Below are 57671 nucleotides of genomic sequence, written 5' to 3'. Positions count from 1 at the left end.
CAAGGCTTCGAGACCGGGCGCGAAGACCTGTTCAACGAGGGCGACGACGCCTTCCACACCGCCGTCGCCACCGCCTCGCACAACATGTTCCTCCAGGTCGCCGTGCGGGAGGCGCGCAGGCTGCAAGCGCAGTCGAGCCTCATCGGCCTGCGCGGCTCGGTGGGCGGGCACGCCGCCAAGGCGGTCGAGGAGCACGACGCGATCCACCGCGCCATCCGCGCCGGCGATCCGGAAGCGGCCGCACAGGCGGCGGCCACACACATCGACAACACCCTCGCCGACTACCGCAGGGAGATCCAGCAGCGCCTCTTCTCGGCCCGGTGAGGCGGCCGGTGAGGCGGCCGGCCCGGATCGGCGTGGGCCGCGCGCGGCTGGCGGGGCGGGTCCGAGCGGGCGGGAGCGGGGCCGGCTCATCGTGGTGACCGTGCTGGGAAGGAGTGGTCGGCGACCGCCAGCAGCCGCCGTCCGGCGTGCTCCGGCCGGACGTCGGGGCTCTCCGCCGTCCTGGCGGCCGACCGGTGGAAGGCGCCGACCGCCTGCTCGTCGACCGTGACGCCGAGGCCCGGCGCGTCGCCGAGGACGACCGCGCCGTCTTCGATGTGCAGGTCGAGGGACAGCCCGAGCGGCGGGTGCAGATTCTGTAACTCGCTGGCCAGGTGGTTCGGCACCGACGTGGCGGCGTGCAGCAGCGCGACGGGCGTGCCGCCGATCGGGCTGACCGGCAGGTCGTGCGCGTGCGCCAGCGCGGAGACCCGCAGGAAGTGGGACACCCCCCAGACGACGGCCGTCTGGACGATGTCCACGGCCCCCGCGGCCAGCAGCGGGCGGAACTGCTCCAGCCCGGTGAGGTTCTCCCCGGTGGCGACGGAGGCGCGGATCCCGCGGCCGACGGTGGCCAGGCCCTCGGCGTCCCACCGCCGTACCGGCTCCTCGATCCAGGTGAGATCCAGCGTGCGTTCGAGCTCGCAGACGTGACGGACGGCCTGCTTGCGGGTCCAGGCCTCGTTCACGTCGAGCATGAGGCCCGGCCGCGCGCCCTGCCCGGCCTCGGTCAGGACATCGCGGACCAGCATCAGGCGGCGCCGGTCGCGTTCGATGTCGAGGCCACCCTTGATCTTGGCCGCGCGGAGCCCGTGCTGGGCGTAGACCTGGTAGACCGCGACGAGTTCGTCGTCGGTCAGGCCGATGTCGAGGCCGGAGGCGTAGGCGGGCACCCGCCGATCGCGCCCGCCGAGCAGGCGCCAGAGCGGCTCACCGGCCGCCTGGGCCTTGATGTCCCACAGGGCGGTGTCGAGCGCCCCGATCGTGCCGAAGACGGCGCCGGCGTGGCCGGCCTTGAAGGTCCGCCGCAGCATGCGGTCGTAGAGCGCGGTCACCCCGCGCGGGTCCTCACCCTCGATCGCGGCGAAGACGGTGTCGATCTCCACCTGCGGCCCGAGGCCGACTCCAGTGATCCCCTCGTCGGTGTCCACAAGGACGAGCGGCACCGGGACGGTTCCGTCGGCGAAGACGCCGTTGACGTCCCCGACGGGACGGCCCCATTCCTGGACCGTCGTCATGGTGCGATACCCCGTGATCCGCATGTCAGCCTTTCGTGGAACCGGCGGTGACGCCGTCGGCGATCTGCCGCTGGAGGAACAGATAGATCATCAGTACGGGTACCGCGGCGATCAGGACACCCGAGGCGAAGGTGGGAATGTCGCCGGAGTACTGCCCGCGCAGCGCGTTGACCCCGATCATGAGGGTGCGGTGTTCCGGCGACGGCATCATGAGCAGGGCGATGAGCACGTCGTTCCAGCAGAACAGGGCGTCGAGGATGCCGACCGACAGCAGCGCGGGCGCGCCCAGCGGGAGCATGATCCGCCGGTAGACGCCGTACACCGAGTTGCCGTCGATCCTGGCCGCGTCGACGATCTCCGCCGGGATGGTCCGGTAGTGGCTCGTCATCAGGAAGACGGTGAACGGCAGATACTGGGCGACGTAGGCCAGGATCAGCCCTGGATAGGTGTCGACGAGCCCGCTGTCGGCCATGACCCGGGTGAGCGGGACCATGATCACCTGGAACGGGATGAACAGCCCGGCGAGACAGCCCAGGAAGATCATCGAAGAACCGCGGAACCGCAACCGGGCCAGCGCGAAGCCCGCCATCGACCCCAGCAGGAGCAGCAGCGCCACGGCACAGGCGACGACGACGAACGAGTTGACGAAGTAGCGCCCCATCCCGGCGCCGGTCCACGCCTCGGCGATGTTGTCCCAGCGCAAGGCGCCCGCCGGGGCAAACCGGTCGAGGACGTAGTCGCGACGGGTCTTCATCGCGACGTTGGCGGTGAACACGAGCGGATAGATCGTCGCCAGCGCGAGACCGGCCATCGGCACGGTGGCCGCCCACCTGGCCAGGCGTCCCCCGGGCATCAGTCCTGCCTTCCCGCGCGCCGGAGCAGCGTGATCTGCAGCAGCCCGACCACGAGCATGACGACGAAGAGCACCGTCGAGGCGGCGGAGGCGAGCGCCGGCCGGTTCAGCTGTCCCTGCTGATGCCAGATGTAGTACTCCGGCAGATAGGTGGCGCCCTCCGGGCCGCCGCTGGTCATGACGAAGAGCAGGCCGAACATGGACGTCAGCATGCCGATCATCGTCGTCACGAAGACGAACTGGATGGTACGGGTCAGGCTCGGGATGATCACGTGCCAGATCGACTGGCGGAGCGACGCGCCGTCCACGCGGGCGGCGTCCAGCAACGAGGAGTCCAAGGTGCTGAATCCGGCGAGGAACACCACCAGGGCCATCCCGAAGGTCGCCCAGACGTGCACGCCGACGACCGTGAACATGGCGATGCCCGGATCGCCGAGCCAGTCGACGGGGCCGGCGCCGACCGTCCCGAGCAGGAAGTTCAACGGGCCGTCGTACCCGAGCATGAGGTTGAAGATCGCGCCGACGATCACCGGTGAGAGCACGGCCGGGAAGAAGTAGACGCTGCGGTAGACCCGGTGGCCCGGCACACGCAGGTAGATGAAGGTCGCGAGCAGGCCCGGGATCGCCACGGCCACCGGCAGCAGCAGGACCAGCAGCCCGACGTTGCGCAGCGAGACGCGGAACAGCGGGTCGGCGGCCAGCTCCAGGTAGTTGCCCAGTCCGACGGGGGTGCCGTTGAGCTCGCCGTCGCCGGTGAAGGAGAAGTTGACGCCCAGGGCCAGCGGCCACAGCCGCAGCGCCACGATGATCAGCACGGCCGGGGCCACCAGGACGTAGGGTGCCAGGCGCTCCGCCAGCGCTGACGTCGACGGCTCTGCGGTCCGCACGCGGTCAGCCCTTCCGGTCGGAGGCGGCCAGCTGCTCCAGAGCCTTGTCCACGGTGGTCGACCCGCTCAGCAGCTGCTGGGACAGCCGGCCCATCACGTCGAGGGTCTTGGAGGACAGCGCCACGTGCAGGGCGGGCCTGCCGGTCTCGATCTGGGCGGTGATCGTGGCGACGGCCGGGCCGGCCTGCGAGACGTCGATCGTCGTGTCGGACACGATCGCACCGGCCTTGCCATAGAACGCCGTCAGCGCACCGGTGGAGGTCAGGGATCGCACCAGGTCGGCGGCCAGGTCGGGGGTCTTCGTCCATTTCGCGACCGCGTAGCCGATGCCGCCGTCGTACGGGAGGCTCGGAACGGCCCCGTCGGTGACGACCGGCGCCCGCATGACCCCGATCTTGTCGGGCGGCAGGAACTCCTTGAAGTCGTTCCAGTGCCCGATATCCGACATGAGGCCGATGATGTGAGCGGCCTTACCGGTCTCGAAGACGCGGAACACGTCGCTGAACATCGCGGTGGAGTTGGCGCCGTCGTTGTTGAGCCCCTTGTCGCCGACGTCCTTCCACAGCTCGAAGATCCGCTTCACGCCGGGAGAGTTCCAGTCGCGCTTGCCGGCGATCCAGTCGTCGTACTCCTTGGGGGTGAGGACACCGGATCCGAGGCCTGACAGGAAGAACTGGATGCCGAAGCCCTCTTTGTTGCCGAGCGCGAAGCAGGCGGCCCCGGTCGCCTTCTTGACGGCGGCACAGCCGCTGACGAACTCGCTCCATGTCTTGGGCGGGGCGGCCGGGTCGAGGCCGGCCCGCTCGTACAGCGCCTTGTTGTAGTAGATCGGGTGGCCCTGCAGGGTCACCGGCGCGGCGTAGACCTTGCCGTCCTTGCTGAAGGCGTCCCAGCCCGCCAGCCGGCTCTTGTCCTGGGCCACGTACGGGTCCAGCGGGAGGAGCGCGTCGGCCCGGTCGCGGATCTGCCCCCCTCCGTTGAAGAGCATGACGTCGGGCCCCTTGCCGGTCTGGATCGCCGTGCCGAGCAGGGTGTAGTACTGGTCGAACGGCTGGGCGACGAACTCGACGGTGACGCCCGGGTGCCGCTTGGCGAAGTCCGCCCTGGCCTGCTCGATGTAGGTGGCGGCGGCCGCCTCCCCGGACTTCCAGTCCCAGACCACCAGCTTCTGCTGCGGTTGCGACGCCTGTCCGGACGGTGACTCCGTCCGGGTGGCGCTTCCGCAGCCCGCCACGGTCAGTGCCACGGCCATCAGAGCCGACCATAACGTTCGCTGCTGCATCGTTGCCCGCCTTCCGGGAGCGGCCACCGGATCCGGCCGACTCGGGCAAACATAATTCGTATGACGTCTGACGGCAAGAGAGTCTCGCGTATACTGCTTGCCGGGTCAGCGGAGGCGAAATGACGGCATCGCGGGAATCGATCGGCAGTGTCCCGGCGCAACCGGCCTGGGTACGCCGCCCGGCGAGTCTGGCCAGAGCGGTGACGGCCGAGCTGGTGGAACGCATCGTGCGCGGTGTGCACCCGCCGGGCACCTCGCTGCCGCCCGAGCCCGCCCTGTGCGAGGCGTTCGCCGTGAGCCGCACCGTCGTGCGCGAGGCGGTGAAGATCCTCCAGGAGAAGGGGCTGGTGCAGGTCCGCCAGGGCTCCGGCACCATGGTGACCCCGCCGGCGACGTGGGACATGCTCGACGAGCTCGTCCTCACCGCGACCATCGCCGAGGACGAGAGCCTGGCGATCCTCGACGACCTCGTCGTCACGCGGCGCGTGCTGGAGTCCGACATGGCCAACGTCGCCGCCCGCCTGGCCGGGCCCGACACCATCGACCGGCTGCGCACCCTGGTCGATGGGATGGACGAACTCGTGGACGACCCGGTCACGTACGCCGAGAGCGACCGCGCCTTCCACGACACGATCATGCGGGCGTCGGGCAACCGCATCGCGCGTGGCGTCGTGCGGTCGCTGGAAGGCCAGGTCGTCAACACCGCCCGCTACCTGGGCCGGACCGAGCGGGCCCTGTGCGTGGCCTCGAACCAGGGCCACCGCCGCATCTACGAGCGCGTCGCCGCCCACGATCCCGAGGGCGCCGCCGAGGCGATGTTCCAGCACATCACCGAGGCCTGGATCGTGCGCCGCGACGGCACGGCCGACCCCGTCCGCCTGCGGCGCTAGCACGATCGTCCCCGGCGCACCGGCGTGAAGGCCCGACCGACCGTCAGGAGATGATGGTCCACTGGTTGTTGGTGCTGCTGTTCGGCGCCCACATCGCCACGGTGGAGCCGGCGGCGCCGTTGCCCATCCCGTCGAGAGCGGTCCCGGTGCCCCGGTTGATGATCTGATACCGCCCTTGTGTCACCGCGTTGAGCCGCCACTGCTGGTTGTCGCCGCCGTTCCAGGGCGCCTGCCGCGCGCTCGCGCCGTTCGCGGTGGCGCCCCAGCTGTCGATGACCATGCCGTTGGTGCGGTTGACGATGCGGTACCAGCCGCCGCCCAGGTCGAGGAGCTGCCACTGCAGGTTGGTGCTGCCGTCGTAGGTCCACTGCTTGAGCACCGAACCGGCGGCGACGTTGCCGCCGCTGTCCAGGACGAGGCCGGTGGTGACGTTGGCGATGCGGACGTAGGCGGCGGGTGCGGCGGTCACCGTGACGCGGTAGGCGCGGCCGGCCGTGCCGATCAGGGTGACGACGTCCGGCTCGGGGCGGGTGACCGTGACGGCGCCGCCGGTCGTGGTGTCGGTCACCTGGACGGTTCCGGCGAACGAGCGGCTGCGGACATTGACCGTCGCGTCCCGGTCGAAGCCGATGACGACGTCGGTGGCCGCGCCGGACCTCCAGGTCGCGTCCACGGTGTGGCCGCCGCGTCCGCGCAGGCCCCGCACCGTGCCGGCCGGCCAGGCGGACGGCAGGGCCGGCAGCACGTGCAGCTCGCCGGTGTGGCTCTGCAGCAGCATCTCGGCGATGCCGGACGTGGCGCCGAAGTTGCCGTCGATCTGGAACGGGGGATGCAGGTCGAACAGGTTGGGCGCGAGCCGGTCCGTCCGGACCAGGAGGCGGAGCAGCGCGTGCGCCCGGCTTCCCTCCTCCAGGCGCGCCCAGTAGTTGATCTTCCAGGCGAGTGACCAGCCGGTGCCGTCGTCGCCGCGTAGTTCGAGGGTGCGCCGGGCGGCGGTGTGCAGGGCCGGGGTGCCGCGTCTGGTGATCTGGTTGCTCGGGTGCAGGCCGTAGAGGTGGGAGACGTGCCGGTGGTTGGTCTCGGGCTCGATCCAGTCGTACAGCCACTCCTGGATGTTGCCGCGCGAGCCGATCTTCATCGGCGGCAGCCGGTCGCGGGCAGCCAGGACCTGCGTCCTGAAGCCGGCGTCGGTGCCGAGCTTCTGAGCGGCCTTGGCGCAGCCGTCGAACAGGTCGCGCAGGATCTGGTTGTCCATCGTGGGCCCGGCGCAGACGCTGGCGTCCTGGTGATGGCCCAGCTCCGGTGAGTTCGACGGGTTCGTGACCAGGTAGCCGAGATTCGGTTCGCGTACGAGGGTGTCGAGGAAGAACTGCGCGGCGCCCTTCATGGCCGGGTAGTACCGCCGGAGGAAGTCGAGGTCGCCGGTGAAGGTGTAGTGGTCCCAGATCAGGGTGGCCAGCCAGGCGCCGCCGGTCTGCCACATGCCCCAGAACGCGCCGTCCACGACCGACGTCCCCCGCCAGGCGTCGGTGTTGTGGTGGGTCATCCAGCCGCCGGCGTCGTACTGCGCCCGGGCCGTGCGGGCGCCGCTGACCGTGAGGTCCTCGATCATCGCGAAGACCGGCTCGTAGCATTCCGCCAGGTTCGTGGTGTCGGCCGGCCAGTAGTTCATCGGCAGGTTGGCGTTGATCGTGTACTTGGAGTCCCACGCCGGCGTCAGCGAGTCGTTCCAGATGCCCTGCAGGTTGGCCGGTTGGGTGCCGGGCCGGGAGGAGGAGATCAGCAGGTAACGGCCGAACTGGAACAGCAGCGCGGAGAACTGCGGGTCGTCGGTGCTCGCGTGCTGCGCGATCCGTACGTCGGTCGGCTGGTCGGCGGCCGCGGTACGGCCGAGGTCGAGCGTCGTGCGCTCGAACAGCCGCCGGTAGTCGGCGACGTGCCGCTCGCGCAGGTCGTCGTAGGCCCGGCCGGCCGCGGCGTCGAGATGGCGCCGGGCGATGGCCTGGTGGTCGCCGCCGACGTCGCGCCAGTCGACGCGGCTGGAGCCGATGGAGATCAGCACGGTCACGCTGTCGGCGTCGCGGACCTGCAGCGTCCCGCCGGAACTGCTGACGCCGCCGCCCTCGGCGACGGCCCGGGCCAGGGCGAGGAACCTGACGGAGCCGGTTACGCCCTCCATGTCTCCGGAGACGCCCTCGAGCGCCACGGTGGACCCGTCCGGGCTGGTGCGCGTCGTGCGCTGAGGGCTGCCGAACGTCGCGGAGAACGTGATCGAGCCGGGCCTGTCGGCGGTCAGGCGGATGGCGATAACCTGGTCGGGCGCGCTCGCGAGTGCCTCGCGCCGGTAGCGCACACCGTTGCGCAGGTAGGACACGGCCGTGGTGGCCGTGGTCAGGTCCAGATGGCGGCGGTACTCCGAGACGCCGCCGGCGCCGCCGAACGTCAGGCGCAGGTCGCCGACGGTCTGGTAGGCCAGTTGGCCGGCCGGGGCGCCGAGCATGTTCTGGTCGATCAGGGCCTGGGCCTGGGCCCACTGGTTCTGGAACACCAGCTCCCTGATCCGCCCCAGCGCCGCTGCGCCTCGGGGGTTGCTCTGGTCGTACGGCCCGCCCGCCCAGACGGTGTCCTCGTTGAGCTGCAGCCGCTCGGTGTCGGTGCCGCCGAACACCATGGCGCCCAGGCGGCCGTTGCCGATCGGCAGCGCTCTCAGCCAGTCCGTACCGGCGCTCTCGTCGTACCACAGGGCCAGGTCGCCGGCGGCGCGCACCTCCGCAGGGGGCGCCGGGGCGGCCCGGGCGGCGGCCGTCCAGGACAGCGGCACCATCGCGGCTCCGGCACCGGCCGCGCCGAACCTCAGCACTTGTCTTCGCGATAAATCCGACATAACGCTCTCGTTCTCCGCACGGGCGTGCGGGCTCTGGACGGGCGTGCGGGCTCTGGACGAGTGGTGCGGGATGTCGCGGCCGACTTCCTGGAGGAAGGTAAAGGCCTCTGACGCGACTCGTCAACCAGGCGCGGCCGGAAAATTAACTAAGATCATCGAGTTCGCACCAACGCTCCCCGGCCCCCGCCGCCCGCGCCGCAGAACGCGCCTCGCGGTATCGCACCCCGCACCCGGCGGGTGCCTTTCACCACGTCAGGCCTACTGCGGCAGCATTCAGGACCAGTCCAGCGTGAAGAGCTCAACCCGCCTCGCCGGCCACCGCGTCGCCCGTCCGGCCGGGCGGCTCCGCCGATGCGAGCACGACTCCTCCGCAACGTAACTTCGAATTCTTCGCAAGTTATCTCTTGCCAACCGATAACTCCTGTGAAACTTTCACTTGCACGGGCGGTGCGCCGTGATATCCCCGGAGACGAGAAACTCCAGGCAGGACGGGCGTTCCCGCGAGTTCCGCGGCGCAACCCGGGTCGGCAGGGGCTTCCCCTCGTTGACGTCAGGCCGGACCGTCGGATGTACTCCGCCACAACGCCCTCACCGGAGGAGACCCCCGTACCCCTGCAACCCGGAATGTTAGCGCTAACATCACATTGGGAAGCCAAGGAGTCCGCATGTCCTTGAGCCGCCGCCGGCTTCTGCAGGCCGCGGGCACGACCGCAGCGCTCTCGGCCACCGGCCAGTCGACCGGCATGTCCCCCGCCCTGGCCGCGATCCCCTGGGCCAGATCAGACCTCGGCGTGTCGGCCTACGAGTTCGACCTCGGCCAGGTCCGGCTGGCCTCCGGCCGCCTCCTGGACAATCAGAACCGCACACTGAGCTACCTGCGCTTCGTCGACGTCGACCGGCTCCTGTACGTCTTCCGCGCCAACCACCGGCTGTCCACCGGCGGCGCGGCGGCCAACGGCGGCTGGGACGCGCCCACCTTCCCGTTCCGTTCCCACATGCAGGGCCACTTCCTGACGGCGTGGGCGCAGGCGTACGCGGTGCTCGGCGACACCACCTGCCGGGACAAGGCCACCCACATGGTGGCCGAGCTGGCGAAATGCCAGGCCAACAACGGCGCCGCCGGGTTCACCAGCGGTTACCTGTCCGGCTTTCCCGAGTCGGACATCACCGCCGTGGAGAACCGCACGCTGAGCAACGGCAACGTGCCGTACTACTGCGTCCACAAGACCATGGCCGGGCTGCTGGACGTCTGGCGGCTGATCGGCAACACGCAGGCCAGGACCGTGCTGCTGGCCCTGGCCGGATGGGTGGACACCCGCACGTCCCGGCTGAGCACGAGCCAGATGCAGGCCATGCTCGGCACCGAGTTCGGCGGCATGAACGCGGTGCTGACGGACCTGTACCAGATGACGGGCGACTCCCGCTGGCTGGCCACTGCCCGGCGGTTCGACCACGCGGCCGTGTTCGACCCGCTGGCCGCGGGCCAGGACCGGCTCGACGGCCTGCACGCCAACACGCAGGTGCCCAAATGGATCGGGGCGGCCCGCGAGTACAAGGCGACGGGCACGACCCGCTACCGGGACATCGCCGTCAACGCCTGGTCCATCACCGTCGGCGCGCACACGTACGCGAACGGCTCCAACAGCCGGGCCGAGCACTTCCGCGCCCCCAACGCGATCGCCGGCCATCTGACCAGGGACACCGGCGAGGCGTGCAACACCTACAACATGCTCAAGCTGACCCGGGAGCTGTGGCTGCTGTCACCCGGGCGGGCCGACTACTTCGACTACTACGAGAACGCCCTGTTCAACCACCTCCTCGGCCAGCAGCGCCCGGCCGACGCGCACGGGCACGTCACCTACTTCACCCCGCTCAACCCCGGCGGGCGCCGCGGCGTCGGCCCGGCCTGGGGCGGCGGCACCTGGAGCACGGACTACAACTCCTTCTGGTGCTGCCAGGGCACCGGGATCGAGACCAACACCAAGCTGATGGACTCGATCTACTTCCACGACGGCACCACCCTGTTCGTGAATCTGTTCGTGCCCTCCACGCTCGACTGGAGCGGTCGCGGCATCACGATCACCCAGACGACCTCCTACCCCGCGAGTGACACCACGTCGCTGCGGGTCACCGGCAACGTGAGCGGGTCGTGGTCGATGCGCGTCCGCATCCCGGCCTGGACGCAGGACGCGACGATCAGCGTCAACGGCGTCCAGCAGAGCATCGCCACGACACCGGGCACGTACGCCGACCTCACCCGGTCGTGGACGGCAGGCGACACCGTGACCGTACGGCTGCCCATGCGGGTGGTCATGAAGGCCGCCAACGACAATCCGGATCTGCAGGCCGTCACCTACGGCCCGCTCGTGTTGTCGGGCGACTACGGCGACACCGCCCTGTCGGCGGCCCCCGTCCTGACCCCTTCCTCGATCTCCCGGACCAGCGCCTCCGCCCTGACTTTCACGGCCACGGCCGGCGGGGCGCAGGTGCGGCTGGAGCCGTTCTACGACGCCCACGACCACAACTACGTCGTCTACTGGAACACGAGCGGCAGGTCCGACGCGGGCGCGGCGAGCTTCCGGCTGGTCAACACGGCCAGCGGCCTGGTACTCGGCATCGAGAGCATGTCCACCGCCGACGGGGGCCCGGCCCTGCAGTGGACCGACAACGGCACCGCCGACCACGACTGGATCCCGGTCGTCGACGGCGGCGCCCTGCGCTTCCGCAACGCCCACAGCGGCAAGGTGCTCGGCGTCGAGAACATGTCGACGGCCGACGACGCCCGTGTGCTCCAGTGGGGCGACACCGGCACCGCCGATCACCGCTGGACGGTCACCGACACCGGCGACGGCTCCGTCAAGATCCGCAACGCGCACAGCGGCAAGCTGCTCGGCGTCCGGAGCGGCTCGACGGCCAACGGCGCCCAAGTGGTGCAGGATGCCGACAACGGCAGCCCGGACAACCAGTGGCGTTTCATGCCGAACGGCGCGCGCCGCCTGCAGAACGTGGGCACCGGCATGGTGCTCGGCGTCACCGGCATGTCCACGGCCGACGGCGCGCTCGTCGTCCAGTGGGGCGACAGCGGTACCACCGACCACCTGTGGACGGCGGTCACCGACGCCGGCGGCTACCTGCGGCTGCGTAACTCCCACAGCCAGAAGGTGCTGGGCGTGGAGAACATGGGCACCGCCGGCGGCTCGCGCGTCGTGCAGTGGGCCGACAACGGCACCGCCGACCACCGCTGGCGGCTGCGCTACGGGACGGGCGCCGCCTTCCGCGTCCAGTGCGCCAACGGTGGCCGGGTCCTCGGCCTGGCCGGCGCAGCGCAGGGCGCGCAGGTCGTGCTCGCCGACGACAACGGGGCCGACACCAATCTCTGGAGGTTTCTGTGAGGCGCCTGCTCGCGATCCTGTCGTCCCTGCTCATCGTCGGGGTGTTCCTCCCGCCTCAGGCGTCGGCCGCGACGGTCGACACGAACGCCTGGTACGTCCTCGTCAACCGCAACAGCGGCAAGGCGCTGGACGTCTACAACCTGGCCACCAACGACGGCGCCCGCATCACCCAATGGAGCCGCAACAACCAGAACCAGCAGCAGTGGCAGTTCGTCGACTCCGGCGGCGGCTACTACCGCGTCAAATCCCGCCACTCCGGCAAGGTCCTCGACGTCTCCGGCTTCTCCACCACCAACGGCGGCGCCATCGTCCAATGGGCCGACCTCAACGGCACCAACCAGCAATGGCGACTCGCCGACAGCAGCGACGGCCACGTCAGACTCATCTCCCGCCACAGCGGCAAAGCCCTCGAAGTCCAAGGCGCCGCCACCACCGACAACGCCAACATCGTCCAGTACGACGACTGGGGCGGCGCCAACCAGCAATGGCAACTCGTCCGCGTGGACGGCGGCGGCAGCAGCGGCTTCAGCAACCCGGTCGTCTGGCAGGACTTCGCCGACGGCGACATCATCCGGGTCGGCGACGCCTACTACTACTCGGCCTCCACGATGCACTACTCGCCGGGCGCGCCGATCCTGCGCTCGTACAACCTGGTCGACTGGGAGTACGCCGGCCACTCGGTGCCGAGGCTCGACTTCGGGTCGGGCGCGTACGACCTCAACGGCGGCCGGGCGTACGTGAAGGGCATCTGGGCCTCGACCCTGAACTACCGGCCCAGCACCAGCACGTACTACTGGATCGGCTGCGTCGAGTTCAACCGCACCTACGTCTACACCGCCTCCGCCGTGGACGGCACCTGGACCAAGCGCTCGCAGATCAACAACTGCTACTACGACGCCGGCCTGCTGATCGACAACGACGACACCATGTACGTCGCCTACGGCAACGGCACCATCAGCGTCGCCCAACTCTCGGCCGACGGGCTCGGCCAGGTGCGGGCCCAGCAGGTGTTCCAGACCCCGAGCAGCGTCGGCACCCTGGAGGGTGCCCGGTTCTACAAGCGGAACGGCTACTACTACATCTGGCTGACCCGCCCCGCCAACGGCCAGTACGTGCTCCGCTCCACCTCGCCGTGGGGCCCGTACGAGATGCGCCAGGTCCTGCTGAACCTGCCCGGCCCCATCTCCGGCGGCGGCGTCCCGCACCAGGGCGGGCTCGTCCAGACGCAGAACGGCGACTGGTACTACATGTCGTTCGTGGACGCCTACCCAGGCGGCCGCGTGCCCGCCCTCGCACCGATCACCTGGACCGGCGACTGGCCCACCCTCCAGACCGTCAACGGCGGCTGGGGAGCCACCTACCCCAAGCCGAACATCCAGACCAGCCGCACCGTCGCCTCCATGACCGGCCCCGACACCTTCACCTCGGGCAGTCTCGGCCACCGATGGGAGTGGAACCACAACCCCGACACCAGCCGCTTCTCCACCGGTAACGGCCTGCGCCTGCAGACCGCGACCGTCACCGGCGACCTCTACAACGCCCGGAACACGCTGACCCACCGCATCCAGGGCCCGTCGTCCACGGCCACGATCGAACTCGACTACACCCAGATGGGCAACGGCGACCGCGCCGGGCTGGCCATGCTGCGCGACCAGTCGGCCTGGATCGGCGTCAAACGCGACAACGGCGTCAACCGGGTCGTCATGACCAACGGCCTGACCATGAACAGCTCGTGGCAGACCACCGGCACCGGCACCGAGGCGGCGAGCGCGACCGTCTCGGGCGGCCGGATCTGGCTGCGGGCGACCGCCGACATCCGGCCGGGGTCCGGCCGGCAAGCCCGCTTCTCCTACAGCACCGACGGCAGCACGTTCGTGAGTCTCGGCCCGGCGTTCACATTGAACAACGCCTGGCAGTTCTTCATGGGCTACCGCTTCGGGATCTTCAACTACGCCACCCAGTCCCTCGGCGGCGCGATCACCGTGCGCCGCTTCGACCTCACCACTCCCTGACCGAAAGGCACAGCCGTGAGATTCAGATTCCCGACCGTCCTGGCGGCGGTGGCCACCTTACTGGCGAGCCTGCTCATCGCCACGCAACCCGCCGGCGCCGCCACCGTCGACACGAACGCCTGGTACGTCCTCGTCAACCGCAACAGCGGCAAGGCGCTGGATGTCTACAACCTGGCCACCAACGACGGCGCCCGCATCACCCAATGGAGCCGCAACAACCAGAACCAGCAGCAGTGGCAGTTCGTCGACTCCGGCGGCGGCTACTACCGCGTCAAATCCCGCCACTCCGGCAAGGTCCTCGACGTCTCCGGCTTCTCCACCACCAACGGCGGCGCCATCGTCCAATGGGCCGACCTCAACGGCACCAACCAGCAATGGCGACTCGCCGACAGCAGCGACGGCCACGTCAGACTCATCTCCCGCCACAGCGGCAAAGCCCTCGAAGTCCAAGGCGCCGCCACCACCGACAACGCCAACATCGTCCAGTACGACGACTGGGGCGGCGCCAACCAGCAATGGCAACTCGTCCGCGTGGACGGCGGCGGCAGCGACCCCGGCACGTGCGACCTTCCGTCGTCCTACCGCTGGTCGTCGACCGGCGTGCTGGCGAACCCGCGGTCGGGCTGGGTCTCGCTCAAGGACTTCACCGTCGCCCCCTACAACGGCCGCCATCTCGTGTACGCCACCACCCACGACACGGGCACCCGGTGGGGCTCGATGAACTTCGGCCTGTTCGGCAACTGGTCGGAGATGGCCTCGGCGAGCCAGAACGCGATGTCCAACGCCACGGTCGCACCCACGTTGTTCTACTTCGCGCCGCGGAACATCTGGGTGCTGGCCTACCAGTGGGGCAGCACCGCCTTCTCGTACCGCACCTCCAGCGACCCCACCAACCCGAACGGCTGGTCGGCACAGCAGACGCTCTTCTCCGGCACCATCTCCGGCTCCGGCACGGGCCCCATCGACCAGACGGTCATCGGTGACAGCACGAACATGTACCTGTTCTTCGCCGGCGACAACGGCAAGATCTACCGGGCCAGCATGCCGATCGGGAACTTCCCCGGCAGCTTCGGCAGCACCTCGACCGTGATCATGAGTGACAGCACGAACAACCTGTTCGAGGCCGTCCAGGTCTACAAGCTCCAGGGCCTGAACAAGTACCTGATGATCGTCGAGGCGATCGGTTCGCAGGGCCGCTACTTCCGCTCGTTCACCGCCACCAGCCTGAACGGCTCCTGGACGCCGCAGGCCGCCACCGAGTCGAACCCCTTCGCCGGCAAGGCCAACAGCGGCGCCACCTGGACCAACGACATCAGCCACGGCGAGCTCATCCGGACCAGCGCCGACCAGACCTTCACCGTCGACCCCTGCAACCTGCAACTGCTCTACCAGGGCCGCAGCCCCGGCTCCGGCGGCGACTACGGCCTGCTGCCCTACCGGCCGGGCCTGCTGACGCTGCAACGATGACGGCCTGACCCGTTCCGCCCTGGTCCATCAGCGAACCGGGTCCTGGACACGGCGTCTGGGAGCTTCAGCCGTGTCCAGGACCCACGCCCCCCACTGAGGAGAGACATCGATGACCAGCAGGAGACGAACGCGCTTCTCCCTCGCCCTGACCACGATGCTGACCCTGACGGCAGCGGCCGTCGCGGTCGGCCCGTCCCTGCCGGCGCAGGCGCTGGAGAACGGCGTGGGCCGCACCCCGCCGATGGGCTGGAACACCTGGAACACCTTTGGGTGCAACATCAGCGAGACGCTGATCAAGCAGACGGCCGACGCGATCGTCAGCTCCGGCATGCGCGACCTGGGCTACCAGTACGTCGTGGTCGACGACTGCTGGTTCGACCCCAACCGCGACTCATCCGGAAACCTCCAGGCCAACCTGTCCCGGTTCCCGAGCGGCATGAAGGCGCTCGGCGACTACCTGCACGCCAGGAACCTGAAGTTCGGCCTCTACCAGGCGCCGCTGGACCGGACCTGCGCCCAGTACTTCGGCTCCTACCCGGGCGCGACCGGCAGCCTCGGCCACGAGGTCCAGGACGCCCGGCAGTTCGCCGCCTGGGGCGTCGACTACCTCAAGTACGACTGGTGTTCCCCCACCGGCACCATCGACGACCAGGTGCGCACCTTCGCGAAGATGCGCGACGCGCTGGCCGCCACCGGTCGGCCGATCCTCTACAGCATCAACCCCAACAGCATCCACGAGAAGACCGGCCCGCAGCGCGACTGGGGCGACGTCGCCAACATCTGGCGCACGACCGAGGACATCACCAACGCCTGGAACACAGGGCAGACCAACGGGTACCCGATGGGCATCCAGAACATCGTCAATGTCAACGTCCCGCTCGCCGGCCGCGCCCGGCCGGGGCAGTTCAACGACCCCGACATGATGGTCGTCGGCCGGGGCAACATGAACGACACCGAGATGCGCAGTCACTTCGCCCTCTGGGCCGTCATGGCCGCCCCGCTCATCGCCGGCAACGACGTCCGCAACATGGACAACGCCACCTCGGCGATCCTCAAGAACACGAACCTCGTCGCCATCAACCAGGACCCGCTCGGTCTGCAGGCCACCCAGGTCAGCAATGACGGCACCCGCCGCGTCCTGGCCAAACGGCTGAACAACGGCGACGTCGCGGTCGCCCTGTTCAACCAGGGCGGCAGCACCACCACGATCAGCACCACCGCCTCCGCCATCGGCCTGACCGGCGGCCCGTTCACGCTCCGTGATGCCTGGACGAACGCCGTCACCACGACGACCGGCGCCATCTCGGCGAGCGTCCCCGCACACGGCACCGCCGTGTACCGGGTCAGCGGCGGCACCCCCGCCCCGTCCGCCACCCGCCTCCAGGGCGCCGGCTCCGGCCGGTGCCTCGACGTGACCGGCGCCTCCCAGGCCAACGGCACCCAGGTGGTCATCTGGGACTGCCACCAGCAGACCAACCAGCAATGGACGAGCACGGCCGCCGGTGAACTGCGCGTCTACGGCACCAAGTGCCTGGACGTCCACAACGCCGGCACCGCCGACGGCAGCGGCGTCATCATCTGGGACTGCAACGGCCAGAGCAACCAGAAATGGCGCTTCAACACGGACGGCAGCATCACCGCGGTCGGCGCGAACAAGTGCCTGGACGTAGCGGGCAACGCCACGGCCAACGGCACCAGACTGCAAATCTGGACCTGCACAGGCGCCGCCAACCAACGCTGGTCCCGGACGTAGAGACCGCCCGCAGGCGAAGTGGGCCGGTAGCTCCTTCATCAACGGTAGGTACCGTGATGGTCCTCCGGAGATCAGCTGTCCGCCGAACCGGGCCAATGCCGCGTCGGAGGTGACAGCAGTTCTTGGAAGAGGCTGAGCGGCACCGGCCCACGGTGCAGAACGTGTGGCACGTCGCCCCAAGGCAGCAGCGGTTCGTCTGAGCCGAGGTTTCGGAGCCGCTCAAGAGCGCGGTTGGTCACCTCGGAGACCGCCCGCAGCGTGGCGGTGGTCAGCGGGAGGTAGTCGTCTTCGCTGCCGGGATCGGCGGTCCGGGCTCCCGGTGTGACACGCATGAGCCGGATGCAGCATCGCGCCGGGTCAAGCTGCGAGGCGTCGAGTGTCCAGAGCGGCACGTCGCCCATGCGCCGCCCGAACTCCGTACCGCGTCGAACAACACCGTGGGGTCGAGCGGCGAAAGGAAGACCACATCAGCCCCAGCTGTCGAGCTGTTCATCGTCGTCGTGGCCGCCTCCATTGCCATCCAGCTGCGGACCGCCCGCCTCGGCCGAACCTGACCGGGCTTCAGAGGGTGAGTTCGCGCAGGTGGGTGATCTCCCTGGCGGTGGTGACCCCCTCCATCCGGGCCAGCGGGTCCGCGTCGGAGAGGGTGCCGAAGGACAGCCGGGTGAGGTCTTCGATCCGCCGGATCGGCACCTGGTACGTCTTGTAGGCGCCGTAGGAGAACTCCCCGGGAGCGGCTTCCAGGCCGTCGATGAGGTGGTCCTGGCTGAGCAGGTAGCCGGTGGCCGACAGCTCGCCGTCGTGTTTGACCATCGCCACGACCTTCCAGTACTGGCGGGGCAGCTGGACGCCTCGGTACGGGTCGTCATCGGCCGCCAGGGCCGGGCCGGTGAAGACGCTGACCTTCAGATCGCGGTTGTCGGCGTTGTCCAGGATGTAGTCCTCCAGGCCGGCCCAGGTGGTCTGGTTCTGGTTGAAGTCCTTGTGCTGCGGCGTGCAGTTGGTGAAGTGGAAGGTGTCGTCGTTGCCGCCTTTGGCGACCGCGAGGCTGGCTCCCCACGCGGGGTCCAGGCGGCGGACCAGGTGGCCCCGGTCGAGGGGGTTGTCGCGGTAGACGTCCTCGCCGGTCTGCTGGCTGTCGGGCAGGCGCGGGTCGAAGATCCAGCGGTCGGGGTCGCGGCGGATGCGCAGGCTGGTCGGGCCGTCGATGTTGACCGCGGTGAAGAAGGCCAGCCGCCGCTGCCGGTTCATCACCACGCTGAAGTGGTGGTAGTTCAGCACGTGCGACTGCCCGTCGCCGGCCTGCCGGGTGACTGCCGCCAGCGAGAGGAGATCGGGGGGCAGCGTGGGCAGCGCGACCCGATGCCCGCCCGGCAGGAAGTCCGGGTCGTAACCGCGGCGACCGGAATAGTCCGGATCTATCTGGATCGCCTCCGGCGCCGCCATGGACGGGCCGTCCACGGCGATCGGCCCAGCGAGGTGAACGGTGACGGGGGCGGTCAAGGTGAGCGTCAGCGGCGCCTGCCCCAGCGCCGGCTCGGCCGGCCGGCTGAGCGAGCCGTTCATCGAGCCGTTCATCGAGCCGTTGGTCGAAGCGGGCGGAGCCGACGGAGCCGACGGAGCCGACGGGAGGGGCATGCGTTCGGCGAGCAACCGGTCGAGCAGGGCTCGCTGCTCCGGCGGGAACGGCTGGCGGCGCAGGACGTCCAGCAGGCGGCTGATGCGCACCCCTTCGTTGATGAACCCGCCGAACTCGTCGTGCTCAGGCGCGGGAACGGCGGCGTGGTGCAGGGCCACGAGCTCCCACTGGTCGTTGAAGACCGGCGAGCCGGATGAGCCGGGCTCGGTGTCGGTCTGGTAGTGCAGGAACGACTCCAGGACGTCCACGATCCGGTTCTCCCGCAGCGCGACCTGCTTCTTCTCCCCGCCCGGATGCTGGATGATCGTGACGAAGTCGCCGACGATGGCCTTGCCCTCAGGAGCCACCAGCCGGTTGAACCCGAACCTGGCCAGCTCTGCCGGGGCGGCCTTCACCGCCACCAGCGCGAAGTCCAGCTCCCGGTCGGCGAAGAAGAACCGGCCCGGATCCAGCGGGAATGCCTGCAGCGGCCGTGGGCTGCCGTCGACGCCGTCCTGGTAGTCGAACTCGATGCTGCTGCTGCCCGCCGTGCCGGCATCGCCCAGTACGTGGTGGTTGGTGAGCAGCAGTTCGGGGCAGACCAGCGATCCGGTGCCGTACCCGTCCAGCCGCCCGCGCTCGTCGCGTACGACCACCCGCCCGACCGCTCGCGCCGCCGCCGCCCCGCCTTCGAGGTAACCGACCGGAAGCAGGTCGTTGGTCTGGATGATCCGCTCCAGCACCGCCACCGCCGCGCTCACGGCGGCCGGGTCCGCGGCGGTGAGCGCAGCGGGATCGATCGGGTGGATGTCACGGTAGTGGTGGCTGAGCCGATCGATGCGGGTGGCCACCCGTACCGGCTCATCTGCCCGGGCGATCCCGCCCGGCTCGGCGAGCAGGGCGGTCTGCCGCCGGCGCTGCTCGGTCCTGCGGGCCACCCGCGCCGCCGCGTCCTCCCGCACCCCGGCGGGCGCTCCATCGATCACTACCATGCCCTGCCCCTGTCCCCCGATGCACGGCCGGCGCTTCCCGGCCGCGGGCGTTATGCCCCGGCCAAGGTCATGGAAGTCTCCCCAACCCCTCTGACCTGCATATATATCCCGTCTCACAGGTAGGCGAGTGCTTCCCTGACGGTGAGGCGGGAGGCGCGGGCAGCGGCGGCGTCGGTGGCCAGCGCCGCGCCGAGGAGGGCGAGCACGACCCAGATCACCGCCCCGAGAGCCGAGATCCGGAACGGGATGGGCACGTTCATGAACAGGTTGCCCAGCCCGGCGCCGAGCAGCCAGGTGAGCACGACCGCCGGCACGACCGCGGCCACGCACCCGGCGACCGCCAGGAGGAGCCCCTCTGCGGCGACGATCCGGCGTACGGTGCGCGGCCGGGCCCCGATGGCGTGCATGATGCCGAACTCGCCGCTGCGCTTCCGCTCGGTGAGCATCGCCGACGACTCGGCGTAGGAGACCCGCCTGCCTTCCTGAGTGTAGGCGCGGGTGCGCTCTTCGAGGGCTTTGTTGTAGACGAGGCAGACGCAGCCGAACGTCCGGGCCAGCTGCGAGGCTTGCTCGGGGGTCGGGTAGAAGCGGTACTTGTAGGCCCGCTTCACGATCTGCACCATGCCTGGCATCCTACCGAACGATCAAGGAAAATTCGCGCACTTGTTCGATGCGGCGATTCAGCTGGCGGCCAATCGCCTGTTCCTGCCCTGCCCCGCAGGGGGCCGATTCCTCCCCCGCCTGAAGGCGGGGGTTTCCTCGGAGGTTTCTGATGAAACTCGGTCTCCGCGACCGCGTCCAGGCCGTGAGCTTCGCCTACGAGACCGGCATCAATCGCCCACGGCCGTAGGCTCCGCGCAAGCGTGCGTCGGGACGGAGCCTGCGCCGGCGTGCGGCGGGCGCGGGGCCTCGTCCGGACGTAGCGCCACGCGTACACCGGGAGTCACAGCCGCGCGGAAGGCGGCGTCCAGCTCGGCGGGCGAGGCGCCGGTCTCGCCGTCCACCCACGCCCGCATCAGCCCCATGAACGCCCCCACCACGCAGACCACCAGCAGGTCGAGCCCCGGCGACGGACGGGCGCCCGCGGCGACGAGCTCGTCCCTGACGACGGCGGCGAGCAGCTCCTCACCCCGCGCCTGCACCAACCCGCCGCTGCGCCGGCCCAGCAGCGCCCGCACCAGCCGTTCCTGCTCCCGCACGTGCTCGAACATCGGCCGGCTGAACGCGAACAGCTCCTCCGCCTCCCGCGCCGCCGGCAGCCGATGCAGGAAGGCCAGCTCGCCGAGGTTGCTGAACAGCACGTCCTGCTTGTCGGTGAAGTGCGCGTAGAAGGTGGAGCGGCCGACGTCCGCGCGGGCGATGATGTCGGTGACGGTCACCGCGTCGTAGCCCTTCTCCAGGATCAGCTCCACCAGCGCCTGCTGAACGAGCCGCCGCGTGCGTCGCACCCTCCGGTCTCCGGACACTTTCCCACCCTCTGTTCGGTACGGCACACCACGTCCGATCTGCTCGTTGACCGCGCTCTACGGGGAACGCATGCTTCATACCGAACACATCGTACGGAAACGGAGCCAACCACCATGGGACTCGGCAAGCTGCTGCACGGCCACCACGAACATGCCGACGAGGGCGGCACCATCGACCGGCCGCGCGCCTACGACGCCTTCGCCACGATCGGTTTCCTCGGCGCCCGCCGCGCCACCTTCACCCGCCTGGCCACCGCCGCCCGGCCCCGCGCCGGCGACCGCGTCCTCGACGTCGGCTGCGGCACCGGCTACCTCACCCGCATCCTCTCCCCCGTGGTCACACCCACCGGCCACGTCACCGGCCTCGACCCGTCGCCCGCGATGATCGACCACGCCCGCGGCCGCGCCTCGGCGAACTGCACGTATGTCGTCGGGGAGGGCCAGAGCCTGCCGTTCCCTGACGGCTCGTTCGACCTGGTGGTCTCCAGCCTGGCCGTGCACCACATGCCCGCCGGCGCCAGGCCCGAGGCGCTGCGGCAGATGTTCCGCGTGCTGCGCCCGGGCGGACGCCTGCTCATCGCCGAGTTCCGCCCACCGGTGAACCCGCTCGCCCGGCGCGTCATCGGCCTGCTCTCCGGCCCCGCCATGCGCCACGACCCACGGGACCTGCTCGGCACCATGATCCCCGACGCCGGCTTCCAGGTGGAGGCCGAAGGCGAACTCCCCCACCTGCTCTACTACGTCCGCGCGACCCGCCCGCAGTGACCGGCCCGCTGCGCGAGCTCCATCGAGCCACGAATGTTCCTGGACCCCGAGCGGGCTACAGCTCCCGGGCCGTGATCTGGGCCGCGGCTTCGAGCAGGCGTTTGGCTGTGCGTTCGACCTCCAGGTCCACCATCGACACGATGCCGAGGCTGGCGTCCAGCGGGTGGCCGTCGCTGTCGTACAGCGGCACCGCGACGCCCACCGCGCCCGGGGTCAAGGTGCCGCGGGAGACCGCGTAGCCGAGCTCGCGGGCCTCGACCACCGCCGGCGGGTCGCCGGCCTGGGCGGGGCGGGAGAGCATGATGGCCAGGCCGCTGGCCCCCTGGTCGAGGGGGTGGCGGGCGCCGCTGCGCTGGGAGAGGTGGAAGATGGCGTCGGGTGGCTCGACGACCGCCAGGACGACGGCGTCGGCTCCCTCCGCCACGACGCACTGCGTGGTGGCGCCGAGCTCTTCTGCCAGAGTGCGCAGGTAGGGGACGACGGCACGGCGGAGCTGCGGGTTGGCCTGCCTGGCGAGCTGGATCACGCCCAGCCCGAGCCGGTAGCGCCCCGAGCTGCCCTCCGCGGCCAGGCGGTGCAGGCGCAGCGTGGTGAGCAGGCGGTAGACGGCCTGCCGGTGCATGCCCAGCGACGTGGCCAGCTCGGCGACGGTCATGTCGCGGTCTTCGGAGGCGAGCAGCTCCAGCAGCCGCAGGCCCCGATCCAGGGTCTGCGAGCCACTGCCCTGACTCCCGCCCTCGCCGGCGCGATCACCAGTGCTCACGTCAAGCCATCCCTACCGCCGTCGGTGCCACGGACATCTGCTGTGTCTGCATGGAGCCGGCCTGATCTCACTTCGAGCGTCAACTTCCACCTACCCGGTCGGCTGCCGCGTTGCGTCCAGCGATCCGGCCGAATGCCAGGCACTCGGCGATGCTGCCACCGCCGGTCGGATAGAGCAGGCCGTGTAGTGATCCTAGCTCTCCGGCGGAGTAGAGATGGCTGATCGAACCTCCCCGTATCGACGCGACCCGAGCGTTCGCGTCACGGCGTGGACCGCCGACGGTGTGGGACCCGCCGGGCCAGAGCGGGACCGCGTAGTAGCGGTCGCCGCCGAGGGGGGTCAGCGTGACGGGATCGCGGCCGAAGTCGGCGTCGAGGCCGTTCGCGCAGTGCTCGTTGTAGCGCGCTACGGTCTGCTCCAGCACGGCGGCGTCGAGGCCGCAGACTTCGGCCAGCTCCTTGACGGAGCCGGCCGATCGGATCCAGCCTTTGCGCAGCTCGGCGACGTTGTCCTTGCTCCAGGTGTAGTCGCCGACCGGCCCGGCCGGGCCCGAGTATGTCGGGACGAGCGTCGCCCTTTCGAAACGCTCCTGGTCGAAGATCCACCAGGTGGGGATCCTCGGGTACGTGAGCGAGTCGGCGTCCATCGCCAGCAGCTCCAGGTTGGCGGCGTGCTGGCGGCCGGGCTCGCGGATGAAGCGCCGGGCCGTGCCGTCCACGAAGATCGAACCGGGCGCTCGCTCGTCCCCCGGCCCGAACCGGCCAGAGCCCCACAGGTCGATGCCCGTTCCTCCGGTGTAGCCGTCGCCGGGGAACCTGGCCACGAAATGCCCCGGCCAGACGTTCATGTGCCACAGCTCCGCGCCGGCCTCGATCGCCATGGTGATGCCGTCGCCGGTGTTGTGCTCGGTGCCGTAGAAGTGCGCGGGGGTGATCGGGAGGTACTGCGTCTTGAGTCGTTCGCTGGACTCGTAGCCGCCGACGGCCAGGATGACGCCGCGGCGTACCCCGATCCGCTCAATCCCGCTGTCATGCTCGGTCTCCACGCCGATGACCGCGCCCGTCGCGTCCGTGAGGAGCCATCGGGCCGCGGTCCCGTACCGGACCTCGATGGCGCGCTCGGCGATCAGGCCGCGCAGGAAGCCGTGCATCGGGCAGCCGGTGTAGCCCTCCGGCTCGCCCGCGGGCCGCGCCTTGTAGACCCTGATCGACTCGTGGCCGGGCAGCGACGGGTGCTCGCCGCGGATGTCCATCTTCACGTATTCGCCGCCGTGCCGGTCGAGCCAGCCCGGGTTGGCCGCCGTCTCCTCGGCCCAGGCGCGGATCAGGGCGGGATCGACCGTGGACAGCTCGCCGTTGACCGCGTACATCGCCGACAGATACTCCACCGCGCCGTCCACGTCCTCGGGCACGAGGAAGAAGCCGGCGGCGTAGCGGCTGTTGGGCCGGTGCCCCGCGGCCTGCTGCTTCTCGACGACGAGCACCTCGGCGCCCGCGTCGTGGGCGGTCACCGCGGCGACCGCGCCGGCGTCGCCCAGGCCGAGCACGACGACGTCGACGGTCCGGTCAAAGGGACCGGTGTAGTGCATGGCGACCTCCAGGACCGGGTTTCATGCCTTGCCGGTGAGTCCGAACAGCCGGGCCGCGTTCTCCTTGAGGATCTTCGGCCGGACGTCGTCGCGGATGCCGATCTTGGCGAAGTCGGCCAGCCAGCGCTCCGGGGTGATCATCGGGAAGTCGGACCCGAAGAGCACCTTGTTCTTGAGCAGCGTGTTCGCGTACTGGATGAGCTGCGGCGGGAAGTACTTCGGCGACCAGCCGGACAGGTCGATGTAGACCTCCGGCTTGTGCATGGCGACCGCGAGCGCCTCGTCCTGCCAGGGGAACGACGGGTGCGCCAGGATGATCTTCAGCTCGGGGAACTCGGCGGCCACGTCGTCGATGTGCATCGGGTTGGAGTACTTCAACCGCAGCCCGCCGCCGCCCGGCGTGCCCGCCCCGGCTCCGGTCTGGCCGGTGTGGAACAGCGCGACCAGCCCGTGCTCGGCGATGACCTCGTACAGCGGATAGGCCATCCGGTCGTTCGGGAAGAAGCCCTGCGAGGTGGGGTGGAACTTGAAGCCGCGCACCCCGTGCTCCTCGATCAGCCGCCGGGCCTCGCGCACGCCCGCCGCGCCCCGGTGCGGGTCGATGCTGGCGAACGGGATGAGCACGTCGGCGTGCAGAGCCGCCTGCTCGGCGATCTCCTGGTTGCCCGGCACCTGCTCCCGCCCGCTGACGTGCATGGAGTCGACGCCGAAGACGATCGCGGCCATGTTCCGCTCGCGGTAGTACTCGGCGATCATCGGGACGGTGAACTTCCTGACCTCGCCGGCCTTGAAGTAGTCGGCCATCGCGGCGAACCGGTCGTTGCCGTCGCCGGGCTCCTGGGCCTCGTGGACGGACGTGTGCACGTGGGTGTGCACGTCGACCGCGTCCAGCGAGGTGACGTCGATGGTCATCGCTCTCCCTCGCCTTCGTCGATCCTCATCGCTCCTCCGCGCTCCGCCTCGTCGATGATCGCGGTGGCGGTGCCGGACAGCACCTCCACGCCGTCGGCGTTCACCGCCGTGAGGGTGAGCTCGGCGCGCCGCCGCCCGTCGACCGTCTGGACGTCGGTGACGACCGCCGTCGCGGTGATGGTGTCGCCGGGCCAGACGGGGGCCTTGAACCTGGCACGGTAGCGCCGTACGTTCTCGTGCCCGAACCAGTCGGTCAGCACCCGGCCGGCCAGGCCCATGGTGAGCATCCCGTGGGACATCACGGTCGGATGCCCGGCGATCTCGGTGGCGAACGGCTCGTCGGTGTGCAGCGGGTTGTAGTCGCCGGAGGCGCCGGCGTACATGACGATCTGGGTGCGCTTGAGGTCCGTCACGACGACCTGGGACACCTGATCGCCTGCCTTCACCGTCATGAGGGTTCCTCCTGGGTGATGCGCACCGAGACCGAGGTGGAGCGGGCCACCAGGTTGCCGTCGGCGTCGTGGAAGTCGACGTGCCGCTCGGCGAAGTTCAGCACGCCGGCCCGGCCGCTCTTGTGCCAGGTGCGGCCCTGCCGCTTGCGGGCCGTCAGCGTCTCGCCGACGCGGATCGGGCGGAAATACTCGAACTCCTGCTCCGCGTGCAGGCCGCCGGTTCCGCCCGACGAGCGGCCCGCGTCGGCTCCTGAGCCGTTCCAGGGCTCGCCGGGCTTCATGCGCAGCGGCCAGTCCGGGTCGAACTGGGAGAAGGCGATCGGGAAGGTGGGCACGACCACGTCCGCGTCCTCCCCCATGGCGCGGGCGAACGCCCGCACGTGGCCCTGCTCGATCGGGAAGGGAACATCAGTCACTGCGTCGCCTCCTTGGTGGCCGGGCGCAGGTGGCCGACGGCCAGCTCCCGCGCGGACGGCCGGTTGATCTTGCCGGCCGGGCTGCGGGGGATGGCCTCGACCCGGACGATGGCGCGCGGGCGTTTGTACCCGGCCAGCCGCTCGCCCACGTGCCGGCTCAGCTCTTCGTCCTCGACCTCGGCGAGCGCGTCCGCCGGCGCGACGACGGCGACCACGATCTGCCCCCAGCGCGGGTCGGGCACGCCGACGACCACGGCCTCGGAGACGCTCGGGTGGGTCACCAGCGCCTCCTCGACCTCCTCGGGGAAGACCTTCTCGCCGCCGGTGTTGATCACGCCGTCGCCGCGGCCGAGCAGGATCAGCCTGCCGTCCGCGTCCAGCGAGGCGAGGTCGCCGGGCACCGCGTACCGGACGCCGTCGATGGTCCGCCAGACCCTGGCGGTCCGCTCCGGGTCCTTGAGGTAGCCGACCGGCTGCGGCCCGGCGCTGGCCAGGACCCCGACCTGCCCGGTGCCGGGCTTGATGTCCTGGTCGTTCTCGTCCAGGATCCGGGCGACGGGGGCCAGCGTGAACCGTCCGTCGGCCACGTCGGCCTCCGAGCGGGCCAGCGCCTGGCCGAAGGGCCCGCCCTCGGAGGCCGAGATGTTGTCGATCAGGGTCATCCCGCCGCGCCGCAGCAGCTCCCGCTTGACCTCGGCGCTCCAGATGACGCCCGAGCTGGTCATCGAGCGCAGGCTGCCGATGTCGTACGGCCGCCCCGCCCGCTCGGCGGCGGCCAGCGCGTCCACCAGCGGACGGCCGAACGCGTCCCCCACGATCACCATCTCGGTGACCGCGCGCCGCTCGACGGTCCGCCACACCTCGTCCGCGTCGAGGGAGCGCGAGGTGCAGAAGCAGATCGTCCCTCCGGCCAGCAGGGTGCGCAGCGCGTGGAACAGGCCGGTGCCGTGCATGAGCGGCGACATCGGCAGCACGACCGGCGTGCCGCCCTTCTCGCGCAGCTCGCGGACCCGCGTGCGCACCTCGTCCGGTGTCCGCGGCGGTTCGAGCCCGGCCTGGCGGAAGACGCCGCGCAGGATGCCGAGCAGGCCGTCACGGTCCCAGATGACACCTTTGGGGCGCCCTGTCGTGCCCCCGGTGAGCAGGATGATGCCGTGCGGCGAGCCGGCGGCGGCGTCGCGGTGGACCGGCTCGTGCTCGACGGCCCGCTCGAACGGCACGACCGGCGCGTCCGGCTCCGCCTCGGCGCCGACCTCCAGCAGCAGGCGGTCGCCCGGCACCTCGCGAACGTGGGCGGCCAGGCTCGTGTCGTGCACGAACGCCGCCGCGTCGGTGTAGTCGAGCACGTAACGCAGCTCGGGGGCGCGGTAGCGGTAGTTGATGTTGACCGGCCGCGCGCCCAGCTTGAACGCCGCGACGATGGTCTCCAGGTACGCGAAGGAGTTGTACAGGCCGATGGCGACGGTCGAGCCGGGACCGACCCCGCGCGCGGCCAGCGCCCCGGCCAGCCGCGCCGCGCGACCGTCCAGCTCGGCGTAGCTGACGGCGCCGTCGCCCTGGATCATGGCGGGCCGATCGCCCGCCGCCTGCGCCGCGGCGCGCAGGGCGGTCGCGACGCTCATCTTCAGCTCGGCGGGTTCGGGCAGGTCGTTCGGCTCGTGAGCCATCCGGTCTCCTTCGATGCGGTACGCGGCCAGCCGCTCATCCGGCGCGGGGTGGGAGGTCATGGGTCCGTACATTGGAGATCATCGCAGCGTCCATCATCCAGTCGCGCGCCCGCTGCGGAGCCGCCGCGATCTCCGACATCTGGCGCTGGTACTTGCGCCGCTCCACCTCGTCCTGCTCGGCCATGGCGGTGGTGGTGCGGTGGGTGAGCTCCTTGACCGCCTCGATGGCGGCCTTGCGTCTGCGGTGCGCCCAGGCGTCCAGCACGTCCGTACCGGCCTCGCCGGTCAGCACCGCGCCGAGCTGGATGGACAGGTCGAACGCGTCGTGGATGCCGCCGTTGAGCCCCATGCCGCCCATCGGGCTGTTGACGTGGGCGGCGTCGCCCAGCAGCAGCACCCGGCCGTGGCGGAAGGCGTCGGCCACGCGCTGGTGCACCGAGTAGATCTTCCGCTCGCGCAGCGGCAGCTCGGGGTGGTCGCCGAACAGGCCGCGCAGCCGTTCGGCCACGTACTTGTCGGAGACCGCCTCGTCGCTGGTGACGTGGGGCGGCACCGAGATGACGACCCGCCACAGGTCGGGCACCCGCAGCACCAGCAGGTGCTCCTCGGGGTCGGCGATGTAGTTGACGTCGCAGATGCCGGGCAGCAGGGTCTCCACCGGGTAGTCGATGCTCAGCACGAGATACCGGTGATCGTAGGTGAGCCCTTCGAACGGCGTGCCCAGCGCCTTGCGGATGGTGCTGCGCGCCCCGTCGGCGCCGAGCACCCAGCGGGCCGCGACCCGCTCCCCGGCGGCGGTGGTCAGCGCGGCCTCGCCGTCGCTCTGGCTCACGCCGACGACGCCGGTCCCTAGCCGGATGTCGACCTGACCGTGCCGCTCCTCGATGGCGTCCTTGATGATCTGGGTGTACTTGTACTGTTCGAGCTGCAGCCTGAACGGGTACGCGGTCTCGTCGGCCAGCAGCCCGAAGTCGAACTCCGCGATCAGCCCGTCGCGCCGGTCGCGCACCTGGTACTTCCTGGCCACGATGCCGCTCGACAACATCGTGCCGACGACGCCGAGGTCGCGGGCGATCTCGATGGTGGGCGGGTGGAACGTGGAGGCCCGCCACTCGGTGCTGAGCCGCTCGCTCTCCTCCAGGACGACGACCGTCGCGCCGCGCCGGGCCAGGGCGAGCGCGGCGGTGAGCCCGACAGGGCCGGCGCCGACCACGGCCACGTCGTGAACGGCCATCATCGGCTCCACTCGGCGAGGTGGTCGCACATGGTCCTGGCCAGGTCGGAGCGGCCCTGGAAGTAGTGGTCCGCGCCCTTGATCTCGACCAGCTCGCGGCGGTCGTGGGCGACGGCCTCGTACATGGTGCGGGCGTGGCTGGGGAAGGCCGCGCAGTCCGCCGACCCGTAGACGACCATGACCGGCGCCTTGACGTTGGGAAGGGCGCGGTAGGCGTTGGCCCGGCTGCGGTCGTAGCTCCACTGGCTCAGCCAGGAGCGCAGGCTGGTGAGGTGGCCCAGCGACGCCGGCTGGAAGTTGGCCACCCACGGGGAGCCCCACAGGGTGCCGGTCTTCCTGTCGGACGGGTCGAGGGCCAGGTCCAGGAAGCGCGGGTCGGCGGCGGTGCCGTGGACGACGAAGGGCAGGTCGTCGGGCGCCTCCTTCCGGCCGTCCTGCGACTCCCTGGTGTGCTCGCGCAGCGCCTCGATCTGCTCGGCGGCCCAGGCGGTGATCCGGCGGTTGCGTTCGATCTGGGCGGCGCGGTAACGCTCGACGAACTCCTCGCCGTACGCGGGCCCGTTGGCCGGGTCGAACATGTCGAGCGAGCGGTCGCGGTCGAAGGGCCGCTGCTCGTCGGTGATGGCCGGGTCGAGCCCTTCGGTGTAGACGATCGCCCGGCCGGGGTGCGCCATGGCCATCACGATCTTGTCGGCCGGGATCAGATCGGCACCGGTCAGGTCCACGGGGTCCCCGGCCGGCGTGTGGGTGATGGTGGGGTGCTCGGCCTGCTCCTGGTAGAGCGCGGCCAGGCCGCCGCCGCCGGAGTTGCCGACCAGGACCACCCGCTCGTAGCCCAGCTCGCGCAGGCGCCGGATCGCCGCGCCGACGTCCAGGACGCAGTTCTCCATGATCAGCGCGGAGTCGTTGCCGACGTACCGGGTGGCCAGGCCGACCGCGGCCACGCCTCGGGAGGCCAGCTCCTCCAGCGCGTAGTGGCCGATGAAGTTGGAGGCGGGGTGCACGATCAGCACGGCGGTCGTCGGCTGCCGCCGGTCGTCCTTCCAGAGGGTGGCCCAGATCTTCCCGCTCATCCGGGCGACGCCGGAGTTGATGTCCAGGCGTCCGCCTTGGGACATCGGGATGGGCAGTAGTTCGCGGGACAGCACGGGCGGCTCCTGATCAGCGCGAGTAGGGCAGGTGGTGGGTCGGCGACGAGCGCGCTACCCGCGTGCGGTCCACTTCCGCAGCGTCTCGACGCCCGCTTTCGCGTCGTCGTCGTTCAGCTCGCGGGTCTGGTACGTCAGCTCGATCCGCACGCCGTTGGGGTCGAAGATGTAGAGGGACTCCCAGACGCCGTCATGGTCGACGATGCCCACGGTCTCCACGCCCTTGGCGGCGAAGTGCGCCTTCCACTCGTGCAGCTCCTCCATCGAGTCGACGTTGAGCGCGATGTGCCGCACCCACGACGGCACCGAGTCGGGGCCGGGGTCGGGCATGTCGTCGACCTCAAAGAAGGCGATGGCGCTCCCGTCGCCCAGCCCGAAGAAGGTGTGCAGGTACGGCGTCTTGGCGCCGTTCGACGGGACCTCGTCGAGCTGGATCGCGGTGAGCAGCTCACACTTCAGCACCTCGGTGTAGAAGTCGTGCGTCGCTTGGGAGTTCCAGGTCGGATAGGCGATGTGGTTGAGCGAGCGCGGAGTGCGGAGATCGGCTGTGGCCATCATCTGATCCTGTCTGTGTCAATTATCGGACAAACAGTCCGAAATTTGAGTTGATTGTCGGTTGGTGGATGTCTGCTTGTCAACTGCCCTGAGGATCGGACGTTCAGATGACCACCACGCTGCGCAGCGCCTTTCCGGCCAGCAGCCGGTCGAAGCCCTCCTGCGCGTCGGTCAGGCCGAGCGATCCGGAGACGTACTCGTCCAGCGGGAGGCGGCCGTCCAGGTAGAGGCTCGCCAGGAGGGGCAGGTCACGGGAGGCGACGCAGTCTCCCCAGATGGAGACCCTGATCGAGCCCGCGTTCAGGAACAGCCGGCGCAGCGGCAGCTCGACCGTGTCGCCCTGCCGGGGCGCGCCGACGATCACCAGCCGCGAGCCGGGCCCGCGCAGCCCGTCGGCCGTGGCGAAGGTGGCGGGGCCGCCGACCGCGTCCAGGACGACGTCAGCGCCCGCGCCGCCGGTCAGCTCCCGCACCCGTTCGCTCAGGTCCTCGCCGAACGCGTCGATCACGTGGGTGGCGCCGAAGCGCGCGGCGACGTCTAGCTTGTCCGGGTTGGTGTCCACGGCGATGATCCGCCGCGCGCCCGCGTACGCGGCCCCGGCGACGGCCGCGATCCCCACACCGCCGCACCCGATCACCACCACGTCGTCGGCCGGGCCGACCCGCGCGGTGTTCACGGCGGCACCGAACCCGCTGGGCACGCCGCAGCCGAGCAGCGCGGCGATCTTCGGCGGAACCCTCGGGTCGATGACGATCGCCTGCCTGGCGGGCACGATGACCCGTTCGGCCAGGCCGCCGACGCCCAGCACGGGGGTCGCGGCGGCGCCGTCGCCGAGCCCCACCTTCGGCCGGCGCGGCAGCCTCGACGGACACGCCTCCGGCCGTCCCGCGAGGCAGTGACGGCACTCGCCGCAGGCCACCATGGGCGCGACGACCACGCTGTCCCCCACCGCGACGCCCGTCGCGTCCGGCCCCAGGGCCTCGATCACGCCGGCCACCTCGTGCCCGACCAGGTACGGGAAGTCCGTCCCCGAGGTGCCGTGCATGAAGTGCACGTCGCTGTGGCACAACCCGCAGGCGCTCACCCTGATCAGCACCTCGTCGCCGATCGGCGCGCGCAGGGGGATGTCCTCGAAACTCAGCGGGCCGAGCGGCTGCCGGACGACGGCGCCTCGGTAGTGTGCTGCGGGCATGGGCGGCTCCTCCAGATCGGTGCGGGTCAGATCGGTGCGGGTAGCAGGGTTCGGGTCAGTACCAGCGGGGCGCGTCGGCGGCGGCGGTGTCCACGATCACCGTCTTGAGCTCCGTGTAGGCCTCGTGGCCCACCCGGCCGAGCTCCCGGCCCACCCCTGACAGGCCGACGCCGCCGATCGGGGCGTCCAGCGCCAGCGCCCCGTAGGAGTTGATCCAGAAGTAGCCCGACCGCACGGCTCTGGCGGTGGTCAGCGCGCGGTCCAGGTCACGGGTCCAGCAGCCGCCCACCAGCCCGAACGGCGAGTCGTTGGCCAGGTCGACCGCCTGCCGGGCGCCGCTGAAGCGCTGCACGGTGAGCACCGGCCCGAAGACCTCGTCGTAGACGATGTCGGGCACCCGCGACAGCCCGGCGGGGATCTCCAGCACGGTCGGCGCGACGAAGGCGCCATCGGGGTGGACGCCGGGCGGCCGGTCCCCGCCGGCCAGGACCCGGGCCCCCTGGCCGACCGCCTTGTCGATCATCGCCCGCACCCTGGCGGCCTCCTCGGCCGAGATCAGCGCGCCGAGCTGGGTATCGGCCGCGAACGGGTCACCGACCCTGATCGAGCGCGCCACCTCGACCACCCGCGCGGTGAACGCGTCGGCGACCGGCTCCTCGACCAGCAACCGCGAGCCGGAGAAACATCGCTGCCCGGCGTTGCGGAAGACGCCGCCGACGGTGGCGTGCAGGGCGGACTCAAGGTCGGCGTCCGCGTAGACGATGTTCGCCGACTTCCCGCCCAGCTCCAGCAGCACGCGCTTCATCCCGTACGCCGCCGAGCCCATCACCTGCCGGCCGACCGCCGTACTGCCGGTGAACGACACCATGCTCACCCCGGGATGCTCGACCAGCCGGCGGCCGACGTCCCCCGTGCCCTGCACCACCTGGACCAGCCCGGCGGGCAGGCCGGCGGCCGTGAGGATCTCGGCGAACACGGGCACCGCCAGCGGGCTCAGCTCGGGCGCCTTGATCACGATCGCGTTGCCCGCGGCCAGCGCCGGCCCCGCCTTCTGCGCCGCGAACATGAACGTGGTGTTGAACGGGATGACCGCCGCCACCACCCCCACCGGCTCGCGGAACGTCATGCGCAGGGTGGACCCGTCGGCCGGCAGCGTGACGCCTTCGAGCGTGGCCGCCCATCCGGCCGCGGCGCGCAGGTGAGCCGCGGCGACGAAGACGTCCCCGCGCGCCTCGGCCGGTGTCTTGCCGTTGTCCAGCGCGACGAGGTGGATCAGCCGCCGCGCCTGCGCCTCGATGAGGTCGGCCGCCGCGCGCAGGATCCGCGCCCGCTCGTGCGGGGAGGTGCGCGCCCAGTCCGGCTGGGCCGCGGCGGCGCCGGCGACGGCCTCGTCCGCGAAGGCGTCGGTGGCCGCCTCGACCGTCGCGATCACCGAGCCGTCACCGGGATGGCAGGTCGTGAACGTAGCCCCGCCGCCACCGCGCAGGGCTCCGGCGAGGAAGCTGTGCGTGGGCGGGAGGTCCGCGACGGCGATGTGATCGGACAGGTCTGGGCTCATGGAGCAACCTCCTTGGCAATGCCCGAGCGACCAGCGCTCTTTACCTCGCCTACGCGCCAACGCTACCATCAGTATTCACATATAGGACTCATCGTCCGATAAATGGAACTCCTAACGTCAGGAGACCCTCGTGGAATTCACCCACCTCGGCCGCAGCGGCCTGACGGTGAGCCGGCTTGTCCTCGGCACGGACAACTTCGGCACGCAGACGACCGAGGAGGACGCGTTCGCGATCATGGATCGGGCCCACGAGCTGGGCATCAACCTGATCGACACGTCCGACGTGTACGGCTGGCAGTTCGGCGAGGGCCTGACCGAGCAGATCATCGGCCGCTGGCTGGCCACCGGCGGAGGGCGCCGCGAGCGCACCGTGCTGGCCACCAAGCTCTACGGCCGCATGTCCACGTGGCCGAACGACGCGGGCCTGTCCGCCCTGCACATCCGGCGCGCCTGCGAGGCGTCGCTGCGGCGGCTGCAGACGGACCACATCGACCTGTACCAGATGCACCACATCGACAGATCGACCCCCTGGGAGGAGATCTGGGAGGCGATGGACGTGCTCAAGACCCAGGGCAAGATCGTGTACGTGGGCTCGTCCAACCACCCCGCCTGGCACATCGCCGGCGGGCAGGAGAGGGCCGCCCGGCGCGGCCACACCGGCCTGGTCAGCGAACAGACCATCTACAACCTGCTCGAACGGACTGCCGAGCTGGAGGTCCTGCCCGCCTGCGCGCACTACGGCGTCGGCTTCATGCCGTGGTCGCCGCTCGACGCGGGCCTGCTCGGCGGCATCCTGCGCAAGGAACGGGAGAACGCGATGGGCACGCCGCTGCCCGGCGCGAAGGTGGCCACGCACCGCGGCAAGCGGCTGATCAAGCTGGACCGGCACCGCGCCCAGATCCAGGAGTACGAGGACCTGTGCGACGAGCTCGGCCACAGCCCCGCGGACGTGGCCATGGCCTGGCTGCTGAGCCGGCCCGGCGTGACCGCGCCGATCATCGGGCCGCGCACGCTGGCGCAGCTCGACGCGGCCACCCGCGCCTTCGAGGTGAGCCTGGACGACAAGACGCTGGAGCGGCTGGACACCATCTTCCCCGGCCCTGGACCGGCGCCGGAGGCCTACGCCTGGTAGGCCCCCGGCCTGGGGCTCAGCGGAACGTCTGCTGGAGCCCCAGCAGCCGCCGGGCGCCCAGCTTGTCCAGGTATCCGAGGTGGTCGTCCACCGAGTACACGTACTTCTCCAGGTACTCCTTGGTCCGGTCCTGGGCCGCGAGATCCCGGTACTCCACCAGCTGCTCCCGGTCGTAGCCGTAGTGACCCGGCGAGGACAGCGGGTGCGAGCCGTACGGCGCGTGGGCGACGCTCTCGACAATCGCGCCGGGGATGGACACCAGGCGCGGATCGGGGGCCGGGGCGTACTCGTCCAGGATCTCGTCCGAGCTGATGATGACGTGGTCGCTCGCCTTGGCCATCACGTCCTCGAAGCGCCGCTGGCCGAAGATCTGCGCGTTGCCCTTCCTGTCGGTGACCTGGGCGTGGAACAGCCCGTAGTCCGCGCGCAGGGCGGGGATCGTGGTCACCGTGTTGCCGGTGTACGGGTCCGTCGTGGTCCTGATGCCGTCGTTGACCTTGGGCAGGTCGGTGCCCTCGTAGAGGGCGGGCAGCGGCAGGAACGGCAGTTTGCTGGCCCCCGCGCGGAAGCCGTAGACGATCCACGCCTCGTCCGCCTCGACGATCTCGATGGCCTTCCCCTCGGCGGCCCGCCGGTAGTTCGGCGCCATGCCGAGGAACTCCAGCCCCACGTACGACACGTGCAGCCGCCGGACACAGCCGGCCGCGATCAGCATGTCCACCGGCGCGCCCGCGCTCGGCGTCGGGATCAGCTCCAGGTCCTTCACCCCGCGCCGGATCAGCGCGTTGACCAGCGCCATCGGGCCGTTGTGCGAGTGCACGCCGCCCAGCGCGATCGTGGCTCCGTCCGGGATGCCGGCGACCGCCTCCTCCGGGGTCGTCACCTTGCTCGCGCTCATCGCCTGAGTCCCTCACCCTCGCTGGTCGTCGCCTCTCCGAGCAGGCGCGTACCGGTGACGCGCTTGAGCTCGGCCCTTCTGATCTTGCCGCCCTCGTCGACCGGCAGCCCGGTCACGAACTCCACCTCGCGCGGCCGCTTGTACCCGGCCAGCCGCTCGGCGCAGTAGTCGAGGACCTGCTGCTCGGTCAGGTCCGCGCCGGGCACCCGCTGCACGAGCGCCTTCACCGACTCCCCGAACCGCTCGTGCGGGACGCCGATCACGGCCGCGCGCTCGACGCCCGGGCAGGCCTGCAGCACGGCCTCGACCTCGCCGGCGTACACGTTCTGCGCACCCGAGCGGATGACGCCCTGCGCGCGGTCAGCGAGGTAGATGTAGCCGCGCTCGTCGCGCCAGGCCATGTCGCCGAGCCGGAGCCAGCCGTCCTTGAGCACGGCGCGGGTCGCCTCGGGCTGGCTCCAGTAGCCGGAGAACACGCTGGCCGCCCTGATCCGCATCTCGCCGGTCTCCCGTACGGCTGCCTCCCTGTCCTCCGCGTCGAAGATCTTGACGTCGGCGAACGCGGCCGGCCGGCCGACCGGGACGATCGAGGCGGTCTCGGTCCGCAGGAAGTTGCGGTGGTCGTCGGGGGTGAGCAGCGCGACGAATCCGCCCGCCTCCGTGGCCCCGAACGCGTGGTAGAACTCCAGGTCCAGCGCCTCGGCCAGGGAGCGGATCAGGCTCCACGACACCGACGCGCCGCCGTAGCCCACCAGCTTGAGCGGGCTCGCCCGGGTCAGGTCGAGCTCGGGCAGCGCGCGTACGAGGTCGACCAGCATCGTGGGCACCAGGAACGCGTGCTCGACCCCGTACTTGCCGACGTCGTCCACGAAGCCGGCCGCGTCGAACCGCCGGCGCAGCAGCAGCGGGACGCCCAGGTAGGCGGTGGTCGTCACGAAGGACGCGCCGACCCCCAGCGTCAGCGGCACCGAGATCCAGGTGGGGCCGCCGCGCGGGACATTGACCTCGCACAGGTAGTTGGCCGTGCTGGCGACCTGCTGGTCGTGCGTGGCCATGCAGCCCTTGGACGCGCCGGTGGTGCCGCTGGTGTAGCGCAGCGAGCGCAGCTCGTCGCCGGTGCCCGTCTCCGGCACCTCGTCAGGGGCGCCCGAGGCGACCAGGTCCGTGAACGACTCGCCGTCCAGGCCGATGGTGTAGACGCCGCGGACGCCGGGCACCGTGCTCGCCGCCTCGGCCGCGGCGGGCGTGTCGCAGATGAGCAGGGAGGCGCCCGAGTGGGCGAGGATCCTGGCGATCTCGGGCGCGGTCAGCCGGGTGTTGATCCCGACGGTGACCAGGTTGGCCTTCCACGCGCCGTGGAAGGCCGTCACGATGTGGTGGCAGTTGGACAGCACGAGCGCGACCCGCTCCTGGGCGCGGTAGCCGAGCGCGATCAGCGCGTTGGCCAGGCGGTTGGACTCGACGTCCAGCTCGGCCCAGGACAACTGGGTCTGGTCGCAGATGACGGCGGTCATCGGGCCGCGCCGCACCGCGTTCTGGCGCAGCAGTCGCTCGATTCGCATGATGGGTTCCGTTCGTCAGCGGCTGAGTGCCCGCTCGACCAGGTCGGCGACCAGATCGGGGCGTTCGATGTGGACGTTGTGCCCCGCGCCGGGCAGCACGGTGACGGGGTGGCCGAGGACCTCGGCCAGGTCCGCCGGGTCGATGCCGGGGTCCTGGTCGCCGCAGGCGAGCTCGACGGGGCAGGTCACCCGGCGCATGCGCGCGGCCAGCTCGGGGGCGCCTGCGGGGGCGGCCCCGGTGATGCCGGGGTCGGCCGACAGCCGGTAGCCGCCGTCCGAGCTGATGGTCCCGCTGGCGCGGTCCTCGTCGGTGAAGGCCGGCCCGCGCATCCCCGACACCCGGCCGAACAGGTCGCGGGCCTGCTCCTCGTCGGCGAAGATCCGGGACGGCTTGGCGGCCAGGGCGGAGCGCCGGGACAGCTCCTCCTCGGTCCAGGCCACCTTCATCGCGATCACGGTCAGGGAGGCGACGGCGAGTCCGCGGGTGCCGTCCGCGAGGGTCATGCCGACCAGACCGCCGAGCGAGTGGCCGATGACGGTCAGCGGGGAGCCAGAGGGCAGCGCCTTGGCCACGGCGTCGGCGTACCCGTCGGGCGAGTAGTCCTGGCGGTGGGCCGAGCGGCCGTGCCCCGGCAGGTCGACCACCAGCCACCGGCACGGAGTGCGGCGCTCGCGCAGCTCGTTCAGCACCGGTCTCCAGACGGCGCCCGAGGCGCCCGAGCCGTGCAGGAACAGCACCGCGGGCCCGTCGCCGCCGGCTTCGACGTGCACCTCGCCCATCACGCCTCGCCTCCGGCCGTGCCCTTGAGGCTCGCGTCCTCGGGGGCCGGGTCCTTGAGGAAGTCCAGCACCGCGTCCAGGAACGCGCCGGCCCGCTCGATCTGCGGGTAGTGGCCGCTGCCGCCGATCGTCACCGTACGCGCGCCGGGGATCTGCCCGGCCAGCTCCTGCCACGTCTCCGGGGGCACCAACTGGTCGTGCTCCCCCCGCACGAGCAGGGTGGGCACGGCGACGCCGCCGTAGTCGCGGGCGGGCGGGCGGACGTGCGAGCGCCGCTCCCCGCCGTCCCGCCCAGGAGCGCGCAGGCCCGCCGCCGCGGCGGTCTCCCACGCGCCGGGGACCATGCACGACTCGTGGCGGCGGCGCAGGTAGTCCTCGCTGTCGCGCCAGCGCGGGTCGTGGAAGAGCACGTCCATGGAAGGCCGCAGGCCGTCGAGGGTGCCGTCGAACTTCTCCAGTGTCAGGCGGGCCGCCTCCACGGGGGCGGCCAGGCCGGTGCCGACCACGGCCATCGCCCGGATCGGCCACTCGGCCGGGCGCCGGTTGGCGATGTCGAGCAGCATCCGCCCGCTGAGCGACGTGCCGATGAAGTACGCCGGCTCGGCGCCCAGCGTGCGCAGCACCGAGGCGATCTGCCGTCGCATGAGCCGCCGCTGACCGCCGCCGAAGTCGCGCAACTTGTCGCTGAGCCCGAAGCCGACGAAGTCGATCGCCAGCACCCGGTGCCGCTCGGCCAGCGCCTCGATGCAGTTCTCCCAGGTGAGCAGGGCCGAGGCGCCGTACTCGCCGCCGTGCAGCAGGACCAGCGGCGGCCCGTCGCCTGCCTCCAGGTAGTGGGTGGTGCAGCCGTCGGCGCGGACGTACCGATCGGCCCAGCCGCGGGGGGTGCCCACGCTCAGGCCGCGGACGGGTAGCGGCGCAGCACGCCGTCGCGATCGACCTGGGTCCTGAGCAGGTCGAGCTCGTGCTCGTCCGGCGCCTCGACGATCTGCAGGTCATCGGCGATCAGCAGCTCGAACCCGGTCGCCGCCTGGATCTTCTCCACGCTGGTCCACGGATGGACCTTGATCAGCCGCATCCGCTTGCTCTCCGGCTCGAAGTCGAAGACGCCCAGCGGGGTGAACACCCGGCGCGGCCCGTCGGACTCAGGGCGGAAGACCTTGCTGCGGGCGTCGCCGCCGTCGAGCCAGCCGGCGCCGCTGATGAAGTCGACCTTGTCGACGAAGATCTTCGGCGAGTGGTGCTCGGTGTAGATGTAGCTGGTCTTGAAGCCGCCGAGGAAGATCAGGCCGATCGTGCCAGGACCACGCACCTTCGGCTTGTCCCAGTCGCCGATCATGGCCATGTTCAGGTTGCCGTGCTTGTCTATCTGCATGCCGCCGAGGAACGCGAAGTCGAAGCGCATCGCGGTCTCGAAGTCCACCACGTCGTCGAGGCTGAAGTGATACTCACTGGTCACCAGGTTGCGGTAGTCGGCCGACGACTCGGTCAGCCGCTGGATCCTGGGGTTCATCGCACCGCTGCCGCCGCAGAAGAAGGACAGATTGGGCGCGTGGGTGAGCTGCGCGAGGCGCAGCGCGGCGGCGGGAATGTGCGACGCGGCGCCCACGGAGCCGAAGTCGCCGTCCTGCATCTCGTGCGAGATGGAGATCGCCATCATCTCGGCCCAGGTGTAGCTCGGCTCCGGCACGTGGCCCCCTCTTACTTCTTGTCAGACCATCGATTCGCAATTATCGTACAGTAAGTCCGTAATTTGTAACAATGCTCTCGCAGCGGGGTCCATGTCAAGGGTCGCCGCCCGTGGCCGCGCAGGAGGAACAACCATGACCCGACCCGCCATCGAGCGTGTCCTGCACGGCCTCGTGGACCTGCACTGCCACTCCGGGCCCAACCCGCTGCCGCGCCGCTTCGACCACGTCGAGGCCGCCCGCGACGGCGAGCGCCTGGGGATGCGGGCCTTCCTGGCCAAGTCGCACCACCACAACACCGTGATGGACCTGCTGGCCATGGCCGACCGGCTGGCCGGCGTGAGCACCGCCGTGTACGGCGGCATCGCGCTGAACGCCCAGGTCGGCGGCATCAATCCGTACGCGGTGGAGATGTCCCTGCGCATGGGCGGCCGGTGCGTGTGGTTCCCCACCATCTCCTCCAGCGCCCACATCGACCACCACAACTCGGGCGGCGGCTTCCCCAAGCCGACGATCCCGCTGACCATGTCGCAGGTGGACGTGCGCGGCCCGGACGGCGCGCTGCTGCCCGAGGTCGGCCGGGTCATCGAGATCATCGCCGAGAGCGGCGCGCTGCTGTCGGCCGGCCACATGGCTCCCGACGACATCCGGGCGGTGTTCGGCGCCGCCCGGGAGGCGGGCGTGCGCCGGATGGTGGTCAGCCACCCGAACTTCGTGATCGGCTCCGACCCCGCGCAGTGCCGCGAGTTCGTCGATCTCGGCGCCTACATCGAGCACGAGACCAGCATGTACGACCCCGAGGTCGCGCAGAAGAAGTGGGGCCCGGAAGTGCTGATGGACTGGATAGAGAAGGTCGGCCCCGAGCACACCGTCCTCGCCTCCGACCTCGGGCAGGCCGGCCGCCCGTTCCCCGTCGACTCCTTCATCCGGGTCGGGTCCGCGCTGCTCGACCTCGGACTGCCCGAGAAGGACCTGCGACAGATCGTCCGCGTCAATCCCTCGTACCTGCTCGGCCTGGACGACTGACCTTTTTCACCCAGTTTCGCCCAGGACAGGCCAACAGAAGGACGCATCGTATGTACAGCCCCACCGACCCCCGCTCCGCGCTCAACACCACCACGACCAAGACCGACCTGAACGCCCCCGTGGCGGCCTTCGCCACCTTCGAGTTCCTGACGCTGCCGCCCGCCGAGGAGAGCGAGCTGGGCAGCAGGACCTGGTACGTCCGCGGCCAGAACTTCGTGCTCGCCTTCAGCCGCCTGACCGCCGGCGACACGCTCCGGCGCGGTGCGGCCGAGCAGCGCGACGAGTACGTGATCGTCCTGCCCCACGACGGCGCCACGGTCGAGGTGACGGCCGGCGCCGACAGCCAGAAGGTGAGCGGGGCCGGCGTGGTCATCGTGCCGCCCGGCGACAGCGCCGTCACCGCCCACACCGACGCCGAGGTGGTCAGGCTGTTCGACGTCAGGACCGCCGACGTACTGCCGCGCTGCGTCAACGCGGACGACTACGCCGAGCCCCACCCGCGGGTCGCGCTGCTGGAGCCGTGGCCCGACCCGCCCGCCGGGCACCGCCTGCGGGTCTACCGCAACGCCGACTATCCGCTGGACAAGGGCCGGTTCGGCCGGATCTTCCGCTCCAGCGCCTTCATGGTCAACTTCGGCGACCCCAGGAACGGGCCGCGTGACCCCGACCGGCTCTCGCCGCACCATCACGACGACTTCGAGCAGTGCTCGCTGACCGTCGCCGGCGACTACGTCCACCACGTCCGCACGCCCTGGACCTCGAAGCTGTCGCAGTGGCGCGACGACGACCACGTGAGCGTCGGCAGCCCCGCCGTCGCGATCATCCCGCCGCCCACCGTGCACACCAGCCAGGCCCTCGGCGAGGGCGCCCACCTGCTCATCGACATCTTCAGCCCGCCGCGCGCGGACTTCTCCGCCAAGCAGGGATGGGTGCTCAACGCCGACGAGTACCCCGCCCCCGATCACGTCACGGTCGGCTGAGCATGGGTTTCTTCGACACCGCAACGGCGCGGACGCCGCGCCTCGGCACGTGGATCAAGCTGGCGACCGTCGAGAGCGTCGACATCATGGCCAGCGCCGGGTTCGACTTCGTGGTCATCGACCTGGAGCACTCGCCGCTCGACCTGTCCATGACGGCGCGGATGATCAGCGCGGCCTCGGCGTACGGCGTCGACCCGCTGGTCCGCGTGCCCGACCACCAGGGCTCCACCATCGGGCGGATCCTGGACGCCGGGGCCAGGGGCATCCTGGTGCCCCGCGTCGACTCCGCGGCCGACGCCGAACGCGTCGTCGCGGCCACCCGCTTCCCGCCCCTCGGCCAGCGCGGGGCGGGCGGCACCAGCCGGGCGGGCCGGTGGGGGCTGACCCCGCGCGCCGAGTACGTCAGGACCGGCAACGAGGACGTCGTCTGCGTCCCGCAGCTGGAGAGCCCGGCCGCCATCGACGCCGCCGCCGAAATCCTGGCCGTGCCCGGGGTGGACGCCGTCTTCCTCGGGGCCGGCGACCTGTCGCTCGCGCTGGGCGTCGGCATGACCGACCCCACGGTGCAGGGCCTGCTCGACCGGGCCCGTACTGCGGCCGCTGCGGCGGGCAAACCCTGCGGCGCGGCCGTCGTGGACGCGGCCGGAGGCCATCGGGCCGCGGCGCTCGGGCACCAGTTCCTCATCATGGGCAACGACGCGACCATGCTCGCCCGTACGGCCCACTCGATGACGGAGGCGTTCAGGAAGCAGGCGACCGAGTGATCGTCGGCACCTGGCGGCTGGCGGACTACTACATGGAGGGCGCGCCTGGCGAGGCCGTCCGCCCGCTCGGGGACACCCCGCTCGGCCTGCTCATCTACGGCCCCGACGGCTACATGTCGGTCCAGTACATGGCCGGCGACCGTCCGCCCCTGGCGTCGGAGAACTGGCGCTGGACCACCGACGAGGAGAAGCTCGCCGCGGTGCGGACCTTCGGCGCGTACGCCGGCCGCTACGAATGGCTCGGCGACCGCATCGTCCACGAGGTGGAGGCCGGAATCTACCCCAACTGGATCGGCACCAAGCTGGTCCGCCTGGCGGTCGTGGAGGGCGACCGGCTGACCTTGCGCGCCGACCGCACGGACGGTCGGCCACCCACCCCCGTCCTGCTCTGGGAGCGCATCCGATGATCGACTCACACGCGCACCTGGTGACCGATGACCCGGCCTACCCCTACGACCCGCCCGGCGGCACGGTCAGCGCCGCCGTGCGCGACGACCCGATGACCGCCGAACGGCTGCTGGCCGCGCTGGACGCCAACGGGCTGTCGGCCGCCGTCGCGGTCCAGCGCGCGCACGTGTACGGCTACGACAACAGCTACGTCGTGGACGCGGCGGCCCGCCACCCCGACCGGCTGCGCGCCATGTGCGTCATCGACGCGCAGGCCCCGGACTCGGCCAAGACCGTGCGGCGCTGGGCCGAGCGCGGCGCCGTGGCCATGCGCCTGACCTCGCCCGGCGGCAACCAGCACGGCGGCACACCGGGCGCCGGCTGGTTCGCCGGGCCGCGGGCGCTGGAGGTGTGGCGGCAGGTGAGCGAGCTGGGCCTGTCGATGTGCCTGCACCTCTACCGCTGGAACCGCGACGAGAGCCTGTGCGCCCTGCCCGCGGTCGCCCGCGCGTTCCCCGGCACGCCGGTCGTCCTCGACCACGTCGCCAGCGTCGAGGCCGACCGCGCCGAGCCCTTCCCCGGCGCCACCGGGCTGCTCGCGCTGGCCGACCTGCCGCAGGTGCACGTCAAGGTGACCACCTTGAACTTCGCCCGGATCATCGCCGCCGGCGTCGCGCCGTCGGGGGTGGTGGAGTGGCTCGTGTCCCGGTTCGGCGCCGAACGGGTGCTGTGGGGGTCCGACGTCACGCAGACCGCCGGCACGTACGCCGATATGGCGCGGATCGGCCGGGAGTCGGTCGCCGGCCTGCCCGGACGGGACGCCGCCCTGGTCCTCGGCGGGACGGCCGCCGCGCTCTACGGCCTCCCCGCGCTCGCGGAGACCGATGACCAGGCCCGGTGACGACGTGCCGCCGAGGTCCGGTGACGACGTGCGGGTGATCGGGTCCGGGGACGACGTGCCGGTGAACCTGCCCGGTGCCGAGGTGCCGCTGGTGGACGCGCACGTGCACCTGTTCACCAGCGCGCTGCCGCTCGCGGCACGCGCCTGGACCCGCCCCGACGTGGACCTGCCCGTCGGAAAGTTCCTGACGACGATGGACGAGCACGGCGTCGGGCGCGCCGTGATCTCGGCGATGAGCCTGCTCGGCGACCTGAACGACTACACGATCGACGCCCTGCGCGAGCACGACCGGCTGCGCGGCACCGTCATCGTCGAGCCCGGCGTGGACCGGTACGTCCTCGAACGCATGCGCTCCGACGGCGTACGCGGCATCCGGTTCCAGTGGCGGCGCCTCGCGGAGCTGCCCGACCTCGACGACCCGGCCTACCGCAGGCTGCTGTTCCGGGTCGCGGACCTCGGCTGGCACGTCGAGCTGAACATCGAGGGCGAACGACTGCCGCCGGTGCTCGACCGGCTCGTCCGCTCGGGGGTGCAGGTCGTCGTCGACCACTTCGGCGACCCCGACCGCCGCGCCGGATACGCCGGAAAGTCAGGGGCGGCGCTGCTGCGCGCCCTGGGGAGCGGCCGGGTGTGGGTGAAGCTGTCGGCAGGCTACCGCTTCGGCGTCGGCACGGACACGCTGGCCCGGTACGCGGCGACACTGCTCGCCGCCGCCGGGCCCGAGCACCTGTTCTGGGGCAGCGACGCGCCGTTCGTCGGGGCGCGGCAGCCGGTCACCTATCGCGACGCGGTGGAGTCCTTCGCCCGGATCGTCCCGGACGCGGCTTTGCGCGGGCGCATCTCACAAGCCGCGAACACGTTCTACTTCGACTGACCGGCGCCCGGCCCACGCTGATCCGGCGCCCGGCCAATGCTGATTCGGCGCGGGGCCGGCGCCATGTCCACGCTGATCCACGCCAGTAGCGCCGATCCACGCCAGGCTCGCGCGGGACGCGCGTGCGTCGCTTCGCGGGCACGCCTGAGCCCACCCCGGCCGTCAGAGCCGGGGTGGGCCTCAGCGTGCGGTCACCGGCCGGGCGGTGTGTGGCTCTGCAGGTGCTCCGTGAACCCGGCGAAGTCCTCCGCCAGCTGGTCGGCGCTCCACCCGCCGTCCCGATGCGTCACGAACGCCTCCTTAGGATGCGCCCAGATCGCGAACTTGTCGCCGCCGAAGCCGAGGTACTGCCCGGTGACCCCGGCCGCCTCGTCCGAGGACAGGTAGACCACCAGGGGCGCCACGTCCTCCACCGTGCCGATCCCGCGCCGCCGCAGGTCGGCCGGGACCGGGCCGCCGGCCTCGACCGCGGCGACGGCTTCGGTCAGCGCGGGGATGGTCGCGGCCATCCTGGTCAGGGCGGTGGGCACGATCGCGTTCACGGTCACGCCCAGCTTCGCCGTCTCGACCGACCACACCCGGACCATCGCGATGATGGCCGCCTTGGACGCGGCGTACGCGGTCTGCCCGAAGCCGCCGTACTGGCCGGCCGGCGAGCCGACCAGGATCAGCCGGCCGCCGCCACCCTGCTCGCGGAAGCGGCGCACCGCCGCCCGGCCGCAGGTGAACGTGCCGCGCACGTGGCTGTCCACCACGAGGTCGAACTCCTCGTCCGTGACCTTGACCAGCGTCCGGTCGCGCAGCGCGCCGGCGTTGGTGCACATCACGTCCACGCGGCCGAACTCGGAGACGGCCCGTCCCACCAGCGCGTCGGCCGACTCGGCCGAGCCGACCTCGCACACCTCGGCGACGGCCCTGCCGCCCGCGCCCCTGATCTCCTCGGCGGTCTTCTCGGCGACGTCCGCGTCGATGTCGTTGACCACCACGGCGGCTCCCGCGGCGGCCAGCGCCTGCACGTACGCGCGCCCGAGCCCTCGTCCTGATCCGGTGACGATCGCCACCTTGCCGTCCAGCCGCACTGGATTCCTCTCCGTCATGCGCTTATATCCCGTTATGTGCTGACGTCCGTCACGTGCTGATGTCCCGTCACGTGCCGTTGCCCGTCAGGTGCCGTTGTCCGTCAGGTGCTGATCTTGATCGAGGCGAAGTCGTAGTCGCCCATCACCGGCGGCTCCATCCCGGTCACGCCCTTGCGGAAGGCCGCCACGTACGTCACGCCGCAGACCGGGATCACCGGCGGCCCCGCCTCGAACACCTTGGTGACGATCTCCCGCATGGGCGCGGAACGCTCGTCGTTCACGTCACTGACCCGTGCCTTGGCCAGCAGTTCGGGAACCCCAGCCAGGGTGAATCCCCCGGGGTTGTACGCGCCGCCCTTGGTGTAGAAGTCCTTGACGAACTGGGTCGGGTCGGGCCGTCCCGCCTGCAACAGCGCCACCGTGGCGGAGAAGTTGCCGGTCCTGCGGGCGGTGATCATCTGCTGGAACTCGAGGACCTTGATCTTGACCCTGATCCCCACCTTCTGCAGCTGCGCCTGCAGCGCCTGGGCCAGCGTCTGGAACTGGGTGTTGGGCCCGACCTCGACCTGGAGGTCCAGGCCGTTCGGCAGCCCGGCCTCGGCCAGGAGCTGCTTGGCCTTCTCCGGGTCGTAGTAGGGCTTGACGTCGTTCAGCTCGGGCACGTTCGCCCAGAAGCCGTTCTGGAACGGCTGCACCGCCGGTGCGCAGGCGCCCGCGTACAGGCTCTTGCTGATCGACTCGCGGTCGATCGCGTACAGCAGCGCCTGCCTGACCTTCGGGTCGGCCAGCTCCTTGACCTTGGTGTTCACCAGGATCGCGTTGAACTGGGTGTTGGGCGCCTGGATGATCGTCATGCCGGCCGCCTGCGCCTCCTTGATCTGCCCGGGGGTGATCGAGGTGCCGTCGGCCTGCCCGGACTTCACGGCCCGCAGGCGGGTCGCCTCGTCGGAGTAGACCGCCATCTCCAGGCCGCCGATGCCGGTCCGCGCGACGTCCCAGTACCCGTCGAACTTCTTGAAGGTCACCTTGTCCTGGTTGAACGCCGTGAGCTGGAACGGCCCGGTGCCGGCCGGCTTGGTGCCGAGGTCGGGGTCGTTCAGCGCGCCGGGCGCGACCACGATCCCGGGCTCGCCCGCCAGCACGTTGATCATGTAGCCGGCGGGCTCGGAGAAGGTCAGCTTCACCTCTGACGGGCTGACCGCCTCGACCTTGTCCAGCGTGGCCAGCGTCGTCACGAGGGCGCCGCTCTTCTTGTACGCCTCCAGCGACGCCTTGACCGCGTCGGCGTTGAACTCCTCGCCGTTGTGGAACTTCACCCCCTGCCGCAGCTTAAAGGTGATCACCTTGTTGTCGTCCGAGAGCTTCCACTCGGTGGCCAGGCCCGGCTTGATCTCACCGGCGGCGCTCCTCGCGACCAGGCTCTCGTAGACCACGTCGAGGAAGACCGGGTCCAGCGGCGCCGCCTTGCGCGGGTCGAAGGAGGTCGGCATTCCCGGCACGGCCCATTTCAGTACGGCCGAGCCGTCGGTGGTGCCGGTGCCGCCCTGCTGCGGGGCGGCCGTACCGCCGCCACAACCGGCGAGGGCGAGGCCGACGGCGAGGATCGCGCCGGCCGATCTGACTGCTGCTCGTTTCACGGCTTTGCCTCCATGTTTCAGAAGCGAGCTGATGTCGTTGGTGACCTGGCTTCAGCCGTGACGCTGAACTGTGCCCCGTCAGGTCGTGGTGCGGTGTTGAGTGGTGCGGTGGTGTTATGGCGCTGTGGTGCGGGTCAGTCGGCCCACAAACGATTGCTGGCGAGCCGGGCGCCTTCGGCGAGAGCGGAGAGCTTCGCCCAGACGATCTCCTCGTGGCCCACCCGGGACCCGATCCCGCAGTCGGTCCCCGCCTGGAGGTTCTCCTTCCCGACGACACTGGCGAAGTTGGTCAGCCTCTCGGCGATGAGCTCGGGATGCTCGACCAGGTCCGTGGCGTGGCTGACCACGCCGGGGATGAGGATCTTGCCCTCGGGCAGCTTCACGTCCTCCCACACCCGCCACTCGTGCGCGTGCCGGACATTTCCGGACTCGATGGCGTAGCCCTGCGCGTTGACCTTGATCAGCAGGTCCGCGATGTGCTCAAGCCCGATGTCCTGCGTGTGCGGACGGTGGCCGCTGCCCCAGCAGGTGTGCATCCTGATCTGCTCGGCGGGCAGCCCGTCGATGCTGTGGTTGATGATCTCGACGGCGGACACCAGGTAGCGGCGCAGGTCCTCGACCGTCCAGGTGGGGTGGAACTGCCAGGTGGTGGCGAACTCCGGCTCGTCGATCTGCAGGATCAGCCCGGCGTCGGTGATCGCCTTGTACTCCTCGCGCAGCGCCTCGGCGACGGCGATCATGTACGCCTCCTCGCTCGGGTAATGCGCGTTCCTGGCTCCCGCGCCCAGGCTGAGCGGGCCGAGCGCGGCGATGAAGCCGTCTGCCTCGTGACCGGCCGCCTCCTTGTCCGCCACCGCCTTCTTCAGCGCGGCGATGTCGGCCGCGATGGCGTCGTGGCCGATGTAGGTGATCGGGGAGGTGCACACCCGGCCCTTCGTCGGCGGCTTGGGCGCGGCGCCGGGGGTCGCGAAGCCCGGCCTGACCGGCCCTCCCGATCCGGACAGCCAGAGGCCGGAGACATACGTGCCGGGGAAGTCGGCCTTGTCGCGCGCCGCGACGTACTCGCGCTTGGGCGGGACGTCCGGGTCGATGGGCAGCGTCTCCCAGCCGGTCACGCGGGCGTGGATGTAGCCGGCGTAGCCGGCCATGTTCGCGGCCTTGACGTACTCGCCGTCGTTGACCGTATCCAGGCCGCAGGCGAGCTGCCGGTCCACGACCTCGCCCACGGCGCCGGGCAGGCGCGCGTCGATCGCCTCCCGGTCCCCTTCGGCGATCAGCTTGTCGAGATCGGACGGGCGCGGCAGGTTGCCGCCGTGTGTGGTGAGGATCCGCCGGTTTCCGCGCCTCATGCGTGTCTCCTAGCCGAGGTTTCCGCTCCCGCGCCGACGCGCGGGAACTTCTGCAGTTGGTGCCGGCCGCACGACCGCGCGACCCGGCCGGGTCTGATGGCGAAGCTGTAGGTGACCTCCGCGACGTACAGGTCGCCGCGGGAGTCCAGGGCGATGCCGTGCGGGGCGATGAAGTAGCCCGGCTCGGCGCGGTGCTCCGAGGAGTCGCCCCACCGCTCGATCACCTCGCCGTACGGGTTCAGCACGGTCAGCCGGCCGGGCTGGTCCCGCTCCGCCGTCCCGCGCGTGAAGGAGCTCTGGCCCTGCGGCCGCCACAGCTCGGCGACGTACACCGAGCCGTCGGGGGCGATGGTGAGGTCGCACGGCCGGCGCACATCGGTCCATTCCTCGATGAACGTGCCGTCCGGGGTGAAGATCTGGATCCGGTCGTTCTCGCGGTCGCCGACGAACACCCGCCCGTCAGGGGCGATGTCCAGGCAGTGGGGCAGGTGGAACCGGCCGGGGCCGGTGCCGGGCTCGCCCCACGAGCCGATCAGCTCGCCGTCGGGGGTGAACCGGTGGACGCGGCTGTTGCCGTACCCGTCGGTCACGTAGAGGTCGCCGTCCGGTGCGACGGCCAGGTTGGTGCACCGGTTGAACGGCGGCCCGCCGTACCGGACGCCCTCCACGCTGTGCACGCGCACGGGTTGTCCGGAGACGTACCCGGTGTCCGACGCCGCCCCTGGCGTGCCCAGCGTCATCAGCAGCTCGCCGCCGGGGGTGAACTTGCGCACGGTGTGGTCGCCCGCGTCCACGCAGTAGACGCTCCCGTCCGGCCCGACGGTCAAGCCGTGTGGGGTGGTGAAGACGCCCTTTCCCCAGCTCCGTACGTACGTGCCGTCGCGTTCGTACACGATGACCTGGCCGTCGAAACGGGTGAACAGATAGACGCGGTCGTCGGCGTCCACGTCCACCGCGGCCACGTCCGCGTGGACCAGGCCGTCGGGCAGCCGCTCCCAGTCGGCGTCCACCTCGAACCGCCCGCGGGTGATCGTCATGATGCCGCCCCCGACCGGGGTGCGGGCAGCCAACCCCACGGATGTGTCCCCCACACCGGCGGGACCAGGACACCGGCCCGCACGGTGTGGACCGGCCGCAGGCCGAAGCCGCCGTGGAAGACGTCCTGCGTGGTGTCCACGAACTCGAAGTCGCCCTCGACCAGGTCGATCACGGTCAGGTCCGCCTCCCTGCCGACCGCTATGGCGCCCAGCTCGTCCGCGGCGCCGATCGCACGGGCGGCGTTCGCCGTGGTCATGCGGACCACCTCGGCCAGGTCGTAGCCGACGGCCATGAACTTGGCCATGCACTCCAGCAGGGAGTGGAAGCTCTCCCCCGCCGCGGTCAGGTCGCTGCTGATCGTGTCGGGGGCCAGGCCGAGCGCGCGTTGCTCGCGGGCGACCTGGTAACCGAAGTTGCCCCGGCCCAGGGCGGAATCGAGGACGACCCCGCGCTCGCGGGCGGCGAGCAGGGCGGGCAGCATGCGGTCCGCGGCGTCGGTCACGCCGCCGTGGTTCGGGGTGCACAGGTGGGTGAGGATGTCCCCGGCGTCGAGCTGCTCGATGGCGTACCGGGTGGCGGGCTCCAGCAGGTGCGGGTCGGGGCGGCGGCGCGCGGACAGGTCGCCGATGTGCACCATGAGCGGCACCCCGTGCTCGCGGGCCACCGCCTTCGCCGCGGCGACGACGTCTTTGCCCTTGTCCGCGATCAGCGGCCCGACCAGCCGCAGCTTGATGCCCTGGACCAGGCCGGGGTTGGCGGCGACGCACCTGGCGATGGCGACCGGGTCGATCTCGTCCATGCCGGCGACATCGACCATGGTCGGCATGGTGTGGGCGAAACTGCCGATGTTGAGGAACGGGATGACGCGGGTGCGGGCGTTCGGCTGGATGTAGGCGGAGAAGACCCCGATGTTCGCCACCCCGACGGACCCGGCGTCGACCAGCGTCGTCACCCCCGACCCGACGCCGATGACGTCCGGGTCGCAGCCCTCCATGCCCACGCCCGGGGTGATCGCCCCGTGCGCGACGTGCGTGTGGACGTCGATCAGCCCGGGAACGACGTAACGCCCGGCGCCGCTCACGTCGATCACCCGGCGCGCCGCGCCGGCCTGCAGGTCCGCGCCGATCGCGCTGATCCGCCCGGCGGTGACGGCGACGTCCATGACGCCGTCGAGCCCTTGATCGGGGTCGAGAACCCGTCCGCCTTTGATCAGCAGATCGCACCGGGTGGCCGGGGCGTCGTCCATCAGTCCTCCTGTCGGGGGTCCCGCTCAGCGAGCCGGGGGGTGCTGTCGGTTGCTCGTCGCGCGGTCAGAAGTGGTCCCAGCCCCGTGGCAGAGCGGTCAGTTGCACGGCCCAGGCCCGTTCGAGCGCGTCGGCGGAATCGGCCAGCCCGATCCCGGCCAGCACCTCCCGCCCGTCGGCGCCCGGGCGGCGCACCGGGTGTCCCAGGCGGGGTGGGTGGTGGCGGGCCCGGATGGCGATCCCGGGCATCACCACCTCGCCGGCCTCCTCGGAGACCTGGGTGACGGCCAGCCCTCGGGAGCGGGCGTACGGGTCGGTCATCAACTCCGCGAGCTTTGTGACGGTGTGCGCGCCCGCCCCGGCCGCGGTCAGGCGCTCGACCCACTCGTCCGCGTCGCCGGTGCGGAAGACGGCCTCCAGGGCTGCTTCCGCGTCGTTCTCCGCCAGGGCCCGCTTGAGTGCGGGCAGCGCCGAGAGCTGCGCGCGGGTCGCCCCGACGAAGAACCAGCGGTCGGCGGCCCGGTAGAAGCGGTGCCACGGGTCCGTCCCGAGTGCTTCGGGGCCGCACGGTTCAGCGCTCGTCGCGGTCCCGGCACGCACCGCGTAGCTCGCCTGCTGGTAGAGGCCCGTCTGGGTGAGAGAGGCGTACACGTGCCCGCCCTCGCCGGTGACCTCGCGGTGGTGGAGGCCCAGCGCGGCGGCGAAGGCGGCCAGGGTGCCGGTGCCGTAGTCGAGCAGGTTGTACGGGCCGAGGACGGCCGGGGGGCCGTCGCCTCCGGTCCTGGTCATGATGCCGGTCGCGGCCTGGCCCTGGGTCTCGTATCCTCGGCGGCTCGCCCACGGGCCGCCGGGCCCGTAGCAGCTCACCGAGACGTAGACGATGCCGGGGCGGCGGGCCCGTACGTGCTCGTAGCCGAGGCCGTAACGTTCGGCCGTCCGCTCGGGAAAGTTGCAGGTCAGGACGTCGGCCTCGTTGATGAGGCGCCACAGGATCCGCTGCCCCTCGCCGGACTTCACGTCCACGAGGACCGTGCGCTTGCCGCGGTTGACGAAGCCGTGCGCGCCGACGCGCCGCTGCGGTGCGTTGATCTTGACGACGTCGGCGCCGAACTCGGCCAGGATGCGGCCCGCGCTCGGGCCGGCCAGGATCTGAGTGAGGTCCACCACGCGCAGGCCCTCGTACGGAAGCCGGCCCGCCTCGGACGGAAGCGTCTGGGGACCGGCCGCCTCGCCAGGGGACGCTTGGGAACCGCCGACCTCGCCAGGGGACGCTTGGGCACGGCCGGCCTCGGCAGGAGGCGGCGTGTCCAGCTCCGCCAGGATGTCGGCGCGGTCGGCGTCCGGCAGGTGGCGCGCCCTCCCCCGGAGCGGAGGCGCCGCCGGCACGCACACCGCCGAGCCCGGCATCACCGTCGTCCCGAGCAGCGGATCCTCGACCTCGACGACCTGCCCGGCGGCGCGGGCGTGCACGTTGTCCAGCCACTCGCCCGTCGTCCGCACCGCGGCGAGCGGCACGCCGGCCGCGTTCGCCACGTCCTCCCACTCGTGCGCGGTCCTGGTGCCGAACAGCGCGATCAGCCGCTCCCGCAGCAGCGACCGCAGCTCCGGCTCACGATCCAGCCGGGACCGGTCGGTCAGCCCCTCCCCCGCCCAAGCGGTCATCCCGGCCGCGTCGAGGAACCAGGTGAGGAAGCGGGTCGTCGCCCCGATCGGGTTGAACTGGACGTACCGGCCGTCCGCGCAGCGGTAGGTGCCGCTCCCGTTGGCGCTGATCGCCCGTTCCGGCGGCAGCCCGCGCTCGACCGGGTATGCGCCGCTCCCGCCGATGGCCTCGAACATGGCGTCGAACAGCGGGACCTCGATGCGATCACCACGGCCGCTGCGGTGCCGGGCGGTGAGGCTCGCCACGATCGCGAAGGCCCCGCAGAACGCCGCGAAGTTCGACGCGACGGGAATTGCGGTATATGTCGGGCGGGTGGCGTCCCAGCCGTCAGGCGCGTGCCCCGCCCGGATCCGGCAGTTGCCGGTCGCGGCCGCGATGACACCCTCCCAGCCCGGCACCCCGGCCCGCGGGTCGTCGGCGGCGAAGCCCGGCATCGAGCAGTAGACGAGCCGCGGATCGGCCGCGCTCAGGTCCGCCCAGCCCAGGCCGAGCCGGTCCATCGCCCCCGGCCGGAAGTTCTCGACGAGGACGTCGGCCCGCCGGACGAGGTCACGCGCGATCCTCAGGTCCCGCCCGCTCTTCAGGTCGAGGGTGATGCGCCGTTTGCCGCGGTTGAAGAACGCGTCCTCGACCGGCGGCTCGACCCCGGGGCGATCGACGTGCACGACGTCGGCCCCCTGGTCGGCGAGCAGCAGCGCGGCCAGCGGCCCGGCCACGTGATGGCCGAAGTCGACGACCCTGATGCCGCGCAGGGCCCCCGCGGAACCGGTCATCGTGCCGTCTCCTGGGGGTCCGACGAGTACTCGCTGAACATCGCGCCGTCCTCCACTGACCGCGAAGGCGCGGCGGGTGTCGGACGGTGCAGGACGCACGCGACGCTGTGATCCCCGTCGATCCGCAGCAGCGGCGGGTCCAGGTGCGCGCACTCGTCCTGCGCGACCGGACAGCGGGTACGGAAGCGGCACCCCGACGGCGGGCTCGCCGGATCAGGCAGGTCACCGTGGAGCACGATGCGCCGCCGCGCGCGCTGCGCGTCCGGATCGGGAACGGGCACCGCCGACAGCAACGCCTTGGTGTAAGGGTGCCGCGGGCTCTCCGCGATCTGCGCCGCGGGCCCCTCCTCGACGATCCGGCCCAGGTACATGACCGCGATCCGGTGCGACAGGTGCCGTACGGTGGCGAAGTCGTGCGACACCAGCACCAGCGCCTGCCCGGTCTCCTCCTGGATCGACAGCAGCAGGTTGAGGATCTCCGAGCGGGTGGACAGGTCCAGCGCGGACGTCGGCTCGTCGGCGACCAGCACACTCGGCGAGAGCGCCAGCGCGCGGGCGATGCAGGCCCGCTGACGCTGCCCGCCGGACAGCTCGTCCGGGTACCTGTCCGCGAACGCCGGATCCAGCGTGACCCGGCCGAGCAGTTGGGCGGCCCTCTCGCGCATCTCGCCCCGGCCGATCCGGCCGTGGACCAGCAGCGGCTCGGCGACGGCGTGGCCGACCGTCTTGGTCGGGTCGAGCGCGCCGTACGGGTCCTGGAAGATGACCTGGAGCCTGCCGCGCATCTCCTTCAACTCCCGGCCGCGCGCCCGGCTGACGTCCTTGCCCTCCACCTCGACCGTTCCGGCGTCCGGCCTGAGCAGCCTGGCCATCAGGCGGCCGACCGTGGTCTTGCCCGACCCGGACTCGCCGACGATGCCGACCGTGGTGCCGGCCTTGACCTCCAGGTCGACGCCGTCCACGGCCCGTACGCTCTCCAGCGTCCTGCCCAGCAGGCTGCGGCGCAGCGGGAACGACTTGGTCAGGCCGCTCACCCGCACGACCACCTGATCCTCAGCCACGGACGGCCCCCTTCAGAGTCAGGTCACCGCCGGCGACCCGGCCGCACCGCGTCCTGCGGTCATCGGTCAGGGCCGTGTCGGCCTGTGGTCGCGTGCAGAAGGAGTCGACGCTGTGCTCACAGCGGGGCTGGAACCGGCAGCCGGTCGGGAACTGTCCCGCCGACGGGACCCGCCCCCGGATGACGGTCAGGCTGGTCCGTGCCCGGCCCGACTGCGGCACGGCGCTGAGCAGAGCGCTGGAGTACGGGTGCTTCGGCTCGTAGAAGAGTCCGTCCACGGGGGTCCGTTCTGCGATGTGGCCGGCGTACATGACGACCACGTCGTCGCAGAAGTCCGCGACCACGCCGAGGTCATGGGTGACCAGCAGGACGGCCAGGTCAAGGTCGCGGCGCAGGTCACGCAGCAGTTCGAGGATCTCGGCCTGGATCGTGACGTCGAGCGCCGTGGTCGGCTCGTCGGCGATCAGCAGCTTCGGCTCGCAGGCGATGGCGGCGGCGATCATGACGCGTTGCTGCATGCCGCCGCTCATCTCGTGCGGGTAGGAGCGCAGCCTCTTCTCCGCCTTCGGGATACCGACCCGCTCCAGCAGCTCACGCGCCTGCTTGAGCGCCACCGAGCGCCGCTCGCCCAGGTGCAGCCGGCGTACCTCGGCGATCTGGTCGCCGACGGTCATCGTCGGGTTGAGACTGCTCATCGGCTCCTGGAACACCATGCCGACCGGCCCGCCGCGGATCCGGCGAAGCTGGCGCTTGGTGCAGGTGAGCAGGTCCACGCCGTCGAAGAGGACCGAGCCCGCGACGACCCGTACGGCGGCGGGCAGCAGCCCCAGGATGGCCATGGAGGTCAGCGACTTGCCGCAGCCCGACTCGCCGATCAGCGCGACCGCGCGGCCCTTGTGCACGTCGAACGTGACGTCCTCGACGAGTCCGCGCTGCACGGCGCCGCCGGGAAGATCGATGGTGAGCCCTTTGACGGCCAGCAACGGCTCGCCGCCCGGTCTCGGCTGGTTGTCCGGCCGCGATCGGGCCGTGGCGCCTCCGGCGCCGTTGTGCTGTTCCGGTCCCGGGGTCATGTGCGCCTCCTGAGGCCGACGGCGTCACGGATCGAGTCACCGATCGTGTTGAACGCGAGGACGGTCAGCACCATCGCGACCCCGGATGGCACCACCGAGAAGGGAGAGTCGAACTGGTTGGTGTACGCGGCCTTCAGCATCGATCCCCAGCTCGCGTCCGGCGGCTGGACCCCGAGGCCGATGAAGCTCAGGCTCGCCTCGGCCAGCAGCGCGACCCCCATCAGGATCGTCACCTGGACCAGCAGCGGAGCGGCGATGTTGGGCAGGATGTGCACCCAGAGGGTGCGCCGGGTGGAGGAGCCGATCGCCACCGCCGACTCCACGAAGGTCTCCTCCGCGACCGCCAGCGTCGCGCCGCGCACGACGCGGAACAGGCCGGGCGCGAAGATGATGCCCACCGCGAGCATGGCGTTGACCAGCCCGGGGCCGAGCACGGCGACGATGGCCAGCGCTCCGACCAGCGCGGGCAGGCTCAGGATCGTGTCGGCCAGCCGCCCCGCGACGGCGTCCACGACACCGCGGCGCAGCCCCGCCCACAACCCGAGCGGCAGCCCGATGAGCAACGCGACGCCCACCGAGATGAGCGGGGCGATGACGGCGATGCGCGAGGCCTGGATGATCCGGCTGGCCACGTCCCGGCCGAACTCGTCGGTCCCGAGCAGATGCGTCGAGCTGAGGCCGGCGAACCGGTTGCCCAGGTCCTGGACCTCCGGGTCGTGCGGCGAGACGAGCGGCCCGGCGACCGCGAGAAAGACAAGGAGCAGAACGAATCCGACGGCGACCGCGCTGGCCGGGCGGCGCACGATCGAGCGGACAACGTTGAGCGGGCGGGACCGCCGTGTGGCCGCCGTGGTCATCGTGGTCATGTGGTACGCACCTTCGGGTTGATCCAGCCGTAGGCCAGGTCCACGATGAGGTTGATCAACACCACGATCAACGCGCTGAGCAGGACATATCCCTGGATCATCGGATAGTTCCGTTGCAGCACCGAGTTGATGGCCAGGGAGCCGAGGCCGGAGATCCCGAACACCGCCTCCACCACGATCACTCCGCCGAACAGCCGCCCGGCCTGCAGGCCGAGCACGGTCACGACGGGGATGGCCGAATTACGCAGGATGTGCCTGCGGACCAGCCAGGCGCCGGAGGCTCCCCGCGCCCGCGCGGTGCGTACGTATGGGCGGGTGAGCACGTCGGCGACGCACCCCCGGGTGTGCCTGGCGAGCTCGGCGGCGGTGGCGAGCCCGAGCGCCGTGGCCGGGAGTATGACGTGCGAGAGCCAGACCCCGAACCCCTCCCTGATGTCGACGTATCCGGTCGCCGGCAGCCAGGGATTGGTCAGCGCGAACAGCGACACCAGCACCATCGCCAGCCAGAAGCTCGGCATCGCGATGCCCAGCGTGGCCAGGGTCGACACCGCGCGGTCCATCCAGCTTCCCTGGGTCAGCCCCGCGACGACCCCGGCCGTGACACCGACCATGACCGCGACCAGGAGCGCCATCGTGGTGATGACCAGCGTCGCCGGCGCCGCCTCCGCGATCGTCGAGACGACGGATCGGTTGGTGGACAGCGAGCGGCCGAGGTCTCCGTGCAGGACGCCGGTGAACCAGTTGAAGTACTGCTCCAGCACCGGCTTGTCCAGGCCGAGCTCGGTGCGGATCCGGGCCACCTCTGCCACGGTGGCGTTCTCACCCGCGATCACCTCGGCCGGATCGCCGGGGATCAGCTGTACCAGCAGGAAGGTGAGTATCGACACAAGCCACAAGACCAGCAGACTGCCGCCGAGCCGGCGAATGATCATGCGTGGGCTCACCGTCACCTCCGTCCACCATGGGCGGAACGAAGTTCGCACTACTTCGATCCACAGGACTTTGTCCGATAATGGGACAAATTGTGCAATAGTTGTAAACGCCATGCTGCCCTGCGGGTAAGTTGGCGTCAAGAGGGGGCCGTAGCGTAAATGGCCGGTTTCAGGATCGTTACTCGGCCCCTGCCACAGGGCGCTGACCACATGAAACGCCGCCGTGTCAGACGCCGGCGGCAGGCGGGGCAGAGGTGGGGGCAAGTTGGGGGCAGGTGAGGAGCAGGTGGGGGTCACCCCACGTAGCGGACAGTGCCAGGCAGCGCCTCGGGGTCACGGCGCAGGAGGCCACCGTACTCTCCGCCCCCGGACGCACGGCAGGGCCGTCGCGTCGCCCCCGGACGCACGGCAGGGCCGGCGTGGCACCTCAGGACGGGCTCATGGCCGGCCCCGCCACACCCGACCGGGGCAGCCGGACCACCACGGCCGCACAACGCAAAAAAGCCAGCCGACCTGGAGTTGATCTGCTCCAAGACCGTCTGGCCTTTTACAACCGTCGGGACGACAGTGTGCTGGTTCAGGACATAGGAAACCCATGTCGCAAGACATAGGAAACTTCAACAGAGTGTGTCTCGGGACATAGGCAACCATCGCGATCAT

The 57671-nt window shown here is 70.9% G+C and carries 49 protein-coding genes (1 of these 49 running past the window's edge); 14 read left to right on the top strand and 35 right to left on the bottom strand.

Annotated elements, in window-relative coordinates; translation table 11 throughout:
* Positions 1 to 324, top strand: partial view of a FadR/GntR family transcriptional regulator gene (locus AB0C28_RS48615; protein WP_346105168.1) — the 3' end only. 414 nt of this gene lie to the left of the window's left edge; the window shows 324 of its 738 coding nt (coding positions 415-738); its start codon lies off the left edge, out of view; the stop codon is at positions 322 to 324.
* 86 nt (positions 325 to 410) lie between these two features.
* Here the strand turns inward: AB0C28_RS48615 and AB0C28_RS48610 are convergent, their stop codons facing one another.
* Genes AB0C28_RS48610 through AB0C28_RS48595 form a run of 4 tightly spaced genes read right to left on the bottom strand, consistent with a single transcriptional unit; the run spans position 411 to position 4551 of the window.
* Positions 411 to 1559 (bottom strand): mandelate racemase/muconate lactonizing enzyme family protein, encoded by a 1149-nt coding sequence (locus AB0C28_RS48610; protein ID WP_358083166.1) that lies wholly within the window; start codon positions 1557 to 1559, stop codon positions 411 to 413.
* Positions 1560 to 1584: 25 nt separating this feature from the next.
* Positions 1585 to 2412, bottom strand: coding sequence for a carbohydrate ABC transporter permease (locus AB0C28_RS48605; RefSeq protein WP_357862247.1), 828 nt, complete (start codon positions 2410 to 2412; stop codon positions 1585 to 1587).
* Positions 2412 to 3299 carry a sugar ABC transporter permease gene (locus AB0C28_RS48600; RefSeq protein ID WP_357862245.1) on the bottom strand — a complete coding sequence of 296 codons (888 nt, stop codon included), beginning with the start codon at positions 3297 to 3299 and terminating at the stop codon, positions 2412 to 2414. The genes AB0C28_RS48605 and AB0C28_RS48600 overlap by 1 nt, the downstream gene beginning before the upstream one ends.
* A gap of 4 nt (positions 3300 to 3303) precedes the next feature.
* Positions 3304 to 4551: an extracellular solute-binding protein gene (locus AB0C28_RS48595; RefSeq protein ID WP_357862243.1), complete on the bottom strand. Its 1248-nt coding sequence runs from the start codon at positions 4549 to 4551 to the stop codon at positions 3304 to 3306.
* Between the two features lie 149 nt (positions 4552 to 4700).
* On the opposite strand from AB0C28_RS48595, the gene AB0C28_RS48590 reads away from it, so the two are divergent.
* Positions 4701 to 5471 carry a FadR/GntR family transcriptional regulator gene (locus tag AB0C28_RS48590; protein ID WP_357862241.1) on the top strand — a complete coding sequence of 257 codons (771 nt, stop codon included), beginning with the start codon at positions 4701 to 4703 and terminating at the stop codon, positions 5469 to 5471.
* Positions 5472 to 5514: 43 nt separating this feature from the next.
* Here the strand turns inward: AB0C28_RS48590 and AB0C28_RS48585 are convergent, their stop codons facing one another.
* On the bottom strand, positions 5515 to 8331 hold the full coding sequence (locus AB0C28_RS48585; RefSeq protein WP_357862239.1) for a glycoside hydrolase N-terminal domain-containing protein: 2817 nt from the start codon (positions 8329 to 8331) through the stop codon (positions 5515 to 5517).
* 689 nt (positions 8332 to 9020) lie between these two features.
* Here AB0C28_RS48585 and AB0C28_RS48580 point away from each other — a divergent pair.
* The 4 genes from AB0C28_RS48580 (at position 9021) to AB0C28_RS48565 (ending at position 16979) form a co-directional block, all read left to right on the top strand.
* A complete protein-coding gene (locus tag AB0C28_RS48580; protein ID WP_358083163.1) occupies positions 9021 to 11747 on the top strand; it encodes a beta-L-arabinofuranosidase domain-containing protein in 2727 nt (908 codons plus the stop codon).
* The gene (locus AB0C28_RS48575) at positions 11744 to 13759 is read left to right on the top strand and encodes an RICIN domain-containing protein (protein WP_357862235.1); all 2016 of its coding nucleotides are present in this window, start codon (positions 11744 to 11746) and stop codon (positions 13757 to 13759) included. Before AB0C28_RS48580 ends, AB0C28_RS48575 begins: the two co-directional genes overlap by 4 nt.
* Before the next feature lie 15 nt (positions 13760 to 13774).
* Complete coding sequence (locus AB0C28_RS48570; RefSeq protein ID WP_357862233.1) at positions 13775 to 15226, top strand: non-reducing end alpha-L-arabinofuranosidase family hydrolase; 1452 nt, start codon at positions 13775 to 13777, stop codon at positions 15224 to 15226.
* A 109-nt stretch (positions 15227 to 15335) separates the two neighbouring features.
* Positions 15336 to 16979 carry a ricin-type beta-trefoil lectin domain protein gene (locus AB0C28_RS48565; protein ID WP_358083160.1) on the top strand — a complete coding sequence of 548 codons (1644 nt, stop codon included), beginning with the start codon at positions 15336 to 15338 and terminating at the stop codon, positions 16977 to 16979.
* A 71-nt stretch (positions 16980 to 17050) separates the two neighbouring features.
* On the opposite strand, the gene AB0C28_RS48560 is transcribed toward AB0C28_RS48565, so the two are convergent.
* From AB0C28_RS48560 to AB0C28_RS48545, 4 genes are all read right to left on the bottom strand, one after another.
* Positions 17051 to 17380 (bottom strand): hypothetical protein, encoded by a 330-nt coding sequence (locus tag AB0C28_RS48560; protein WP_357862229.1) that lies wholly within the window; start codon positions 17378 to 17380, stop codon positions 17051 to 17053.
* A 160-nt stretch (positions 17381 to 17540) separates the two neighbouring features.
* On the bottom strand, positions 17541 to 19589 hold the full coding sequence (locus AB0C28_RS48555) for a DNA/RNA non-specific endonuclease (protein ID WP_358083157.1): 2049 nt from the start codon (positions 19587 to 19589) through the stop codon (positions 17541 to 17543).
* A gap of 113 nt (positions 19590 to 19702) precedes the next feature.
* Entirely contained in the window at positions 19703 to 20212 is a 510-nt protein-coding gene (locus tag AB0C28_RS48550; RefSeq protein WP_358083154.1) for a helix-turn-helix domain-containing protein, read from the bottom strand.
* A gap of 207 nt (positions 20213 to 20419) precedes the next feature.
* Positions 20420 to 21037 (bottom strand): TetR/AcrR family transcriptional regulator, encoded by a 618-nt coding sequence (locus AB0C28_RS48545; RefSeq protein ID WP_358083150.1) that lies wholly within the window; start codon positions 21035 to 21037, stop codon positions 20420 to 20422.
* A 132-nt stretch (positions 21038 to 21169) separates the two neighbouring features.
* On the opposite strand from AB0C28_RS48545, the gene AB0C28_RS48540 reads away from it, so the two are divergent.
* Positions 21170 to 21820 (top strand): methyltransferase domain-containing protein, encoded by a 651-nt coding sequence (locus tag AB0C28_RS48540; RefSeq protein WP_358083147.1) that lies wholly within the window; start codon positions 21170 to 21172, stop codon positions 21818 to 21820.
* A 55-nt stretch (positions 21821 to 21875) separates the two neighbouring features.
* Here the strand turns inward: AB0C28_RS48540 and AB0C28_RS48535 are convergent, their stop codons facing one another.
* The 11 genes from AB0C28_RS48535 to AB0C28_RS48485 all read right to left on the bottom strand — a co-directional run bounded on the left by AB0C28_RS48535 (position 21876) and on the right by AB0C28_RS48485 (position 33305).
* Positions 21876 to 22583, bottom strand: a complete 708-nt coding sequence (locus tag AB0C28_RS48535) for a helix-turn-helix domain-containing protein (protein WP_357862219.1) — start codon at positions 22581 to 22583, stop codon at positions 21876 to 21878.
* A 79-nt stretch (positions 22584 to 22662) separates the two neighbouring features.
* Positions 22663 to 24171 (bottom strand): FAD-binding protein, encoded by a 1509-nt coding sequence (locus AB0C28_RS48530; protein WP_358083144.1) that lies wholly within the window; start codon positions 24169 to 24171, stop codon positions 22663 to 22665.
* A gap of 21 nt (positions 24172 to 24192) precedes the next feature.
* Positions 24193 to 25083, bottom strand: coding sequence for an amidohydrolase family protein (locus AB0C28_RS48525; protein WP_358083141.1), 891 nt, complete (start codon positions 25081 to 25083; stop codon positions 24193 to 24195).
* Complete coding sequence (locus AB0C28_RS48520) at positions 25080 to 25535, bottom strand: MaoC/PaaZ C-terminal domain-containing protein (protein WP_358083138.1); 456 nt, start codon at positions 25533 to 25535, stop codon at positions 25080 to 25082. Before AB0C28_RS48520 ends, AB0C28_RS48525 begins: the two co-directional genes overlap by 4 nt.
* Positions 25532 to 25951, bottom strand: coding sequence for a MaoC family dehydratase N-terminal domain-containing protein (locus AB0C28_RS48515; RefSeq protein WP_358083135.1), 420 nt, complete (start codon positions 25949 to 25951; stop codon positions 25532 to 25534). Before AB0C28_RS48515 ends, AB0C28_RS48520 begins: the two co-directional genes overlap by 4 nt.
* Positions 25948 to 27678 (bottom strand): AMP-binding protein, encoded by a 1731-nt coding sequence (locus tag AB0C28_RS48510; protein WP_357862210.1) that lies wholly within the window; start codon positions 27676 to 27678, stop codon positions 25948 to 25950. The genes AB0C28_RS48515 and AB0C28_RS48510 overlap by 4 nt, the downstream gene beginning before the upstream one ends.
* Positions 27653 to 28855 (bottom strand): FAD-dependent oxidoreductase, encoded by a 1203-nt coding sequence (locus AB0C28_RS48505; RefSeq protein ID WP_358083132.1) that lies wholly within the window; start codon positions 28853 to 28855, stop codon positions 27653 to 27655. The genes AB0C28_RS48510 and AB0C28_RS48505 overlap by 26 nt, the downstream gene beginning before the upstream one ends.
* Positions 28852 to 30000 carry an alpha/beta hydrolase gene (locus AB0C28_RS48500; protein ID WP_357862206.1) on the bottom strand — a complete coding sequence of 383 codons (1149 nt, stop codon included), beginning with the start codon at positions 29998 to 30000 and terminating at the stop codon, positions 28852 to 28854. Before AB0C28_RS48500 ends, AB0C28_RS48505 begins: the two co-directional genes overlap by 4 nt.
* 54 nt (positions 30001 to 30054) lie before the next feature.
* On the bottom strand, positions 30055 to 30558 hold the full coding sequence (locus AB0C28_RS48495; RefSeq protein WP_358083129.1) for a VOC family protein: 504 nt from the start codon (positions 30556 to 30558) through the stop codon (positions 30055 to 30057).
* Between the two features lie 100 nt (positions 30559 to 30658).
* On the bottom strand, positions 30659 to 31747 hold the full coding sequence (locus AB0C28_RS48490; protein ID WP_358083126.1) for a zinc-binding dehydrogenase: 1089 nt from the start codon (positions 31745 to 31747) through the stop codon (positions 30659 to 30661).
* A 55-nt stretch (positions 31748 to 31802) separates the two neighbouring features.
* Positions 31803 to 33305, bottom strand: a complete 1503-nt coding sequence (locus AB0C28_RS48485; RefSeq protein WP_358083123.1) for an aldehyde dehydrogenase family protein — start codon at positions 33303 to 33305, stop codon at positions 31803 to 31805.
* Positions 33306 to 33435: 130 nt separating this feature from the next.
* Between AB0C28_RS48485 and AB0C28_RS48480 the strand changes: the two genes are divergently transcribed.
* Positions 33436 to 34437: an aldo/keto reductase gene (locus AB0C28_RS48480; protein WP_357862199.1), complete on the top strand. Its 1002-nt coding sequence runs from the start codon at positions 33436 to 33438 to the stop codon at positions 34435 to 34437.
* A 16-nt stretch (positions 34438 to 34453) separates the two neighbouring features.
* Here AB0C28_RS48480 and AB0C28_RS48475 read toward each other — a convergent pair whose 3' ends face one another.
* From AB0C28_RS48475 to AB0C28_RS48455, 5 genes are read right to left on the bottom strand one after another with little or no spacing between them, the layout of a single operon-like run.
* The gene (locus tag AB0C28_RS48475) at positions 34454 to 35335 is read right to left on the bottom strand and encodes a CoA-transferase (protein WP_358083120.1); all 882 of its coding nucleotides are present in this window, start codon (positions 35333 to 35335) and stop codon (positions 34454 to 34456) included.
* A complete protein-coding gene (locus AB0C28_RS48470; RefSeq protein ID WP_357862195.1) occupies positions 35332 to 36897 on the bottom strand; it encodes an AMP-binding protein in 1566 nt (521 codons plus the stop codon). Before AB0C28_RS48470 ends, AB0C28_RS48475 begins: the two co-directional genes overlap by 4 nt.
* 15 nt (positions 36898 to 36912) lie before the next feature.
* Positions 36913 to 37677: an alpha/beta hydrolase gene (locus tag AB0C28_RS48465; RefSeq protein WP_358083117.1), complete on the bottom strand. Its 765-nt coding sequence runs from the start codon at positions 37675 to 37677 to the stop codon at positions 36913 to 36915.
* Positions 37677 to 38570 carry an alpha/beta hydrolase gene (locus AB0C28_RS48460; protein WP_358083114.1) on the bottom strand — a complete coding sequence of 298 codons (894 nt, stop codon included), beginning with the start codon at positions 38568 to 38570 and terminating at the stop codon, positions 37677 to 37679. Before AB0C28_RS48460 ends, AB0C28_RS48465 begins: the two co-directional genes overlap by 1 nt.
* 2 nt (positions 38571 to 38572) lie before the next feature.
* Positions 38573 to 39367, bottom strand: a complete 795-nt coding sequence (locus AB0C28_RS48455; RefSeq protein WP_357862190.1) for a CoA-transferase — start codon at positions 39365 to 39367, stop codon at positions 38573 to 38575.
* A gap of 133 nt (positions 39368 to 39500) precedes the next feature.
* Here AB0C28_RS48455 and AB0C28_RS48450 point away from each other — a divergent pair, with 133 nt between their 5' ends.
* Genes AB0C28_RS48450 through AB0C28_RS48425 form a run of 6 tightly spaced genes read left to right on the top strand, consistent with a single transcriptional unit; the run spans position 39501 to position 44297 of the window.
* Entirely contained in the window at positions 39501 to 40391 is an 891-nt protein-coding gene (locus AB0C28_RS48450) for a DUF6282 family protein (RefSeq protein WP_358083110.1), read from the top strand.
* Between the two features lie 50 nt (positions 40392 to 40441).
* The gene (locus tag AB0C28_RS48445) at positions 40442 to 41371 is read left to right on the top strand and encodes a hypothetical protein (RefSeq protein WP_358083108.1); all 930 of its coding nucleotides are present in this window, start codon (positions 40442 to 40444) and stop codon (positions 41369 to 41371) included.
* Positions 41372 to 41373: 2 nt separating this feature from the next.
* On the top strand, positions 41374 to 42135 hold the full coding sequence (locus AB0C28_RS48440; RefSeq protein ID WP_357862185.1) for an aldolase/citrate lyase family protein: 762 nt from the start codon (positions 41374 to 41376) through the stop codon (positions 42133 to 42135).
* Positions 42132 to 42542: a lipocalin-like domain-containing protein gene (locus tag AB0C28_RS48435; RefSeq protein WP_358083105.1), complete on the top strand. Its 411-nt coding sequence runs from the start codon at positions 42132 to 42134 to the stop codon at positions 42540 to 42542. The genes AB0C28_RS48440 and AB0C28_RS48435 overlap by 4 nt, the downstream gene beginning before the upstream one ends.
* Complete coding sequence (locus AB0C28_RS48430) at positions 42539 to 43423, top strand: amidohydrolase family protein (protein WP_358083102.1); 885 nt, start codon at positions 42539 to 42541, stop codon at positions 43421 to 43423. The genes AB0C28_RS48435 and AB0C28_RS48430 overlap by 4 nt, the downstream gene beginning before the upstream one ends.
* Positions 43407 to 44297: an amidohydrolase family protein gene (locus AB0C28_RS48425; RefSeq protein WP_358083099.1), complete on the top strand. Its 891-nt coding sequence runs from the start codon at positions 43407 to 43409 to the stop codon at positions 44295 to 44297. Before AB0C28_RS48430 ends, AB0C28_RS48425 begins: the two co-directional genes overlap by 17 nt.
* Positions 44298 to 44488: 191 nt before the next feature.
* On the opposite strand, the gene AB0C28_RS48420 is transcribed toward AB0C28_RS48425, so the two are convergent.
* The 10 genes from AB0C28_RS48420 to AB0C28_RS48375 form a co-directional block, all read right to left on the bottom strand.
* Complete coding sequence (locus AB0C28_RS48420) at positions 44489 to 45394, bottom strand: SDR family oxidoreductase (RefSeq protein WP_358083096.1); 906 nt, start codon at positions 45392 to 45394, stop codon at positions 44489 to 44491.
* 83 nt (positions 45395 to 45477) lie between these two features.
* Positions 45478 to 47013, bottom strand: a complete 1536-nt coding sequence (locus tag AB0C28_RS48415) for an ABC transporter substrate-binding protein (RefSeq protein ID WP_357862175.1) — start codon at positions 47011 to 47013, stop codon at positions 45478 to 45480.
* Between the two features lie 134 nt (positions 47014 to 47147).
* Positions 47148 to 48362: a cobalamin-independent methionine synthase II family protein gene (locus AB0C28_RS48410; protein WP_358083094.1), complete on the bottom strand. Its 1215-nt coding sequence runs from the start codon at positions 48360 to 48362 to the stop codon at positions 47148 to 47150.
* Complete coding sequence (locus AB0C28_RS48405) at positions 48359 to 49399, bottom strand: peptidyl-alpha-hydroxyglycine alpha-amidating lyase family protein (protein WP_358083091.1); 1041 nt, start codon at positions 49397 to 49399, stop codon at positions 48359 to 48361. The genes AB0C28_RS48410 and AB0C28_RS48405 overlap by 4 nt, the downstream gene beginning before the upstream one ends.
* Positions 49396 to 50646: an amidohydrolase family protein gene (locus tag AB0C28_RS48400; protein ID WP_358083089.1), complete on the bottom strand. Its 1251-nt coding sequence runs from the start codon at positions 50644 to 50646 to the stop codon at positions 49396 to 49398. Before AB0C28_RS48400 ends, AB0C28_RS48405 begins: the two co-directional genes overlap by 4 nt.
* Before the next feature lie 64 nt (positions 50647 to 50710).
* Positions 50711 to 53080, bottom strand: a complete 2370-nt coding sequence (locus AB0C28_RS48395) for a CoA transferase (protein ID WP_358083086.1) — start codon at positions 53078 to 53080, stop codon at positions 50711 to 50713.
* Positions 53077 to 54141 (bottom strand): oligopeptide/dipeptide ABC transporter ATP-binding protein, encoded by a 1065-nt coding sequence (locus AB0C28_RS48390; RefSeq protein WP_358083083.1) that lies wholly within the window; start codon positions 54139 to 54141, stop codon positions 53077 to 53079. Before AB0C28_RS48390 ends, AB0C28_RS48395 begins: the two co-directional genes overlap by 4 nt.
* Positions 54134 to 55213, bottom strand: coding sequence for an ABC transporter ATP-binding protein (locus tag AB0C28_RS48385; RefSeq protein ID WP_358083080.1), 1080 nt, complete (start codon positions 55211 to 55213; stop codon positions 54134 to 54136). Before AB0C28_RS48385 ends, AB0C28_RS48390 begins: the two co-directional genes overlap by 8 nt.
* Complete coding sequence (locus AB0C28_RS48380) at positions 55210 to 56079, bottom strand: ABC transporter permease (RefSeq protein ID WP_346105082.1); 870 nt, start codon at positions 56077 to 56079, stop codon at positions 55210 to 55212. The genes AB0C28_RS48385 and AB0C28_RS48380 overlap by 4 nt, the downstream gene beginning before the upstream one ends.
* Positions 56076 to 57011, bottom strand: coding sequence for an ABC transporter permease (locus tag AB0C28_RS48375; protein WP_358083077.1), 936 nt, complete (start codon positions 57009 to 57011; stop codon positions 56076 to 56078). The genes AB0C28_RS48380 and AB0C28_RS48375 overlap by 4 nt, the downstream gene beginning before the upstream one ends.
* Between the last annotated feature and the right edge of the window lie 660 nt (positions 57012 to 57671).

The sequence above is a fragment of the Nonomuraea sp. NPDC048892 genome (genome assembly GCF_040649735.1).
Taxonomy (GTDB): domain Bacteria; phylum Actinomycetota; class Actinomycetes; order Streptosporangiales; family Streptosporangiaceae; genus Nonomuraea; species Nonomuraea maheshkhaliensis.
Note: the sequence above shows the minus strand (reverse complement) of the source record. Positions and strands in the feature narration are given on the sequence as shown.

Bases quoted from the DNA above. Each gene is read 5' to 3' on its own strand.
- AB0C28_RS48610 (WP_358083166.1), bottom strand. From the start codon at position 1,559: ATGACGACGGTCCAGGAATGGGGCCGTCCCGTCGGGGACGTCAACGGC.
- AB0C28_RS48605 (WP_357862247.1), bottom strand. From the start codon at position 2,412: ATGCCCGGGGGACGCCTGGCCAGGTGGGCGGCCACCGTGCCGATGGCC.
- AB0C28_RS48595 (WP_357862243.1), bottom strand. From the start codon at position 4,551: ATGGCCGTGGCACTGACCGTGGCGGGCTGCGGAAGCGCCACCCGGACG.
- AB0C28_RS48590 (WP_357862241.1), top strand. From the start codon at position 4,701: ATGACGGCATCGCGGGAATCGATCGGCAGTGTCCCGGCGCAACCGGCC.
- AB0C28_RS48580 (WP_358083163.1), top strand. From the start codon at position 9,021: ATGTCCTTGAGCCGCCGCCGGCTTCTGCAGGCCGCGGGCACGACCGCA.
- AB0C28_RS48565 (WP_358083160.1), top strand. From the start codon at position 15,336: ATGACCAGCAGGAGACGAACGCGCTTCTCCCTCGCCCTGACCACGATG.
- AB0C28_RS48560 (WP_357862229.1), bottom strand. From the start codon at position 17,380: ATGGGCGACGTGCCGCTCTGGACACTCGACGCCTCGCAGCTTGACCCG.
- AB0C28_RS48555 (WP_358083157.1), bottom strand. From the start codon at position 19,589: ATGGTAGTGATCGATGGAGCGCCCGCCGGGGTGCGGGAGGACGCGGCG.
- AB0C28_RS48550 (WP_358083154.1), bottom strand. From the start codon at position 20,212: ATGGTGCAGATCGTGAAGCGGGCCTACAAGTACCGCTTCTACCCGACC.
- AB0C28_RS48540 (WP_358083147.1), top strand. From the start codon at position 21,170: ATGGGACTCGGCAAGCTGCTGCACGGCCACCACGAACATGCCGACGAG.
- AB0C28_RS48530 (WP_358083144.1), bottom strand. From the start codon at position 24,171: ATGCACTACACCGGTCCCTTTGACCGGACCGTCGACGTCGTCGTGCTC.
- AB0C28_RS48525 (WP_358083141.1), bottom strand. From the start codon at position 25,083: ATGACCATCGACGTCACCTCGCTGGACGCGGTCGACGTGCACACCCAC.
- AB0C28_RS48520 (WP_358083138.1), bottom strand. From the start codon at position 25,535: ATGACGGTGAAGGCAGGCGATCAGGTGTCCCAGGTCGTCGTGACGGAC.
- AB0C28_RS48510 (WP_357862210.1), bottom strand. From the start codon at position 27,678: ATGACCTCCCACCCCGCGCCGGATGAGCGGCTGGCCGCGTACCGCATC.
- AB0C28_RS48505 (WP_358083132.1), bottom strand. From the start codon at position 28,855: ATGATGGCCGTTCACGACGTGGCCGTGGTCGGCGCCGGCCCTGTCGGG.
- AB0C28_RS48495 (WP_358083129.1), bottom strand. From the start codon at position 30,558: ATGATGGCCACAGCCGATCTCCGCACTCCGCGCTCGCTCAACCACATC.
- AB0C28_RS48490 (WP_358083126.1), bottom strand. From the start codon at position 31,747: ATGCCCGCAGCACACTACCGAGGCGCCGTCGTCCGGCAGCCGCTCGGC.
- AB0C28_RS48485 (WP_358083123.1), bottom strand. From the start codon at position 33,305: ATGAGCCCAGACCTGTCCGATCACATCGCCGTCGCGGACCTCCCGCCC.
- AB0C28_RS48475 (WP_358083120.1), bottom strand. From the start codon at position 35,335: ATGAGCGCGAGCAAGGTGACGACCCCGGAGGAGGCGGTCGCCGGCATC.
- AB0C28_RS48470 (WP_357862195.1), bottom strand. From the start codon at position 36,897: ATGCGAATCGAGCGACTGCTGCGCCAGAACGCGGTGCGGCGCGGCCCG.
- AB0C28_RS48465 (WP_358083117.1), bottom strand. From the start codon at position 37,677: ATGGGCGAGGTGCACGTCGAAGCCGGCGGCGACGGGCCCGCGGTGCTG.
- AB0C28_RS48450 (WP_358083110.1), top strand. From the start codon at position 39,501: ATGACCCGACCCGCCATCGAGCGTGTCCTGCACGGCCTCGTGGACCTG.
- AB0C28_RS48445 (WP_358083108.1), top strand. From the start codon at position 40,442: ATGTACAGCCCCACCGACCCCCGCTCCGCGCTCAACACCACCACGACC.
- AB0C28_RS48440 (WP_357862185.1), top strand. From the start codon at position 41,374: ATGGGTTTCTTCGACACCGCAACGGCGCGGACGCCGCGCCTCGGCACG.
- AB0C28_RS48430 (WP_358083102.1), top strand. From the start codon at position 42,539: ATGATCGACTCACACGCGCACCTGGTGACCGATGACCCGGCCTACCCC.
- AB0C28_RS48425 (WP_358083099.1), top strand. From the start codon at position 43,407: ATGACCAGGCCCGGTGACGACGTGCCGCCGAGGTCCGGTGACGACGTG.
- AB0C28_RS48420 (WP_358083096.1), bottom strand. From the start codon at position 45,394: ATGACGGAGAGGAATCCAGTGCGGCTGGACGGCAAGGTGGCGATCGTC.
- AB0C28_RS48410 (WP_358083094.1), bottom strand. From the start codon at position 48,362: ATGAGGCGCGGAAACCGGCGGATCCTCACCACACACGGCGGCAACCTG.
- AB0C28_RS48405 (WP_358083091.1), bottom strand. From the start codon at position 49,399: ATGACGATCACCCGCGGGCGGTTCGAGGTGGACGCCGACTGGGAGCGG.
- AB0C28_RS48400 (WP_358083089.1), bottom strand. From the start codon at position 50,646: ATGGACGACGCCCCGGCCACCCGGTGCGATCTGCTGATCAAAGGCGGA.
- AB0C28_RS48395 (WP_358083086.1), bottom strand. From the start codon at position 53,080: ATGACCGGTTCCGCGGGGGCCCTGCGCGGCATCAGGGTCGTCGACTTC.
- AB0C28_RS48385 (WP_358083080.1), bottom strand. From the start codon at position 55,213: ATGACCCCGGGACCGGAACAGCACAACGGCGCCGGAGGCGCCACGGCC.
- AB0C28_RS48380 (WP_346105082.1), bottom strand. From the start codon at position 56,079: ATGACCACGATGACCACGGCGGCCACACGGCGGTCCCGCCCGCTCAAC.
- AB0C28_RS48375 (WP_358083077.1), bottom strand. From the start codon at position 57,011: ATGATCATTCGCCGGCTCGGCGGCAGTCTGCTGGTCTTGTGGCTTGTG.